Below are 57,671 nucleotides of genomic sequence, written 5' to 3' on the forward strand. Positions count from 1 at the left end.
TGGTTCTGGCCTGTCTTGCGGCCATCTTTTATTTTTCCGCGCAGCCTTTCTCCGCGCAGGACTTGCGGGCGGAAATCGGCCGGCACGGCAGGATTGTGCAAAAGGTGCGGGATCTGCCGCCGGTGAGCTTTTCTTACGGCGGGGAAATTGTGGACAACCGCCTGAATCCTGAAGATTTTATCCAGTTCTGGCTGCGCAAGGGGGCGCACTTTGTTGTGTACGGGCTGCTCGGGCTGGCTATTGACGGGGCTCTTGCGGCAGCCGGCTTGAAGGGATGCCGGCGTTGGATTGCTGCGGGGTTGTTTGTGTTTCTGGTCGCGGTTTTGGATGAACAGAACCAGATGAGCGTTCCGGGGCGCACCGGCAGGCCGCTGGACGTGCTGGTGGACCTGGCTGGGTTTTTTATCTTCACCCTGTTTACGAAGCCATATACCAACGGATAGATCTGAGGTACCACCTGCTCCCCTACGACAGGCAGCAGACGGGCGAACATATACCCTTGAATACGCGGGGGAAACACGAGAAATATTCACCGATATGGCTGTAAACGAGATCTACAAATATCGGTATGAGTTTCTATTTTGAGGATTAAGTCAAGCTAAACCACTGTGGTCATAAAAACACTTAGATGAAAAGGAAATATACACTTTGAATACATTCTGCTATAATAATTGTTAAGCTAGCGTTTTTATAACGACTATTCTGGCATGATAAATTGTAAATCGTGTTTTGGAGCGGGGGTGTGTTTTGATGATTGACCGTATTTTAATAGACCCGGCTATTTGTCATGGTCAGGCCTGTGTCAAAGGTACCCGTATCCCCGTACATCAGATTATTAAGATGATGGCCAATGGGGATACCATTGAAGAACTATTAGGTGAATATCCGTCACTTGAAAGAGAAGATATTCTTGCTTGTCTTTATTACGCTGCCTTGCTTGCCGAAGAAAGCTTTACACCCATTGAGGCTATGAACAGAATATGAATATTTATGTGGATGAAAATATTCCCTTAGTGACTGTTCAATCTTTACGAAGGATGGGACATAACGTTTTTGATAACCGGGGAACCTCAAAAGAAGGCATGTCTGATGAGAAACTGTGGAGAATCGTCCAGCGTCGAAAGTGTTTATTTATCACCACAGACAGAGGATTTGCAAGTTACAGGTATGAACATCATTACGGTATTTTAATAGTGTGTCTTCGACAGCCTAACAAGCAAAAAATCCATGAGCGCGTGATGATATCTATTAATCAATTTATGGTCGATGAGTGGCCGGGGCAATTGGTTGTGATGAGGGATAATGTAAAAAGCGTGTGGTCAGGAGAGCGGTAACATATTGACATTTTTCGTTAAGATTTGTTAATATGAATTCAAGAGAAAGTGTCCAGCCCGTCATTAACGAACGGGCGTTATTGCTTTATTAGCCCGTGTTTTTATTTTCACAAGATTTTTGAGGAGTATTGTTAATGCAGAAAATATTAGTCGGAATTGTCATGGGCAGTGACTCCGACCTGCCTGTTATGAAGGATGCCGCCGCTGTCCTGGACGAACTGGGCGTCGCCAGTGAGGTGGTGATAGCTTCCGCCCACCGGGTGCCGGACAAAACGGCTGATTACGCCCGGACGGCCGCGGAGCGGGGGCTGGCGGTGATTATCGCCGGCGCGGGCGGGGCCGCTCACCTGCCGGGTGTCATGGCCGCGCACACCCCTTTGCCGGTGATTGGGGTGCCGGTTAAATCCGGCGCGTTGAACGGGGTTGACGCTCTTTACGCTATCGTCCAGATGCCCTCCGGGGTGCCGGTGGCGACTGTGGGCATCAACGGCGCGAAAAACGCCGGGATCCTGGCGGCGCAGATTATTGGCGCCGCCAATCCTGAAGTTCGCCGGCGCGTGGTTGCTTTCAAAGAAAAACTTGCCCGCCAGGTTAAGGAGAAAGACGCGCTTTTAGCGGAACTGGGAGTAGAGGGATATCTTAATAAGTTAGGGTAGGATATTAATCAGGTATTCAGAATTCAGGAGTCAGAATTCAGAATATTTCAAGGCGATAAAACGTTCTTTTATTCTGACTACTAGCTCCTAACAATTATAAGTACTATTTAGGCATTCAGAATTCAGGATCGAGTTCTTTTATTCTGACTACTGACTCCTGACTACTGACTCCTAATCCATTGGAGGCGTTAAGAATGATTGAACGTTACACGCTGCCGGAGATGGCGCGGATCTGGTCGGAAGAAAACAAGTTCCGCAAGTGGCTCGACGTGGAGATATATGCTTGCGAGGCTATGGCTGAACTGGGGCAGGTCCCCGCGGAAGCGCTGGCGGAAATCAAGGAAAAGGCTGACTTCAACGTGCGACGCATCGCGGAGATTGAAGCGGTGGTCGACCACGATGTGATAGCTTTTACCACTAATGTGGGCGAATATGTCGGCGAGGCTTCCAAGTACATCCACCTGGGGCTGACTTCCTCGGACGTGCTGGATACGTCCATGGCCGTTTTAATGAAAGAGGCCGGCCTGCATATCGTGGGCAGGCTGAAGCAACTGCGGGAGGCGCTGCTGGAAAAGGCCAGGGAGCACCGGAACACGATCATGATCGGGCGCACGCACGGCATCCATGCCGAGCCGATTACCTTCGGCCTGAAGATGCTGCTCTGGGTGGCCGAGACTGACCGCAACATCCAGCGGATGGAGCGGGCGGTGGAAACTATCAGCGTGGGCAAGATCTCCGGCGCGGTCGGGACGTACGCCAACATCAGCCCGCGGGTGGAGGCGCATGTCTGCGCCCGGCTGGGCCTGCGGCCGGCCATGGTGTCCACCCAGGTGCTGCAGCGGGACCGCCACGCGGAGTACCTGACCACCATCGCGGTGATCGGCAGCTCCCTGGACAAGTTCGCCACCGAACTGCGCAGTCTCCAGCGCACCGACATCCTGGAAGTGGAGGAGTTTTTCAAAAAGGGCCAAAAGGGCTCCTCGGCCATGCCGCACAAGCGCAACCCGATCACCGGGGAGCGCATCTCCGGGCTGGCCCGCCTCCTGCGCGGCAACGCGCTGGTGGCCATGGAAAACGTGCCGCTCTGGAACGAGCGGGATATCTCCCACTCTTCGGTGGAGCGGGTGATCATCCCCGACAGCACCATCACGCTGGACTACATGCTGGTGAAACTCACCGGCATCATCACCAATCTGCTGGTCTACCCGGAAAACATGCTGCGCAATGTCGAGCGCACGCACGGGCTGATTTTTTCCCAGCGTGTGCTGCTGGCCCTGGTGGAGGAAAAGGGCCTCAGCCGGGAGCGCGCCTACGAGCTGGTGCAGCGCAACGCCATGCAGTCCTGGCGCACCGGGGCGAGTTTCCGGGATTTGCTGCTGAAAGACGGCGAGGTAACCGCCCTGCTCAGTGAGAAGGAAATAGACGAACTGTTTGATTATAACTACCACTTGAAGCATGTGGATGATGTTTATCAACGGTTTGGTTTGTGAGAATAAAAATTGGGGTGAATGGTTCCGATGAGTGAAAAGACAGTGATTGATTTATCCAGACTGCGCAAGCCGGACTACAACGGTTCAGTGCAGGAGCTGTATTTTTTAGAAGAGCATCCTGAGTGGATGGTTTGCAAAACCATGCCGGGCGGGTCGGTATTTGATGTCGGAACTATTTTTTCCATTCCGAACAGCGACATCTGCCGGACGGCGTTAAGGCACAAAATATATTCCCTGCTGGAAACGCCTGAGGAATGGGAAAATATATATGGTCACATCTGCCGGAAGTACGCGCGGGACAAGGAATTCTTGGCATTTTTAAGTGAAGGCCCGCTGGAGGATTTCCGGCTGAGGGGGGCGGACACTCACCACCTGGGCATGATTGACCGGGATACCGGTGAAGTGTACAGGAAATCGTTTCCCCCGCATCCGAGCCAGTATGTTTTAGTCAAAAAGTATAAAATTATCAAGCCGTCCCGCGTTTCCTACAATGACAATCATTTGTGGGACTACAGCGAGTACTACGGCGCGGATAAATTTGTCGTCCCTCTGGAAAACATTGTGCGTATCGGGTTGACCTCGGGTTCTTCCATTTATAGAAATTACCTGAACATGAATGACGCGGAAAGAAAAAATTATCTTAAAGAGCTTGGACTGCGGGAGGAGCTGGTTCCCTGGACGCTATTCGCCAAACCGGTGGTGGATTTCACCACCAAGTATGAGCCTGAGGATAGGAGTCTGAAATTGCAGGAAGCCCTGCATGTCAGCGGGAGCAGTGGAAAAAAGCTGTTAGATATAATTAAAATGTGTATTTTGGGAGCGATTCTGGTTTCGGAATTCTTTAGGAAAATCGGCTTGTTTTTATGGGACCTGAAGTGGGAAATCGCCAGGGACGGAGATAAGCTGGTTTTTGTCGACACCATTGACACCGACTCGATCAGGGTGACCACCAAAGCGAATTATAATAATAAAGATTACTTTGTCAACTTCAATAAACAGTCGATGAGGGATTATTATAAAATCATGCATTCCCAGTGGTTCGAGGCTACGAAGTCGGCGAAAGCGGCGGCGCTGAAGTCCGGCAAGTCTTTCCTCGAGCATTTGCGGGCCGGGCAGGCGGAAGGCTATTATCCGGGTACGCCGCAAGTCGACCGGAGATTTATCGATATTCAGGAAGATAAATTTAATACTTTGATCGCGTATATTTATGGACAGGCTACCTTGGACAGCACTATTGAAAAATATAATGAAATCGGTCTGAAAGAAATCGGCTACTATGACGCGAACGGTGTTTTGGAAGAGTATGACAAGCTGAACGGAATGGGAGAAGAGACAGTAGTCAGGAGTCAGTAGTCAGTAGTCAGGAGTAAAGAATAGGGAGAAAGAAGCAAGGAGTCAGGAGATAGAGAAACAGGAGTCAGAATTCAGGAGATAAAATTCAGGGGACAGTAGAAAGGAAAAAGAGGTCGGAAGCCAGGAGTTGGAATGAGTGAATGTGTTTAGCATCTTTTAATATTCTGAATACTGACTCCTGACTCCTGAGTACTTGAATAATTAATTTTAATGACTGTGGGGAGTGGAGAGGAAAATGGTGGAGGGATACATGAACGGCCCGGGTGAAGCCCCGGAAGGGGATAAACCCAGGGAGGAGTGCGGCATCTTCGGTATCTACGGCCCTGGTCTTGACGTGGCCAGGCTCACTTACTACGGCCTGTACGCCCTGCAGCACCGGGGGCAGGAAAGCGCCGGCATTGCCGTGGCCGACGGAAGGAAGATTTATCTTCAAAAAGACATGGGTCTGGTTTCCGAGGTGTTCAACCATGAAAAACTGAACGGTTTCCATGGACATTTGGCCATTGGCCATGTGCGTTATTCCACGACCGGCACCAACAACCCGCTTAACGCCCAGCCGTTTGTCTATCATTCCTCGAGAGGCATGCTCGGGCTGGCCCACAACGGCAACCTGACCAATACTGCCGAACTCCGTTCCCTGTTGTATTCCGCCGGGTCGGTATTTCAATCCACCACCGACAGCGAAATTATTGTCAGCCTTATAGCCAAGTACAGCCAGGACAGCCTTGTTGACGCCATTAGAAAGAGTATGGCCGACATTAAGGGCGCGTATTCTTTGTTGATCCTTACCGGGAAAAAACTGATTGGAGTCCGCGATCCGCACGGCATCCGGCCCTTGTGCCTGGGCCGGCGCGGCAACGCGTATATTCTGGCGTCCGAGTCCTGTGCCCTGGACACTGTCGGGGCGGAGCTGATCCGGGACGTGAAGCCCGGTGAAATCATTGTCATTGATGAGAACGGCTTGACTAGCCACATGATTTTTCAAAACGGCAGAAGGGCGCACTGTATTTTTGAATACATCTATTTTGCCCGGGCCGACAGCTGCATGGACGGCTTTAACATCAACAAGGTGCGCCGGGAAATGGGACGCCAGCTTGCCAGGGAGTACCCGGTCGAGGCCGACATGGTGATTCCCGTACCCGATTCAGGTATTGCCGCCGCCAGGGGTTTCGCAGCCGAATCGGGTATTCCTTTTGAAGAAGGCCTGATGAAAAACCGGTACATCGGGCGCACCTTCATTCAGCCCAGCCAGAGCATCCGGGACCTGGGGGTGAGGCTCAAGCTGAATCCCATCCGGGACGTGCTGGACGGCAAGCGGGTGGTCATGGTGGACGATTCAATCGTCCGGGGCACTACCAGCGGCAAAATTGTCAACATGCTGCGGGAGTGCGGCGTGAAAGGAGTCCACTTCTGCATCAGTTCCCCGCCGGTGATTAGACCTTGTTTTTACGGTATTGACATCTCGAGAGAGGATGAATTGATTGCCTGCCGGAAACCCCTGCGAGGGATCAGGGAGTTTATCGGCGCGGACGGTCTTCATTATCTGAGCTTGGAAGGACTGCTGAATGTTTTCGGGGAGGAAAGGGATAATTTTTGCACCGGCTGTTTCAGCGGCAATTACCCTGTGGAAATCCCGAAGGCTTGCGAGCAGGACAAGTTTATCCTTGAGTGAACCATCAATCATCTCAATAAATTTCTGGACTTAAATTAGGGGGTTTTTTAATGGCTGAGCAGAAGACAGGCCTGACCTACGCGGACGCGGGGGTGGATATCAAAGCTGGCGACGAGGCGGTGCGCCTGATGCGCGGCGCCGTGCGAAGCACTTTCCGGCCGGAGGTGCTGGCGGACATCGGCAGCTTCGGCGGCCTGTTTGCCTTGAATACCGCCAAGTACCGCGAGCCGGTGCTTGTCTCCGGGACGGACGGAGTCGGCACGAAGCTCAGGGTGGCCATGCTGACCGGCCGGCACAATACCATCGGCGTCGACGCGGTGGCCATGTGTGTAAACGACATTTTGGCCCAGGGCGCCGAGCCGCTTTTCTTTCTGGACTACCTGGCTGTCGGCCGGCTGGTGCCGGAGAAGGTGGCGGATATCGTGGCCGGGGTGGCGGAGGGCTGTCGCCAGGCCGGCTGCTCCCTGATTGGCGGCGAGACGGCGGAAATGCCCGGTTTTTACGGCCCGGAAGAATATGACGTAGCGGGGTTCGCGGTAGGCGTGGTTGAACGCGGCAAGATTATTGACGGCCGCGGCATCGTTCCCGGCGACAAACTAATCGGCATCCCTTCGTCGGGTCTGCACAGCAACGGGTACTCGCTGGCGCGGAAAGTGCTGCTCGACATTGCCGGTTACGGCGCGGATACCCGGCTGGAATCGCTGGGCCGCACTGTCGGTGAAGAAATGCTGGAGCCCACCAGGATTTATGTGCGCGCGGTATTGCCATTGCTGGAACGTTTCGGGATCAAGGGGCTGGCGCATATCACCGGGGGCGGGCTTACTGAGAATACCCCCCGGATTTTGCCGGACGGCACGGCGGTGCGGATTAGGATGGGTACTTGGCCGGTGCCTCCGGTGTTTGAGCTGATTGAGACAACTGGCAGGGTGGAGCAGGCTGAAATGCTGCGCACCTTCAATATGGGCATCGGTATGGTGGCTGTAGTTTCCGAAGGAGATGCCGGTGCAGTGATGGACGACCTGGCGGCCCGGGGCGAGCAAAGTTATTTGATTGGCGAAGTAGTAGAGGGGCAAGGGGTTAGGTATATTGGGTAGGAGTCAGTAGTCAGTAGTCAGGAGTCAGAAGGTAGGGAACAGAAGATAGAAGACAGGAGTCAGGGGCTGGAATGAGAGAAGCGGCGAAAACATTTGAAGACTTACTGGTGTGGCAAAAGGCGCATTTGTTCGTGCTTGCGGTTTTATTCTGACTCCTGACTTCTGACTCCTGACTCCTGAAGAAAGGGGTGCGAGATTTGGGCAAGTTGCGCCTGGGTGTGCTGGCCTCCGGGCGGGGGTCCAATCTTCAGGCTATCATGGATGCTGCCGCCGCCGGTAAAATAGGCGCGGAGGTGGCGGTCGTAATAAGTGATCACAGCGACGCATACGCTCTGGAGCGGGCGCGGCAACGCGGCATTCCGGCCGAGTTCGTCAATCCGAAAAGTTTCGGCTCAAAGGAAAAGTACGAAGAAGTAATCGTTGAACTACTGAAGCGGCACGGGGTAGAATTGGTATGTCTGGCCGGCTACATGCTGGTGGTCGGCGCTGTCATGCTGAACGCTTTTCCGGATAAAATCCTGAACATTCATCCGGCTTTGTTGCCTGCTTTCCAGGGATTGCACGGGCAGGAACAAGCATGGCGGTACGGGGTGAAATTCAGCGGCTGCACTGTTCATTTTGTAGACGAGGGGGTCGATACCGGCCCGATTATCATTCAGGCGGTTGTGCCGGTGCTGGATGACGACACGGCTGACACGCTGGCCGCCCGCATCCTTGAGCAGGAACATTTAATATACCCGGAGGCTATTAAACGGTTTGCCGAAGGCCGGCTGAAGATTGTGGGCAGAAAAGTATTTACAAAGAAATTAAGTAGTACTTAGGAGTCAGTAGTCAGAATAAAAAACATTCTTTTGTCTTAAAAATATTCTGAATTCTGACTCCTGAATTCTGAGTACCTAAATTAATTAATCACAGGAGGAGCTAATATGCCTGTTAAACGAGCATTGGTTAGCGTTTCAAATAAAGCCGGAGTGGTTGAGTTCGCCCGGGGGCTGGCCGGCCTGGGGATAGAAATCGTGTCGACCGGGGGCACGTTGAAAACACTCCGGGAGGCGGGCGTCCCGGTTACATATATTTCAGATGTTACTGGTTTTCCGGAAATTTTAGACGGGCGGGTGAAGACACTGCACCCTAACGTGCATGGCGGCATCCTGGCCTTGCGTAACGAGGATCACCTCGGCCAGCTGAAAAAGCACGATATTACACCAATCGATCTGGTGGCGGTGAATCTTTACCCTTTCCGCGAAACTGTCGCCAAGCCCGGTGTAACCCTGGAAGAAGCGATTGAAAACATAGATATCGGCGGTCCGACCATGGTCCGCTCGGCGGCTAAAAACTACCAACATGTGCTGATCGTGGTCAACCCGGAACGTTATGATGAAGTCCTCGGCGCCTTGCGCCAGGGCGAGCCGGACGCCGGGTTGAGAATGGCTCTGGCCCTGGAGGCGTTTTCCCACACGGCTGCCTATGACGCCGCTATTACCGCCTACCTGGAAGGGCTGAGGGCAAAGGAGTGAAATGATATGAAAGTGCTGGTAGTCGGCGGCGGCGGGCGCGAGCACGCCCTGGTCTGGAAGCTCAGCCAAAGCCCCCGCGTCGCGGAAATATACTGTGCTCCGGGCAATGCCGGCATTGCCCGCCTGGCCGCTTGCGTGAATATTAGCGCCGAGGATATTCCATCCCTGCTGGCTTTCGCCCGGGAAAAGGCCGTCGACCTGACTCTGGTAGGCCCTGAGGCGCCCCTGACCGCCGGGATCGTGGACGAGTTCCAGAATGCCGGCTTGAAAGTATTCGGACCGTCCCAGGCCGCGGCGGAAATTGAGGGAAGCAAGGTTTTCGCCAAGGACATTATGGCAAAATACAACATACCGACCGCCCGCTACGCTGTTTTTACCGACCCCGCTGAAGCCTCCGCTTATATCCAAAAAACCGGTGTGCCGTGCGTGCTCAAAGCGGACGGGCTGGCTGCCGGCAAGGGTGTTATTATCGCGAATGACATGCAAACGGCTTTAGCCGCGGTGCGCTCAATCATGGTGGAACGGGATTTCGGAGAGGCGGGCGCGCGGCTGGTGGTGGAAGAGTGCCTGACCGGCGAGGAGGTCAGCATTCTTGCTTTTACGGACGGCGACACGGTTGTTCCGATGGTATCGTCGCAGGATCACAAGCGGGCCTTTGACAATGACGAAGGGCCGAACACCGGCGGCATGGGAGCCTACGCCCCGGCGCCGGTCTATACGCCGGAAGTGGCCCGGCGGGCCATGGAAGAGATTCTTGTTCCGATGATCCGCGCTCTTAAAGCTGAGGGACGGACCTACCGGGGGGTTATCTACGCCGGATTGATGGTTAGCGGCGGGGAGCCGAAAGTGCTTGAATTCAACGTCCGCTTCGGCGACCCGGAGGCGCAGCCGGTGCTTAGCCTGCTGGAAACCGACCTGGTGGAGATCATGGAAGCCGTGCTGGAAAACCGCCTGGATCAGATCGAGATCAAGTGGAAACCCCAGGCCTCAATCTGCGTGGTGCTGGCCTCGGGCGGCTATCCCGGTTCCTACGGAAAAGGGAACGTTATTCACGGTTTGGATGAAGTCCCCGGTGACATTATGGTGTTTCACGCCGGGACGGCGGAAAAAGACGGGAAAATCGTCACCTCCGGGGGCAGGGTGCTGGGCGTGACCGCCACAGGTCCGGATATTCCCGCGGCGATAAACAAAGCTTATGAGGCCGTGGGGAAGATCTGGTTTGACGGAATCCACTACAGGCGTGACATAGGGCGAAAAGCGCTGGACCGGGTACGGTGAGTTGTAAAAACTTACAGCAGATATAAATTATACAAGGGCCAACTTTTTAATAAAGTGGGCCCTTGCCCGTAGCTATTTTATATACTTTTTTACAGCATCCCAAAAGTTTTCTCTAGTTCCTGCCATTATAACTACTAGGACTTCACCCTTCCCGTTTTCCGCAAGATAGTATGCAAGTTCGTAATTTACTCCGTTGTGAAAAATATCATAGCCCCAGATACCAGCTAAATCTCCGGATTTTCTGTCTCCAACATAAGGATCCAGCCGAATCTTTATTATTGCATCACGATACTTTCTTTTTAAATATTTGTCCTTAAGTTTCTTAAGGTATCTTTCAGCCGGATTCAAGAATACAATTGGAAGCATACTAGTCCTCCAAGTCAGCGAAGATCTCTTTCATTTTTACATCCCCAGAACCTTTAAGATTGTTAGCTGCGGATTGCGCTTCTTCTATCATTTTCTCAATGGCAGGTCTTACTTGTGTACGAATTATTTTAAATTGTTCAAGCAGTTGAGGTCCTTCGTAGCCTTTGTTAATAAGTTCCTCTAAAATTTCCTCAGCAAATTCTGTTTCTCTACGAACTGGACGAATGATGATTGCTGAATTAGTCATGATGCATTCAACTTCTTCGCGAATATTAAGCTTTTCAAAAAATTTTTGTGGTATAGTAATCTGTCTTTTTTTAGAAACACTAATTCTTTTAATTTCCATAGGAGCATACCCCGTATATAAAGCGTCTACTGACATATTATATGATCTCCTCTCAGCAAATATACTTTGTATCCTTGTTTCTTGGTTTCCTTGTTAATAGTATATCATGGATACGATAAAATCGCATGTCAAATTTGCAATCCTCTTTGGTAATCGGGTAGAATCGGAGTAATAGCAAAAACATTTTGTGGATTTGCCACGGAGTGAGTTATAATTTATTGGAATCATACGATGGGAGATAAGCGATGACCAAGTACTATCAACCTCAGACATATCAAATAATCACTTTCGGCTGTCAGATGAATGAGTACGACTCGGAGGTGCTGGCAGGTGTGCTGGACGGCATGGGTTTCACCCAGGCAAACGGGGTTGACTGCGCCGACATCGTGCTTTTAAATACTTGCTGTGTCCGTGAAACCGCCGAAAATAAAGTTTTTTCGTTGCTGGGTCGCCTGCGGCGCCTGAAAAAAGAAAAGCCCGGCATGATTATCGGCGTGAGCGGCTGCATGTCCCAGCAGGAAGGCATGGCTGCGAGAATCAGGCAGGGGTTTCCGCATGTCGACCTGATTCTTGGAACGGGCGGCGCCTGCCAACTCCCGGATCTGATCGGGAGGGTGATTGAGCGCAGGAGCCCTGTTCTGGCAGTCCGGCCAGGCATTGACGGAATTGTGGAAAACCTCCCGGTGAGAAGAAAAGAAGGCATTCGCGCCTGGGTCGCGATAATGTACGGGTGTAATAATTTTTGCACGTATTGTATCGTTCCTTATGTTCGTGGGAGGGAGCGAAGCCGCCGTCCGGGGGATATACTGGAAGAAATTGATAGACTGGGGCGGGAAGGTTTCAAAGAAGTGGTTTTACTCGGTCAGAATGTTAATTCCTACGGCAAAGACCTGGATGATACCATAGACTTTGCCGGTTTGCTGAAAAAATTAGATAAATATGAAGGGAATAACGGCGTTAGCCGGATACGTTATATGACCTCCCACCCCCGCGACTTTTCCGACCGGTTGATTGAGACAATTGTCGCTTCGGATAAGGTGTGCGAGCATTTTCACCTGCCGGTGCAAGCGGGAAGCAACCGCGTATTGAAAAAGATGAACCGGGGTTATAGCCGGGAACATTACCTGGAGCTTGTGGGAAAAATAAAGTCGAGTATACCTACTGCCTCAATAACCACCGATATCATGGTCGGGTTCCCAGGAGAAGATGAAAAAGATTTCGAGGATACTCTTGACTTAGCGCGGCAGGCCAGATTTGACAGCGCGTATACTTTTATCTACAACACCCGGCCGGGGACACCGGCGGCATCCCTGGAGGGGCAGGTGCCGGAAGAGGTTAAAAAGGCGCGCATCCAGGAGTTGATCAAACTGCAAAACAAGATCAGCCTGGAAAGAAACCGGGAAGAAGAGGGGCGGGAACAGGAAGTGCTGGTTGAGGGAGAAAGCAAAACCAGGCCGGGCATGCTGGCCGGGAAGAACAGGGGCAATAAAACGGTCATTTTCCCGGGTGGCAAGGAACTCATCGGTCGCACCGTCCGGGTGTTAATTACCGAGTCGCATCTAGCCCACCTGGCCGGCCGGCAATTACCTCATTAGACATACACTGCCTTAAAATCAGGAGGTTCATGTCATGGAAATGTCTGTTCCGGTAATCGGCTTGGCCGGCTACTCCGGCTCCGGCAAGACAACCTTGCTGGAAAAGCTGATTGCTGAATTGAAACGTCGCGGCTACCGGGTAGGAGTCATTAAACACACACATCACCCGGTGGAATTTGATCAACCGGGAAAGGATACCTGGCGGCACTCCCGGGCGGGCGCGGACGTGGTAGCCCTGGCCGCGCCGGGCGGTATGTCACTGGTTAGAAAATTTGAGGGTGAAGCCGGGCCGGAAACAATAATTGCCATGATCGGCGGGGTAGATGTGATCATAATCGAGGGGTACAAGAATGGCAAATGGCCCAAGATAGCAGTTATTCGGCAGGGAGTGGACGAGCGGCCGGCAATCTCCGCGGAGGAATTTATCGCCGTGGTAAGCGACGTGCCCCAAAATGCCGGAGTCCCGTATTTTGGATTAAATGACGTGGTGGGAATAGCTGATTTGATTGAACGGGATTTTTTGAAGAATTCAAGTCAGGTCTGAGACGATCGGATAAAGTTATTCGTAATGAGTATGTTTGTTAGTATTAATGTGGAGATGGAGATGTTGTAAATCTTAATGTTATAATTAATGGTATAGGTAGAATAAAATGGTGGTGTCTTATATGCTAGACGTAAAAACAATATCTGTCCTGCAAAAAATATTAAATAAATATCCGGATGTTATAGCTGTCTATTTGTTCGGTTCTTATATTGAGAGAAGAGAACAAGCCCGGGATGTTGATTTGGCAATTCTATTAGCTCATTCAAAAATTAGTCAGGTTAATTTGTATCTTGAACTATACCCTCGTCTGGCAGAGGTATTTGCTCCGCTGGACGTGGATCTGTTATTTTTAAATTCCGCTTCCCTGCCCTTACGTTTTGAAGTTATATCCACCGGTAGGGTTATTTACTGCATAAACGACGATCTGCGCACCGACTTCGAATATATCGTTTCTGGAGAGTATATGGACTTCAAATACCACTTGGAAGCCGCCCGCCGGGAGTTGTTCGAGAGTATAAAAGAAGGTGCGTTTCTTGTTTAATCAGTCAATAATAACCGAAAGGTTGGCAATTATCAGTAAGGCTGTGAAAAGGTTAAAATTGCTTGCTCAGATGCCGCCGGAGCAATTCAAACAGAATGAGGATGCCGTGGATATTGCTGAAAACAGGTTGCGCCGGGCACTGGAAGCTTTATTTGATTTAGGCCGGCATCTAGTGGTGAAATCGGGTGCCGGTATGCCATCCGACTACCGTTCGGTAATTGATATAATGAAAGAAGAACATATCTTGCCGGAAGAATTTGCCCGGCAAATTTCAGGTATGGCTGGTTACCGGAATCGCTTGATTCATGATTATAATAAAGTAACGCCGGACGAATTGCATCAAATATTGCGAGAGCGTCTGGTTGATCTTACTTTGTTCTGTAAATATGTTGTCGATTATTTGCCTGACACAAACAAACCGAAGCGATAACAGTGGTGTTCCACCCGGAGTCATTGATTAATTTAAAAAAAAGAGTATGCCGGCATGTATATGTTATAATTAACGGCGGGGGGGGATTACGGTGAGTTTTACGCCGATGATCAAGCAATATCTTGAGATCAAGGAACAATACCCCGATGCTGTTCTTTTTTTTCGTCTGGGTGATTTTTATGAGATGTTTTTTGAGGATGCGCACCTTGCTTCACGCGAGTTGGAGATAACCCTGACCGGCCGGGACGGGGGCGCCGGCGAGCGCGTTCCCATGTGTGGCGTGCCGTATCATGCCGCGGAAGGTTATATCGCCAGGCTGATCGATAAAGGACACCGGGTGGCCGTCTGCGAGCAGGTTGAAGACCCGTCTGCCGCCAAGGGCATCGTGCGGCGGGAGGTCATCCGGGTGATTACGCCCGGCACGGTTATGGAGAGCCAACTCCTGGAGGATAAAAATAATAACTACCTGGTTAGCGTGGCTCCGGTGCCGGAAGGGTTCGGCCTCGCTGTTGCGGACATTACCACGGGCACTTTTATGATTACTTCATTTTCCGGCGTAAAGGCCCGGCTGGCGTTAACCGAAGAACTCGCCCGGCTCAGGCCGGCGGAAGTGATTATCCCCCGCTCCTCAAAAGATTTTTTTACGGAAGACATGCGTTTGATCGGTATGCCTGTAGTGAGCGGCTTCCGGGAAGACGCCTTTTCCCCGGAGCAGGCCGGACAAGCGCTGGAAACGCAATTTGGCCCGTCTTTTCGCGATGAATGCCGGCCATCCGACCTGGATTATCTGGCGCCGGCGGCCGGCGCCCTGCTGATTTACTTGAGAGAAACGCAAAAAAGGGAACTATCCCACCTGAACAAATTCCAATTTTACCAGCCGGGCCGGTTCATGGTTCTGGACGCGGCCACCAGGCGCAATCTGGAGCTGACCAGGGCAATTGCGGACGGGGCCCGGCGAAACACCCTGCTGCACGTTCTGGACCATACTGTCACCGCCATGGGCGGCCGGTTGATAAAAAACTGGATCGAGCGGCCTCTTTTGGACCGGGATGAAATAGAGGCGCGGCTGGAGGCCGTCGCGGAACTGGCCGGAGAAGTTTTTCTGCGCCATGACTTGCGGGAGGGATTAAAAAATATTTACGACCTGGAAAGACTGTCCGCCCGGATATCATTCGGCACGGCGAACGCCAGGGATCTGGTGGCCTTGAAAAAATCACTGGCGCAACTGCCGGAGATAAAGTCCCTGTTGGAACAGGCGGATGCTTCGCTGCTGCGGGCAACCGGGGGCGCCGTCGACTTGCTGGACGACGTCAGGGAGCTTCTGGAATCGGCTATCGAAGACGACCCGCCACTGTCGCTGCGGGACGGCGGGCTTATCAAAACCGGCTTTGACCCGGAGGTGGACCGGCTGCGTTTTGCCGGCCGGGACGGCAAGTTGATGATGGCCGGTTTGGAAGAGCGGGAGCGGGCGCGCACCGGCATAAAGTCGCTGAAAGTAGGATATAACAGGGTATTCGGCTATTACCTCGAGGTCACCAAATCAAACCTGCCGCTGGTTCCGGATGATTACCAGCGCAAGCAGACGCTGGCCAACGCCGAAAGGTTCATCACCCCGGAATTGAAAGAATACGAAGATATGATCCTGGGCGCCGAGGAGCGGCTGGTGCATCTGGAATACCATCTTTTCAACGAGATACGGGAAAAAATATCCGGCATGAGCGGCCGCGTCCAGACTACCGCCGGGGCGGTCGCCCGGGCTGACGCCCTGCTGTCGCTGGGTGAGGCCGCGGTCAGGGGAAACTATACCCGGCCGGTGCTCAACAGTGAGGGTAAAATTACGATCAGGGACGGGCGTCATCCCGTACTGGAGAACATTCTGGGTCCCGGCCAGTTTGTCCCGAACGACACTGTAATGGACAACCATGACAGCCGCCTGTATCTCATTACCGGCCCGAACATGGCCGGGAAAAGCACTTATATGCGTCAGGTGGCCTTAATTGTATTGATGGCCCAGATGGGCAGTTTTGTCCCGGCTTCATTTGCCGGAACTTGCCTGGTTGACCGGATTTTTACCAGGGTGGGGGCCGCGGACGACCTTTCCGGCGGGCAGAGCACTTTTATGGTGGAAATGAACGAGTGCCGCGCCATTGTGACGAGCGCGACAGACAGAAGCCTGATCATAATGGACGAGGTGGGGCGCGGCACCAGCACTTACGACGGCATCAGCATCGCCCGGGCGCTGGTCGAATTTATTCACCGGCGGGTGGGGGCGAAAACTTTGTTTTCAACGCACTACCACGAGCTTACCGATCTTGATAATTTGCCGGGCGTTGTCAATTATAACGTGGCTGTGGATGAAAGAGGGGAAGATGTCGTTTTCTTGCGCAAGGTCGTGCCGGGAAAAGCCGACCGCAGTTACGGGATTCACGTGGCCAGGCTGGCCGGTTTGCCCGGTGAGATTATCCGCCGCGCGGCTGAAATACTGGCAGGTTTGGAGTCGGTAAAAGAGTCGGCCCGGCAGGTGGCTGCCGCCGTGGAGCCCGCGGAAAGTGTTGTGCCGGCGGAACATCCTGTTATACAGGAATTGCGGAGTCTGGACGCATTGCGGATGACCCCGCTTGAAGCCATTAATAAACTTTATCAATTGCAGAGCATCCTTAAATCAGGAGTCAGTAGTCAGGAGTCAGTAGTCAGGAGTCAGGAGTCAGAATCAGGAATCAGAATCAAGGATTCAGGAATCAGGAACAGGAGTAAAAATGAGAGAATGGTTTATCCGGAATAACTAAAGCTTGCAAGGAGGGAGAATGATGTTTGTTGGTGTTGATGTGGGGGGAACTTATACCGACGCGGTGCTCCTTGATCGTGAAGCTGTTCGCGCCACCGCCAAAATACCGACCAGAGCGGATTTGCTAGAGTCCATCCTGGAAGCGCTAGATATTGTGCTGAAAGATGTGGACAACAAGGACCTGAAAAGAATTGTCATCAGCACGACAGTAATCACTAACCTCATCGCCGGGCGCAAGTATGACAAAGTTGCCCTGTTATTAATCCCCGGTCCTGGCATGAGCCGCAAGTATTATGATTTTAAGACAAAGACAATCATCCTGTCCGGCGCAATTGATTACCGCGGCCGGGAAATCGTGCCTTTGAACGAAAAGGAAATTGTGGCGGCGCTGGCGGAACTGGCCGCGGAGGGCTATAAAAAGGTGGGTGTGGTCGGAAAATTTTCACCCCGGAACAGTTCCCACGAGAAGCGGGTGGCGGCGATTATACAAGAAAAACATCCGGACTGGCAGGTGGAAATGGGATTCCACGCCGGCCCCCAGCTAAACTTCCCCAGGCGCGTGGTAACAACTTACCTGACCTGCGCCACCAGGGAGCCGTACCGTAATTTCGCCAACTCGGTTCGCCAGGCGCTGGAAAAGAGGCAGATAACCGCCGAGGTGTTTATATTGAAAGCGGACGGCGGGACGATGCCGCTGGATAAGTCCGTGGAACAGCCGGTGGAAACCATCTTTTCGGGGCCTGCGGCAAGCACCCTGGGAGTGCAGGCGCTGACTCCCCCGGATCAAACTGAAGTGGTCGTCGATATCGGCGGCACCACTACGGATATCGCTTTAATTTTGAACGGACAGCCGTTGCTGTCGGCGAAAGGCGCCCGGGTAAACGAACAACTGACCCAGGTGCATACTCTCGCCGTTAAATCGGTGCCGGTCGGCGGTGACAGTCTGCTGGAGTTGGCCGGTGACAAGATTGTTTTTCGCCCGGAAAGACTTGGGCCGGCTTACTGTATGGACGGGCCGGCGCCGACTCCGACCGACGCTCTCAGGGTGCTAGGTCTGACCACGCTGGGTGATCAGACCAAGGCTGAGGAGGCCATGGGGAAGCTTGGAGCGGCTCTTGGCATGTCCGCCACCGAGACTGCCGGGCAGGTGGTCAATATTATTGTGGACAGCATTACGGCGGAAGTGGAAAAAATGTTCCTGGAATGGGAGCGGGAGCCTGCTTACCGTATTTGGGAACTGCTGCAAAAAAGAAAGGTTCGCCCTTCTGTTGTGGTCGGCGTGGGCGGCGGAGCGGACGGTTTAATTCCCCAAATCGCCGCCAAACTGGGATGCGATCCGGTCATACCCCCTTACGCCCCGGTCGCGAACGCCGTGGGGGCGGCGGTGGCCAAGCCCACCCTGCAGGTGAGTCTGCGCGCCGACACCGAGCAAGGGTATTATCATATCAGGGAAGAAGGTTATCAGGGGAAGATCGACAGGCGGTCATTTAACGAGCAAAAGGCGCTGGGGCTGGCCAGGGAAAAACTGCTCGAAAAAGCCGCCGGTTACGGCCTGGCAGTAACGCCGGACGAGATCGAAGTAACTTACCAGGAAGTGTTTAATATGGTCAGAGGTTGGGATACCTCCGGCCGTTTGTACGATTTTACTGTCCAGACTCCCAGGGGTATAACCTGCCGGATTGAGAAAGGGGGTAAATGAGTATGTCTAATGCCAGTGAGAAACCAACCGGTTTAATCTTTTTCCCGGCTTTTGACTGGGCTATTTCTCCCACTCACCCGGAAAGGGAGGAACGCCTGCTTTACACCCGCGACCAAATTTTTGAAGAAGGGATTATGGACCTCCCGCAGGTATCGGAATATGCTCCCGTCCTGGCGACGACTCACGATATTGCCATGACGCATTTCTGTGTGCCGCGCGTGGAGGACCAGACCACCGAGGCGCACCTAATCGCGGCCGGCGCGGCCATATTGCTGGCTGACGAGATTGTGTCCGGTCAGATTAAAAACGGCTTTGCCCTGGTCAGGCCGCCCGGCCACCACTCCATGCGGGTGGTGCACGGCAACCGCGGTTTTTGCAACATCAACAATGAAGCGATTATGATAAATTATCTGCGGCGCCGCAAGGGGATTAAGCGTGTGGCTATTGTCGACACCGATGTCCACCATGGCGACGGCACCCAGGACATCTTCTGGCACGATCCGGACGTCCTGTTTATCTCCTTCCACCAGGACGGGCGCACCCTTTATCCGGGCACGGGGTTTACCGACGAACTGGGCGGCCCCAGAGCCTATGCCCGCACCATCAATATCCCGCTGCCGCCCGGAACGACGGACGAAAGCCTGTTGTATGTCGTCGACAATCTGATCCTGCCGGTTCTCAACGACTTTAAGCCGGATTTCATTGTAAACTCAGCCGGCCAGGACAACCATTACACCGACCCGCTCGGCAGCATGCGCATCACCGCTCAGGGATACGCCAGGCTGACCGAGAAACTGCGGCCGGACCTGGCCGTGCTGGAAGGCGGCTATGCTATTGAAACTGCCCTGCCCTACGTGAATATGGGAATCATTCTGGCGCTGGCGGGGCTTGACTACTCCGCCGTGCTTGAGCCCGACTACCAGAGATTTAAGGAAAGCTCTGATTTGACCGGAGAAGTCCGGCGAATAGTTGAAAAGCTGTTGCAGCGCTGGGCAAAGAGAGACCAGGTGTCAATAAGTCAGAGTGATATTTCCGGCAATTATTTTCAGCATATGAAAAGAATATATTACGACACTGACAATATTCAGGAAAACCAGCTCGAAAAACTAAGGCTTTGCGACAACTGCCCCGGCTATCTGTCAATAGAAACTAAAGCGACCCACGGCTATGGGCATACCGGAGGAAAGGCCCTGTGTCTGTCGGTTCCCATTGACGCATGTCCTTCGTGCCGGACCGAGGCCGCGGATTTATATGAAAAGGCAAAAAAAGCAAGGCAATACCCGTACGTATATTTGCAAGACAAGTCAGCCGATGTCTTCCTGGGTTACAATACCGCCAAAGGCGAAGAGTGGCGTTCGGAAGGATAATAATAGGTTTGTATTGTGGAAAGGCAAGTGGGAGTGATTCTTGCTTGCCTTATTTATCATCTCACTTCAATAAATTAGTTAACTTAATAAGTGTTTTTGAAATTTAGTTGGATAAATTCAGATGCCTTAAGTATTTTTATACCCATATATTCACGCAAATTCAAAAGATGCTTATCACCAGAAATAATATAGCTGGACTCTCCCGCAACAGCACATTCAATAATCTTGTTATCGTCCGGGTCGGCTGAAATTACCTCAAAATTTTGCGAAGGTCTAATCAAAACCATATTGGGTAGCAGTTTAGCGATAAAACCATCAATTTCTTTGTCCGTAAAGCCAAACTTGGGGTATTTAACAACCCTATAAAATTCACTTAAAATTTGTGCCGAAAGGCAAAGCTCAAGTTCAGAATCCAAAACCATTTCAATAATAGCCGCTTCCGTACCGTTCCATCCCAGCGCGGAAACGAGAACATTCGTATCAACGGTAATTCTCATTTCTTGCTTTCTCCCTGAGCACTCCGAGCCCATTTAATGGCTGCTTCGATATCATCGGGAGTTATCCCTTCCCTCTGAAATCTTTCCCTGATAGGTTTTGCAAAATCTTCAAAATCATTCGGTGGCAGCACTTTCTTTATTTCCACGCGGGGGCCTTTTTTTTCGAAAAGGATGTAATCACCTTCCTTAACGTTTAGCACTTTTCTCAATTCGATGGGGACAGTAACCTGTCCCTTCGTGGTTATTCTGGCAATGAAAAATTCATCCATATTGACACGTCCTCAGTAATAATTTCTTACTTTATTATTTTATCAGCGTTATTACTAACAATCAATCTTCCTTTCCAGGGTTTTTCTTTTGAATCGCTTCAGCTCGTGTTATAATGACAGCAGGTTCATAAAACTGCCTGTTTTTGCTATGTTTTTAGAGTTGGCGGGGTGCGGTATTGGCAGCCATAATTATCCTGGATGAATTTACAGCCGGCCAGATTGCTGCCGGTGAAGTGGTTGAAAGGCCGGTTTCGGCAGTAAAAGAGCTGGTGGAAAACGCCCTGGACGCGGGCGCCTCCAGGATTACCATAGACCTGGCGGAGGGCGGCCTGGGCAGAATCACTGTTTCCGACAACGGCTGCGGAATGACGGCGGAAGACGTTCAGCTGGCTTTCCTGCGTCATGCCACCAGCAAGATCAAAAGCGCTGCTGACTTGCGCCGGGTGAACACGCTTGGTTTCCGGGGGGAGGCGCTGCCCAGCATAGCTGCGGTAGCCAAGGTGGCCATGACTACCCGCGTACCCGGCTCAATAACAGGGACGCGCGCTGAATTGCAGGCAGGTTCACTTGCCGCTGTAAGTCCGGCCGGGTGTGCGCCGGGTACTACTGTTGAAGTAAATGATTTGTTTTATAACACGCCGGCCAGACGCAAAACGATGAAAAACCCTTCCGCTGAAGGCGCGTTGTGTGGGGAACTGGTGTCGAAAATGGCTCTGGCCAGGCCTGGTGTCCGTTTCGAATTGTTGACCCATGGCAAGCGTGTTTTTTATACACCAGGCACCGGCAGACTGATTGATGCTGTGACAGCTGTTTATGGCCCGGGGCAAGGCAAGGAAATGATTGCGGTGAGTGCCGCGGATGGGGAGCTTAGCCTTGACGCTTATGCCGGAAAGCCTTCACTGAGCCGTAGTAACCGCAGCCACCTGACTATCATTGTCAACGGCCGTTATGTGCGCTGTCCGGCTGTTGTCACGGCAATTGAAGATGCTTACCGTGGCTTGCTGCCTCAAGGGCGCAGGCCTGTAGCTGTTTTATCTTTAACCGTGGCGCCGGAGCAGTTGGATGTCAATGTGCACCCGGCAAAGCTGGAAGTGCGCCTGCTGGAAGAAAAAAGAGTCGCCTCCATGGTTGCCGGCGCGCTCAGGAATGTGTTGCGCGGGGATCCGGTTATACCTGCCGCGATTGCTGAACGAGGTAACCGGTATCATTATAAGGAACCGGGCAAAAGTATTTTCATGCAGGTTCCGGCGATATTTTCACCGGAGCCGGAGCAAGATCAATCAGCCGTCAATCCGGAACCGGTTGATACAGTTGCGACCGGAAGTCCGGTTGCAAGCATTTTGCCTGATAAAACCGTTATTCCAGCGGAAAGATATAAGTTTCTCGAAGATACTGTTGAAGATAAAAAATTTCCCATTCTTCACCCGCTTGCCCAGTTGCTTCCGACGTATATTCTGGCAGGGGGAGAAGATGGTCTTTATATCATTGACCAGCATGCCGCCCATGAGAGGGTTCTATATGAGGAATGCCTGGCCGGTCAGGGCAATTATCCCAGTCAATGTCTTCTTGTCCCGGAAACGCTGGAGCTTGAACACAGCGAGGCTTCGATCGTCATCGATCTGCTGCCCCGGTTTGCCGAAACGGGTTTTGTAATTGAACATTTCGGCGGCGACACGTTCTTGCTCAGGGGAGCGCCGTCCTATTTGCCGGCAGGCCGGGAGAAAGAGCTATTCCTGGACATGGTTGATTTCTTCAATGGAAAAGGTTCTGTTCCTGACCAGGCTGATTTTTTTAAACGGCTTGCTTCCTCGATTGCTTGCAAGGGAGCGATCAAAGCCGGGGAAAAAATGCCGTTTGGCGCAATGGAAGCGTTGCTGAAAAGGTTGGCCCGCGCGGAAAATCCATTTACCTGTCCCCACGGCAGGCCTACTATTATTCACCTCTCCAACCGTGATCTGGAAACACGCTTTAAGAGGTAGTATAATGAAATCACTCGGATTTGCTGTCACGACGTCTCATAGAGTGAAACCGGTTTTGGTGGAATACGCCAAACAGATAGCCGGGGAACTGGAAACCCGTTATGTGGAAAGGAACGACCGGTCGATAGAGGCTTTGTCAGCGGAGCTCGGTGTGGAAGGGATGGTGGTTGTTAAATCGAAGAAAGTATCATTTGTGTCCCGCGCAGGGGAATTTTTTTTCCACCCGGGTATCGCCGGGCCGCGTATAAACGAACTAAAAAATGGGAAAACTGACCAGATGATTGACGCCATGTCCATCAAGCCGGGTAACAGTGTTTTGGATTGTACATTGGGTCTGGGGACAGACGCCATTGTAGCGAGCTATACTGTCGGCAATAGCGGCCGGGTTGTCGGGTTGGAGAATTCACCGGTCATAGCTTATCTTGTTAAATCCGGTCTTGCATCTTACCCGGTAGCTGACGGGGACACTTTCACCGCCATGCGAAGAGTGGAGGTTGTTCAGGCGGATCACCGTGATTACCTGCGGACGCTGCCGGCAGGCAGTTTCGACGTTATATATTTCGACCCTATGTTCCGCCTGCCCGGACGGCGGTCACCGGCCATAAACAACTTACGCGCCCTGGCTGATCCCGAACCGCTTGACCGGGAAACAATCAACCTCGCCGTAAAAATAGCGAACAAACGGGTGGTGGTCAAAGAAAGGCGGGGCAGCGCGGAATTCGGGCGCTTGGGTTTTGAAAAAATACAGGGGGGGAGGTATGCCCCAGTAGTATACGGGGTAATAAACTGTCAGGGTCTATAATATGTGTGAGAATAAAAATTATCTGCCGCCCCTGTTGGTCATTGCCGGGCCGACGGCGACCGGAAAGAGCGAAGTGGCGGTACATGTGGCCGGGGCAATCGGCGGAGAAATTGTTTCAGCGGACTCAATGCTGGTTTACCGGCAGATGGATATCGGTACCGCGAAACCAACGAAAGAAGTAATGCGCGGTGTACCACATCACCTGATTAATATCGTAGATCCCGATCAGGATTATAGTGTGGCGATATATCAAGAACGAGCCAGGGAGGTAATTGCGGATATCCAGGCCAGGGGCAGGTTACCTGTTCTCACCGGCGGCACCGGGCTTTATATCAGATCTGTCATCGATCATTACGACTTTACCGGAGCATGCCGCGATGAATCATTGCGGGCAAAGCTGTTAAGCGAAGCCCAAAACAATGGTTGCGAATCGCTTCACCTTCGCCTGGCCGAAGTCGACAGGCAATCCGCGGCTAAACTGCATCCCAGGGATGTGAGGCGGGTAATCCGCGCGTTGGAAGTATATTATCTCACAGGAAAGCCCCTTTCCAGCTACTGGAAAATGGAAAAATGTGCTGAGCCGTTATATAATTTAGTTTTTATTGGTTTAACAATGGCCAGGGGGGAACTTTACCGGCGGATTGAGCAAAGAGTGGAAGCAATGATTGGAGCGGGACTGGTGGATGAAGTGCGCGGACTTCTTAACGCGGGATACAGCCCCGGGCTTACTTCAATGCAGGGATTAGGATATAAAGAGATAGTTGCTCATCTGGCAGGGGAATTGTCTTTACCGGAAGCTGTTGAATTGTTGAAAAGGAATACCAGGCGTTTCGCCAAAAGACAACTGACCTGGTTCCGCCGCGACGGGCGGATCAAGTGGCTGGCAGTGGATCCTCCCATGGGACTGCAGTCGGCTGTTCAAGAAATTATCAGAAATATTGAAGGAGTATTTTAAGATTTATAGAAATAGAAACATATAAGAAAAATATTCCAACGGAGGGATCTCCTATGACTAAACCACAAATTAACCTACAAGACGCTTTTTTAAACCAATGTAGGAAGGAGAATATCCCCGTTACCATTTTCCTCGTCAATGGTTTTCAGCTGAAAGGCATGGTAAGGGGCTTTGATAACTTTACAGTAATCCTGGAAAGTGACGGAAAACAGAAAATGGTTTATAAACACGCCATCTCTACGGTTGAACCCCTTAAACCTGTAAATACCACTTTTACAGATACAAAGAGCGCTTATTAAAATCACGTTGGGTAAACAAAACGGCTCCTCTTAAGAGGGGCCTGTTTTTTTGGTCGTAATAGTCCGGTTCGGGCGTATAATGTTAATGATAAAGCCCGAGAGGTGGCTGAATTACGGTGAAGGTAAAAAAATGGGACATCCGGGAGCTTGGAGGGGGCATGGGTAACGGCAGCCGGAACAGGAAAAAAAACGTCCTGAGTCTGCAGGCTGCCGTCAAGGCCGCACATACCGGAGAGGAACAGTGTCTTCAACAGAACGCCGGCGATATTATGCGGGAACTGTATAATCTGGTTGGTCTGCATGAAGTGAAAAAATTAATAGAAGAAATTTACGCGTTTGTGGAGATCCAGAGGCGGAGACAGAAAGAAAAGCTGGCTGCCGAGCCGCTTGTGTTGCACATGATTTTCAAGGGCAACCCCGGCACCGGCAAAACTACTGTGGCCAGGATACTGGGCAAGCTGTTCAGAGAGGTTGGCGTGTTGCCGAAAGGTCATCTTGTTGAAGTCGAAAGGGCTGATCTGGTAGGTGAGTTCATTGGTCATACCGCTCAGAAAACGAGAGAGCAGATCAAAAAGGCGCTGGGAGGCATCTTGTTTGTTGACGAGGCATACGCGTTGGCCAGGGGCGGGGAAAAGGACTTCGGCAAAGAGGCCATAGATACCATGGTTAAGAGCATGGAGGACTACCGTGACAGCCTGATTCTTATCCTGGCGGGCTATCACGATGAAATGGACTGGTTTGTGGAAACTAACCCCGGTTTGCGTTCGCGCTTTCCTATTAATATATCTTTTCCCGACTACAGCAACAGGGAACTGCTCGCCATCGCCGATTTGATGCTGCAGCGAAGGCAGTATGTTCTGTCCAGCGGCGCCAGGGATGAGTTGCGTTTTTTTATTGAAAAGGAGCATAAGCTGCACGAGCACAGCGGCAACGCCCGCATGGTAAGAAACCTTGTCGAAAAGGCGATCCGCCGCCAGGCCGTTCGCCTGATGAAAAAAAACTGCGAATTGAGCCGCGTGGATTTGATGTCGATTGTCAGAGAGGACCTGGGAGGGAGTTAAAATGGCTTATTACAACCAAGATCTAGTAAGTTTGTCTGCCGAGGTGGATAACGAAGTTCAACCGGTTTACCGCTTGATTGAAGACATGGCCTTGAAAAACCATGCCAAGGTGCTGGAGTCATTCCGGCGGGTGAGAGTCAGCGAATTTCATTTGAAAGGATCAACCGGCTACGGCTATGGGGATCAGGGGAGGGCCGCGCTTGAAGAAGTTTACGCGGCCGTTTTCCGGGCGGAGGCGGCATTGGTCAGGAGCCAGTTTGTTTCAGGCACTCATGCTATTGCCGCGTGTCTTTACGGCGTTTTGCGGCCGGGAGATGAACTTCTTGCAGTGCAGGGCGAACCGTATGACACACTTGGTGAAATGATCGGCGTCAGGGGCGAGTCAAACGGTTCGTTGCGGGAGTTTGGAGTGATCTATAAACAGGTTGACCCGTCGCCGGGCGGCGGGATAGATTACCCGGCAGTCGAAGAGGCGTTGGGAGACAAGACAAAAATGGTTATGCTCCAGCGTTCCAGAGGCTACCACTGGGGACCTTCTTTGGGAATCAATGAAATGAAAAAGTTAATTAGTTTCATCAAGCAGAAAAAACCGGACGTGGTCGTTTTTGTCGACAACTGCTATGGTGAATTTGTTGAAAATGAAGAACCGGTGGAAGCAGGCGCCGATCTGGCGGCCGGATCGTTGATTAAAAATCCCGGAGGTGGTGTTGCACCTACCGGAGGGTATATAGTGGGAAGGAAAAAGTATGTTGATGCGGCTGCCAACCGTTGGAGCGCTCCGGGCATCGGAGCGGAAGTCGGGCCTTCTCAGGACTGCCAGCGCTTGCTTTTTCAGGGTTTGTTTCTTGCGCCGCATATTGTCGCGGAAGCGCTTAAGGGCATGGTATTTGCCGCAAGATTTTTTGAAAAACTGGGATTCGCGGTCATGCCGGAATACCACGAGGAGCGCAATGATATTGTACAGGCTATCGGCCTTGGAGCGCCGGAGCGGATGGTGGCTTTTTGCCGGGGTCTCCAGGGGGCTTCTCCGGTAGATTCCCATGTCCGTCCGGAACCGAACGCAATGCCTGGTTACGGGGACCCGGTGATTATGGCCGCGGGAACATTTATCCAGGGCGCTTCGCTGGAATTGAGCGCGGATGGCCCGATCCGCCCGCCTTATGCTGTTTACCTACAGGGAGGGCTTTCCAAAGAATACGTCAAATTGGCCGTGCTTAGCGCCGCCAGGGAAGTGCTGAAGTTGGGTTGAGGTCTGCCAGATATAAATTTAAGGAAATTTTTATTTTAGAATTTTAAGAAAGTTTAAATAATAAGAAGGTTTTTTTTAATTACTAGCGAAACTTTATAAGGAAAAGAGCATTATTTTCGTTTACGTTGTCAATTGGCGGTGGTGTATTGGTGAATTTTAAGCAATTGGAGTCATTTTTGTGGGTGGCCGAACTGCAGAGCTTCACTAAAGCGGCCCGCCAGCTGTATATGAGTCAGCCGGCTGTCAGCTTTCAGATCAAAGCGCTTGAAGAGGACCTTGAGGTAATGCTGTTCAAGCGCGGTGACAAGAAGATGGTTTTAACAGACGCGGGGCAACTTTTGTACCGGGAAGCGAAGCAAATGTTCCGGCATTACCAAAAGATCAAGGCTGGATTGGACGATTTGAAAGGGCTGAAAACCGGGCACCTGATTGTAGGCGCCGGTACCATACCGGGAGAATACTTGCTGCCGCTGCTTATTGGGGAGTTTAAAAAAAAGTACCCCGGCATTCAAATTACTCTCAAAGTATCGGGAAGCGGGCAGGTTGAACGTTGGGTCCGGGAGCGGGAAATAGATCTCGGCATTACCGGCGCGCTGATGGAAGGTCAAGAAATTGAATGCAGCCCATGGTTGCAGGACGAGCTATTGTTAATTGTCCCTCCGTTACACCCGTGGGTTAACTCCGGTACTGTAAAAGTTTCAGATTTGAAGAGCGAAACGATGATTTTCCGTGAACAAGGGTCGGGAACCCGCCGGACTATTGAACAAAAGCTGGCTGAGCAAGGTATAACCGTGGATCAGATACCCCAGGGGATTGAATTGGGCAGCTCAAGGGCCGTAATAACGGCAGTCGAAGCCGGTCTGGGAGTGAGTATCGTATCAAAGTACGCTGTCAGGGAATCGCTGGAACTGGAGCGGGTGAGGGAAGTTCATATAGATGACTTTGACTTGAGCCGTACTCTCTATCAAGTCCGTCACAGCCAAAGCATGGCCGGGTTCGCTATTGACGCTTTTACCGATTTTATAAATAATGATGAGGTTTATAAGGTTTTTGACTTTAAAAAAACACCGTAACTGTCACGGTGTTTTTTACCGATTTTTATTCCTTGTATTATTCCTTGTATATCAATGTATTTTTCGCAGCAAACCTGCGACTTTACCGAGTACTTGAACATTTCTCGCATATATGGGTTCGAGCAATCTGTTTTCAGGCTGGAGTCTGATCCGGTCATCCTCTTTAAAAAAACGTTTAACAGTCGCTTCTTCTTCCAATAGGGCGACAACTATTTCACCGTTGTCGGCAACATGTTGCTGTCTTACTATAACCATGTCTCCATCCAGGATACCTGCTTCGACCATGCTGTCACCTTTTACCGTGAGCATAAAAAATTCGCCGGTTCCAGTAAAAAAGGAGGGGAGCGGAAAGGTGTCTTCCCTGTTCTCTGTGGCCAGCAGCGGCACACCGGCGGCCACCCGTCCCAGCAGAGGGACGCTGATTAATTCTATGTTGTTTTCTTTGCTGTCACTTAGCACTTCCATCGCCCTTGGTTTGGTCGCGTCACGCCTGAGGTAACCTTTTCCTTCCAATCTCTTTAAGTAACCGTGTACTGTAGAGCTTGAGCTTAAACCTACGGCCTGTCCAATCTCCCTGACCGAGGGCGGGTATCCTTTCTCCCGGATATTTTTTTTAATGACGGCCAGGACAAGTTCTTCTTTTGAGGTGAGTTGATCACTCATTTTTTCACCAGCCTTTAATATAATGCTAGTAATATTATACCATAAATAATGAAAATAAAAAACATAAGTTCGGTACTGGTTTGGTTGAAACTGTTGGAATTTATTTGAATCAACACGCGGTATTTTTTTTGAGGGTTTCAGGTGACGTGTACCTTGCGCGTTCTCTGAAACCCTTTCTATTTTTGATTTGTAAACATTTTTGCCCTGTGATAAAATCTTAACGATTAATAGTCATGCAGGTGCAATTTTGTTTTAGAGGGAAAAATATACTCTGCTCTGGGAGGTTTTAATATCAAAATTATTCATGCTGCTGAAATAGTTGAGGCGGTTGCCGGGCTGTGCCAGGAAGCCAATTTTAACCTGGGGCATGATATGCTGGAAGGACTGCAAAGAGCTTACGAACAGGAAGTCTCTATTAATGGAAAAGAGATTATAAAACAATTGCTTGCAAATGCTGAAATTGCCCGCGAAGAGAAAATTCCGATATGTCAGGATACGGGTTTTACAGTTGTTTTTGTTGAGTTGGGTCAGGATGTGCGCGTTGTGGGTGGTGATTTTTACGGCGCGATCAATGAAGGTGTGCGAAAAGGGTATACTGAAGGCTATTTAAGGAAATCTATTGTAAGCCATCCGCTGGAGCGCGAGAATACTGGCGACAACACACCGGCTGTGATTCATACCAAGATTGTTCCCGGTGAAAACATTCGGTTGATTGTCGCTCCAAAAGGCGGAGGAAGTGAAAATATGAGCGCTGTTAAAATGTTGAAACCGTCTGAAGGAGTACAAGGCTTAAAAAAGTTTGTTGTAGAGGTGGTTAAGGCCGCCGGTCCAAATCCCTGTCCGCCGGTGGTTGTTGGCGTGGGCGCCGGCGGCACCTTTGAAAAGGCCGCCCAATTGTCAAAAGAGGCGTTGTTGAGAGATTTAGGGAAAGAAAGTCAATATCCGGATATCGCGAAATTAGAAAAAGAGTTATTGGATGAAATTAATCGCCTCGGTATAGGGCCGCAAGGATTAGGCGGAAGAATAACCGCCCTGGCAGTCCATATCGAGATTTACCCCACCCATATCGCCAGCCTGCCGGTGGCTGTGAATATTAACTGCCATGCGGCGCGGCACAAGGAAGCGGTATTGTAAAAATATCAGTAGTCAGTAGTCAGTAGTCAGGAACCAGGGACCAGGAACCAGGAACCAGGAACAGAATAAAGGAATAGTTTATCGTCTCAGGAAATTCTGAATTCTCCCCAAAAATAAAACTAACCATTTTCACCCATCTAATGATGAAGCGAAGCTTCATGGGTGTCTGACCACTGAATTCTGAATGCCTGGAATATCTTTACAGGAGCCAAAAGTTGGGAGTTAGAATAAGAGAATGGTTTATTATTTAGAGATTTTGAATACTGACTACTGACTACTGACTACTTGAGTTATGCGACAGGTGGTGATCTAAATGGACCGGATCAGCCTCACTACTCCGTTATCCGGTGAGGTGGTGGAAAATCTCCGGAGCGGCCAGCGAGTTTCGTTGAGTGGAACTATTTATACAGGCCGTGACGCAGCGCATAAAAGGTTGATTGAATGTATCGATCGTGGAGAAGAGTTGCCCTTTGATCTGAAAGGGCAGGTTATCTATTATGTGGGACCGTCACCGGCCAGGCCGGGCATGGTTATTGGGTCGGCCGGGCCGACCACGAGCGGGCGAATGGATTTATACGCTCCTAAATTATACGCGTTGGGTCTTAAAGCAACGATAGGCAAAGGCCGCAGATCGCCTGAGGTGATAACTGCGATGCGGCAGTACAAAGGCGTCTACCTGGCGGCGGTGGGAGGAGCAGCAGCGCTGATAGCCAAATCAATCAAAGAGGCCAGGGTGATCGCCTACCCTGAGCTTGGGCCTGAAGCTGTGTACAAGTTGCTTGTAGAAGATTTCCCGGCGATTGTTGTAAATGATACAGTAGGTGGCGATCTGTACGATGAAAGTATCAAGCTTTATTCAGACTTTAAAGAGGATGACCACATTTAATCAATGATTAAACTGGAAAATAAATTAGTATTTTCATAATATTCAGTACGAAATAACTACACCATCTAACATATTATTTATACATATGTATACACGATTATTATAAAAGATAATACCATGATAGATAGTTGGTTCGGAAGTATACAGTATAATATCAAATCTTGAAGGAAATGAAACTTCCATTGAAGAACTGTACTTAATATGATACTTTATATAAAAGATTGCGGATGATTTTTTATAAAATTTATCGAGGTTTAATAATGTTTTCCGGTAAACGGATCAGATATCCTGAAGGTGTAAAAAGTAACAATTTTGGGTTAGACTATTTAGCGAATTGCTTGACATAGAATAAAAATATTGGTTTGGACAATGCGTATGCCTATGAAGTGGAGGTATTTTGTTATATGCATGATAAATTAGAGCATCTTAATAATCTTAGACGGTTGGTAGAAGCCGGGGGTGGCCGGAAACGTATTGATAAACAGCACGAAGCCGGAAAAAAGACGGCGCGGGAACGGATCGAGGCCTTGCTTGATCCTGGTAGCTTCAAGGAAGTTGACGTGTTCGCGGCATCTGACGATGATTTTACCAATATGGAGAACCCGGGGGAAGGTGTGGTAGCCGGTCACGGTATTATTGACGGCCGGAAAGTCTACGTCTATGCGCAGGATTTTACCGTCACCGGGGGATCGCTTGGGCGGGTGCACGCGGCTAAGATATGTAAGGTCCTTGATCTGGCCATGAAGGTCGGCGCCCCGGTGATTGGGCTGAACGACTCGGGTGGCGCCCGGATTCAGGAAGGTGTTGACGCCTTAAACGGTTACGGCGAGATTTTTTTTCGCAACACCATGGCGTCCGGTGTCATTCCTCAAATATCGGTAATACTTGGCCCCTGCGCCGGAGGCGCGGTTTATTCCCCCGCTTTAACTGATTTTATCTTCATGGTTTCCGGGGTCAGTCAGATGTTTATCACCGGCCCGCAGGTCATCAAGGCGGTGACCGGTGAAAAGGTAGATATGGAAACGCTGGGCGGCGCCGCAACACACAGTAAAGTCAGCGGTGTGGCGCATTTTATCAACAGCAGTGAAGATGATTGTATGCTGACCATCCGTGCGCTGTTAAGTTATCTACCATCCAATAATCTGGACGAAGCCCCAGTGTATGCTCCTGTGGAACCGGTAACGGATAAGGAGACAATGCTGGAAATAATTCCGGACGACCCGAATAAGAGCTACGACATTCGCGATATTATCTGCGGAGTAGTGGACAATAGCCAGTTCTTGGAGGTTCATCCGTATTTCGCGCAAAACGGCGTCGTCGGATTCGCCCGACTTGAAGGCCGTCCTGTAGGCGTGGTGGCCAACCAGCCCGCAGCGCTCGCCGGCAGCCTGGATATTAATGTATCGGATAAGATTGCCCGTTTTGTCCGTTTTTGTGACGCTTTTAACTTGCCGGTGGTTACCTTCATGGATGTGCCCGGGTTTTTACCGGGGGTCGATCAGGAGTACGGCGGGGTAATCCGGCACGGGGCGAAAATAATTTATGCGTATGCCGAGGCTACCGTGCCTAAAATTACCATTATTGTCCGGAAAGCTTATGGCGGCGCTTATATAGCCATGTGCTGCAGCGCTTTGCGCGCTGACGCGGTATACGCCTGGCCGAGCGCTGAAATAGCGGTTATGGGTCCTGAAGGCGCTGTTAACATAATTAATAATAAAGAAATAGCACAAGCGGAAAACCCGGTGGAAACGCGGCGGAAGCTGGTTGCCGATTACCGGACCCGGTTTGCCAACCCGTATATCGCCTGCGCCAGGGGCTATGTCACGGATGTCATCGACCCGCGTGACACACGTGCCACTATAATTGACGCATTGAATAACTTTTCCACCAAGCGGGAGTCAAGGCCGAGAAAGAAGCACGGTAATATACCTTGTTAGCATTGCGTGAAGGGAGGGGATGGCTGATGCCGGAGATGCGCGACGGCCGTATAAAACCGGAAGTGCTGGCGGCTATTACGGCGGCGCTTACAGTTTACGGTTATTCAGCGGATAAAGGTTACCGGATCGCCAACGTGCGAAAAATGAGCGATACCTGGAAAAAGACCGGGATTATTGAAAATATGTTGGTTCGGGAAATGAGTTTAACTTTAAATGGAACTGTTTTAGGAGGAAATCTGTGAAAAAATTTCGAGTTACAGTAAATGGTGAAGTCTATGAAGTAGAAATTGAAGAAGTCGGCGGGTCCGCCGACTCGCCCACTCAGCTTGGGGCTCCCGTGCCGCCGCGTACTCCGGAGGCGGCGCCGCTAGTCTCGGCGTCTGCGCCAATAATTGTACCGGGCGCCCGGAACGCATCATCCCTGTCGCTGGGTGACGCTGGTACCGTTACTTCTCCGATGCCCGGTATGATTAACGATGTTAAGGTGAAAACAGGTGACCAGGTTAAACCCGGTGATGTACTGATTGTCTTGGAAGCTATGAAAATGGAAAATTTAATCAAAGCCGACATTGCGGGCACCGTCAAGGAAGTAAGGGTTGTTAAAGGCCAGGCTGTTAATGGCGGAGACCCGCTGGCAGTAATTGCTTAAGGGCAAGGTGTTATTGATACGATAACCAGAGGAGGATAACAATGACAAAGATAAAGATTACCGACACAACGTTGCGAGACGGCCACCAGTCCCTGCTGGCCACCCGGATGAGAACAGAACACATGCTGCCCATTCTGGATAAACACGACGCTGTCGGCTTCCATTCCCTTGAGATGTGGGGCGGCGCTACTTTCGACACCTGCATGCGCTTTTGCGGCGACGACCCCTGGGAAAGACTCAAAGAAATCAGACAGCGGGTCAAAACCCCGCTGCAGATGCTCCTGAGAGGCCAGAACGTCGTAGGCTACCGCAATTACGCCGACGATGTGCTGACAGAATTCATCAAAAAAGCAGTATCAAATGGAATGGACATATTCCGTATCTTCGACGCTTTAAACGACACCAGGAACATGGAGAAAGCCATAGAAGTGGTCATCGACGAGGGCGCGCACGCCCAGGCCACCGTGGTTTACACCATCAGCCCGGTGCACAACACCGAATATTACGTAAAATTAGCTAAAACTCTCGAAAGCATGGGCGCCCACTCCATTTGCATCAAAGACATGGCCGGCATCCTCGCTCCTTATCCCGCGTACGAAATCATCAAAGCCATGAAAGACGCCGGGATTAAAATACCCATTCAGCTGCATTGCCACTACACCAGCGGCATGGGCGCGATGGCCTACTTAAAAGCCATAGAAGCCGGAGTGGATGTCATCGACTGCGCCATATCGACCATGGCGCTCCAGACATCCCAGCCCGCCATTGAAACAATGTGCGCTTCACTGGCGGGAACCGGACACGATCCCGGCTTTGACTTCAAGATACTGACCGAAATCGCCGAGTACTGGAAAAAAGTCCGCGAACAGTACGCCGAATTCGACGTGGCCTCGAAAAGCGTGGACACCAACGTAATGGTTTACCAGATACCCGGCGGCATGATGTCCAACTTCATCTCCCAGCTCAGCCAGCAGAACGCCCTGCACCGCCTGCCCGAGGTGCTGGAAGAACTGCCGCGCGCCCGTCAAGACTTCGGCTACCCGCCGCTGGTCACCCCGACCAGCCAGATTGTCGGCACGCAGGCGGTAATGAACGTGCTGCTAGGCCGCTACAAAGTGAACACAAGCGAAACGATTCAATACATGCGTGGATATTACGGCCGGTCCCCGGCGCCGGTCAACGAAGAAGTCCGCAAGAAAATTATCGGGGACGAACAGCCGATCACCTGCCGGCCGGCCGACATGCTGGAGCCTGAGCTCCCGGCGGCAAAGGAATTATGCGCGGCTTTCATGGAGAAGGAAGAGGATATCATATCCTGCGCGCTTTACCCGCAGGTTGCTCCTAAATTCCTTGAGGAGAGAATGGCCGGCAAGCTGAAAGTTGACTTTGAGCTTGCCAAAAAAGGTGAAGGCACCTATCCGGTGTAAGACACAGAAAAATATAAGTTTGGTTTGATGAAATACGGTAGCCAGGCTTAAAAAATTTACCGTCTTTGAAGCAAGGTAACACTATCCCTGTGACTGGAAGCATAAGTTTGCCGCAACGGCAAACTTATGCTTCCATTTCCACAGAACCCTGCGGGTGAAAACGTTCATGTACTTGATGAATAATTGCCTTTTGCTCAAATCTTCGACATGTGATAATATAATGTAGTGTGTGTGTGCATTGTTATGATGTTGATAAAAGCGCAAGGAGGTTGGTTCTTAGATGTCGGAAAAACCGATAAAAGGGGAGAGGAGAGTCTTTCTGACCGGCAATGAAGTTGTCGCTTGGGCCGCGGTTGCGGCTGAGGCCGACATCATGTTCGGGTATCCAATAACCCCGCAGAATGAAATCATGCACTACTGGACTCGAATGGCGCCAAAATTTAACAAGCGATTTCTCCAAACAGAGGACGAAATTTCCGCCGGTTTTACAACAAATGGCGGAGTGCTGGCAGGCCTTAAGGCATTTACGGCTACTGCCGGTCCCGGCAACACGTTAATGCAGGAGCCTATATCGATGGCCGAAATGATGCGCCTGCCGGTTGTTACCATTGTCCAGCAAAGGGGCGGCCCATCCTCGGCTACCGTTATTTACAGCCAGCAGGAGGTTACCCTGACCACTCATGGCGGCAACGGGGAAGGAATGCGGGTTGTTTATTCCACTGCCAGCCATCAGGAACTTTATGACTATACCATCAAGGCTTTCAACACAGCCTGGAAATACCGTTTCCCCACCTTTGTGCTTGGTGACGGCTATCAGGCAAAAATGCGCGAGCCGCTTACCATTTATAACCCGGAAGACCGTGGAATTGAGGTAGTGCCTTCCTGCAAGTTCGTCGGGGGAGCCGGCAGGCCGGGTGTTGACAGGCCGCCGGTACAGATGCGGAATATTTACAATATGGAAGAAGAACTTCTGGAAGTTCTTGAAGAACAGTTTGCCGAATATGAAAAAATAACCCCTGCTGTAGCCGAATGCGAATACTTCGGTTGCGAAGACGCTGAAATCGTGGTTACAGCTCACGGAGTGGTATCCCGGGCGGCCAAGAGCGCGGTTAAAGACCTCAGGGAGCGCGGACTGAAGATAGGTTATTTCCGCCCGATCACGCTGAGGCCGCTGGCAGTGAAAGAAATTCGGGATATCTTTAGCAATGCCAAGAAGGTGTTAGTTGCCGAATCAGCTAACGGACAGCTTGACCAGTTGTTGAAGTACGCGGCTTACGGCCTTACCACTGAAATGGTTTCGCTGTTCAAGCCGGGAGTGGGGATTAATTCCGAAGATATATACGAAAAAGTTAAGACGATGCTGGAGAATTAAGGGGAAGGCAAAGTACTAAAAACGTATAAGAACATAAGGGAGGAAAAGATTTTGATAAAACCTTCAATGCCGAAATCCTGGCGCGTTGATACGAAGCCGCATAAGTTTTGCCCTGGTTGCGGGCATGGTTTGGTATTAAAAGCCCTCGGACAGGCCATTGATGAGCTGGATATCCAGGACCGGGTGGTTTTTGGCTGTGATATCGGGTGTTCGCTGCTGGCCTGGGATTTCTTTAATGTTGACACTGTCCAGACTCACCACGGCCGGACTAACCCGGTAATGACCGGCATTAAGCGGGCTAACCCGGACCTTATCTGTATCGGCTACATGGGTGACGGCGGCGGTTACGCCATAGGCTCCCAGCACCTGGTAAACGCCGCTACCAGGAACGAAAAGATTACTGTGATTCTGGTAAATAACGCCCAATATGGTATGACCGGCGGCCAGATGGCCCCGACGACGCTGCCCGGCATGAAAACAGAGACCACCCCGTATGGCCGCGATGTGGATTTAACCGGCTACCCGTGCCAGGGTCCGGAAATGGTAGCGGCCATCACCAGGGAAGGCGCATATGTCGCCCGTGCAACCGTGGTTAAACCGGTCCCGTTAAAAAATTATATTAAAAAAGCCATTCAAAACCAGATAGACGGCAACGGTTTCTCCTTTGTGGAGTGTTTGTCCGCTTGTCCAACTAACTGGCGAACCAATAATGTTGAAACCATAAATTTTGTGGAAAATGAAATGACAAAGTATTATCATGTCGGTGAGATAAAAGTGCCGCCTCCCAAGGAACCGCTAAAAGTCAAAACATGGACCAAGATACCGGCAATGGAGGGACAAAAAAATGGCTAATGCTATAAAGATAGTCATGGCAGGCGAAGGTGGCCAGGGCGTGCAGTCGGTGGCTGAAATTATCGCGGAAGCCGCAAACGAAGAAGGTAAAGAGTGCCTTTATATTCCCAACTTTGGTGTTGAGCAGCGCGGCGGCGTGTCGGTGGCCTACGTGCAAATCAGTGACGAAGCCATCGGCGCTCCCAAGTTTAACACCGGCGATATTGTCGTCGCTTTAAGTGACCGGGCGCTGTACAGGACCAAACAGTATGTGGGGCCACAGACGATTTTCGTGTATGATACCAGTATCGATGTGCCAAAGGAAGATCTCCCCGCTAACGCGGCGAGAATTCTTGGCATACCGGCTGTGGAGATTTCCAAGAATGAACTGCACCCGCGGGTGTTTAACATTATTATTATGGGCGCCGTGGTTGGCGCGACGTCTGTTATCTCCAGAGAGGACGCCAAGCGGGCTATTGAACATAAACTAGGCGCGAAGTTTGAGAAGCAGCCGAAGCTCCGCGACCAGAACTTCAGTGCGATTGATCGCGGCATCGAGCTTGTAACTAAGGCAGGATAAGGAGGTTAATAATATGTCGGTGGAATTTGAAGGTATTACCCAGGAATATGAGAAAGGCAGCTTCACTCTCTTCCCCGGCCTTTGCAAGGGTTGCGGTCTCTGCATTGCCAAATGCCCGAGCGAAGCTTTATCCTGGTCCGATGTACTCGGGGTTTATGGCACGCCTGCTGTTGTAGCGAATGAGAAGTGCATTACTTGCGGCGTCTGTGAACTGGCATGTCCGGAGTGTGCGATAACAGTGGTCAGAAAAAGGAAGAGATAAAATAAGGAGTCAGGAGTCAGGAGTCAGGAGTCAGAATAAGAGAACTACGAAAACGTTTGAAGGCTAACTGATATGGCAGAAAGCGTACTTGTTGCGCCAATGGTTTATTGTCCATAGTTATTTTTGACTACTGACAACTGACTACTGAATTCTGAGTACCTGATTAAAGGTCTTTCTTAAAAAGGAAAGACCTTTATTATTTGTTCGGGATAGAAATTGATTAAAAGGATCATGTTATAAAATGTAACCAAATGAAAGGGGTTGCTTGGCATGGGTCCTCTTTCGTGGAACGCGGCCAAGATCGTCCTTGCCGCCGGGACACCTATTCAGCGTCTTGTTTCCGGCAAATGTGAGACCCACCTTTTATGTAACTATCAGGCTGTGCTCATCTTACAAAGAGACGGATATGAAGCGTATGCGCAGATTTTAAGCAATTACCTGGAATTGATCAATAGGGGGTCAATTTGGGCCGACAGAGGCTGGAAAAATTTTGCCCATTACCTTGATCCCGCGTTTGGCCCCTGGCCTGACGCGCGAACGGAATGCCGCGCATTTTTTGAGAAGGCTTTATGCCACTGGCAACGGAAGAATAAAAAGAAAGCGTTTTTTTTCCTGGGCGCGGCGGCACACCTCGTTCAAGATCTGTGTGTGCCGCATCATGCCAGGGGAATAGCATTTTGCGGCCACAAGGAATATGAGAAGTGGGTTAAAGAAAATCGCCTGGATTTTCTCGTTTACTCTGGGGGAACATACCATAACGCATCGAGTCCAGACGGCTGGGTTGAAGCAAACGCAATAATCGCCAGGTACTATTTCCCTTACGTCTCAAATATTAATTCCGAAACGTCTTACAAACTGGCGACAAGTGTACTTTTGCCGACGGCGCAGCGTTCGACGGCAGGTTTCTTTTCTTTCTTTTTAGAATATGCTAACAAATCATGTTAATTTAACATGAGGAGAAAGCTGATTTCTTATCTATCCAGCGTGATTCTGGCATCCAGCGCCACAACCCTGTCGGCGTATGCCAACAGAGGGTTGATATCCATCTCTGATATAGCCGGATTCGCCAGTACCAGCTGGGCAAATTTTGTCAGACAACCGGTTAAAACATCAAGGTTCACGGCGGTGGCGCCCCGGGCTCCGGCCAGTATTTTGCTGATTTTTGTCTCTTCGATCATTTCGGTGAGTTCTTCTTCGCTCAGAGGAGGTACTCTTAATGAAATGTCATCCATAACCTCGGTAAAGACGCCTCCGGCGCCGAAAGCGAGAACCGGGCCGAATTGCGGGTCCCTTTTGCATCCGAGGATTAGTTCGGTTCCTTTGTCCAGATGCTCTTGAATAATCACTCCGTCTAGTCGGGCTCCATTTTGCTTATTTTCTATTTCCCGGCGCATTTCCGTGAATGCCTCTTCAAGCTGCCGGGCGTTCCCGATATTCAGCCGCACCCCGCCGGCGTCCGATTTGTGAATGATATCCGGACTCAAAACCTTCATGGCAACCGGATAGCCGACCTTTTCCGCAAGCGAGACGGCTTCTTCAATATTCTCAGCCTTTCCCCAGCGGGCAACGGGGATGCCGTAGGATTCCAGGAGCCGGAAAACGTCGGTTTGAGACAAGTTGCCCGCGCTTTTGCCGGCGAGTATCTTCCCGGCTTGGGCTTGTCCGGGGTTGAGGGGCGTTGATACCGGACGATAATCTTTTTTCTTGATAATATGGTGGTAACGGTACAGGGCGGAGAGTGCCCTGGCAGCCCGGTCAATCGAGTAGAAATATAACACATTGTTTTCTTTTTCAAATTCCCTGGCATAATCCTGAAAACGCTGACCGTAAGTCCAGGCGACCACCGGTTTCTCCGGGTATTTACCGGCAATTTCCCTAATCAGTTCGGTAGTGTCCAGGAAGTCACCCTCTTTGTCCAGGAATGAACCGGTTATGCAAATCACTGCATCCATCTGCGGGTCTTCCATGAAAGCTTCCAGGATGCGGCGGTAGGAATTGTGGTAACCGTGGAACATGCCGGCCGGCCACATATCCACAGGGTTGTTGCAGTGCGCCCACGCGGGAAACAGTTCACTAAGCTGATCTTCTGTGCTGCCGCTCATCTTGGCTATCTCCAGGCCATACCGGGAGCATGCGTCGACAGCGATAATGGCGGCGCCGCCGGAAATGGAGACTACACCTACTCTGTTCCCTTTGATGCCGTTAAAAGTGGTGAAGACTTTGTTAAGGTCAATCATCTCCTCAACATCTTCAACGCGCAGGAGACCGCATTGTTTGAAGGCGGTGTCAAAGACCCTGTCTTCGCCGGCCAGGGCGCCGGTATGTGAACTGGCGGTTATGGCGCCGTCGGGGCTGGCCCCCGTTTTGTAAACGATGACCGGTTTCAGCGCCACGGCGTCTCTGGCCGCCCGCATGAACTGCGGCCCGTCCCGCAGGCTTTCCATATGCAGATTTATTACCTTGAGGCGGGGATCCCGGACTATGTGGCCCAATAACTCGGAGAATTCTATATCAGTAGTGTTGCCGGTATCAATCAACAGACCTATGCCGCTGAATATCTGCGGCGCCCCTACTACAGAAACCCCCGACTGGCAAAGGATTCCCGTTGCTGCGGTGGGATTCATGAACCGCATAAAGGACGTGCAGAAGCGGTTAAAGTTGTTTACGACACCCAGCGTGTTTGGTCCTAATATCCGTACCCCGTGTTTATCCGCGGCTTTGAGGATTTCTTTCTGCATTGACTTGCCCCGTTCGTCACCATCAAAAAATCCCTGGGCGACAATGATTACAAGCTTGACCTTTTTGGTGCAGCACTGGTCAAAAAGCTCCGGCACCGCGTCACGGGGGGCGCAAATTACCGCCACATCGGGTATCTCCGGTACGTCCAGCAGGGAGGTGTAAGCCTGGTGACCCAGAATCGTGCCTCCTTTAGGATTGACCGGATATATCTTTCCCCGGTAACCCCATTCAAGCATAACTTCCAACGGGTTGTTGCTTCCTTTGCCCGAACGGCTGGTCACGCCTACCAGCGCCACGGATTCCGGATCTGTTAATTTCTTATAATCATTTTCAGAAAGCATTAAAAGATGACCTCCGTGATTATTTTTGTGCATTTATAGAGAAACGGGAGAAATATGAAAAAGACTTTGAGCATTCTGTTAAATGTTGCCGCATTTAACAACTCAAGGCCATAATACAAAGCATCATGATCATATCATATTTAGGTTGAAACGTTAAGAACTATCACGAATATTTTTTGCGGTATCTGGAGGAACTGGAGTTAAACCGACATCCTGTTTAGTGTAAAGTAATATTTCACAGTGTTACGCCAGTAATGTTTTCCCTATTCTCACAAGCTTTTGTTATACACCATATTTTTAAAGCCATCTCTAAGTCGAATCTTTTGTTTGGTTCTTTCAGGGAAAAGCCACCTATTTCACATATCTTTCCAATACGGTACTTAAAACCACTTGGGGTTACGGCTGCAGCCCTGGCTGCATTTTGAACATTGCCGTCGCAACTAAAATAAAAATGAAGGGTTTCCACAAGTTGACTTTTGTGCCTCGCGTCGTATTTCAGCAACTCGCCGAGTTGTTCCTGCATAAAAACCAGAAGGTCTTGCTGATTGGCGGCGTTAAAAAGCAGGCCCAATATACCCAGACGGTCAAAAGAAATCACAACATTATTTTGGTTTAACCCTTTTATTACTTTTAATGCCCGCTGGGCTTCCTGGTATGACAGGTAAAAATCCCTGGGAGAATAACAAATCCGGCCAATGCCAATTGAAACGGTGACATGTGAGAACTGCCGGTTAATACGCATCTGGATGTTCTGTGCCAGATCAACGGTGCCAGAAGGTATTTCATTCTCTTCTAAAGCGGTGAGCACGATAAAATTATCGCTTTTGGCCGTGATCATGCCGCGCCGGCTATAGACATCGAGCGCTAAGCTAACTGCTTCGCAAAGCTGCTTCTTGAAATGGAGAAACTGCTTTTTGTCCTGCCCGTGCTGCTCAAACAAACGCATAAAGTTATCTATATTAATGACCATTACCTGATGAGGCTGGTTAAGATTATAGCCAATATAGCGTGCTCTTTCAATAATTGAAACTTCAGAATTAAAGTTGCCCGCGATTAATTCGTCGACAAAGTCACCTTTAAAACGGGTTTCCACTTCAGCCACTGCGCGGTCCTGCATCATCTTGAGGGCGAAAACCGTAACCATGCACTCCAGGGTCATCTGGTCAAGTTCAGTAAGCTCACATGAGGTTTTGAGAATAGTAACATAACCCAGGATTTCCTGGCTGACTGTGATCGGGTAAATAAGCCGGGAAAATGGTTTCTTTGCCGATTCTGCCGGAAGCAGTACAGATCTTTTTTCTTGTATTAACGTGGTGGCCAGGTGCCGGTGGCGCAAGTCACTGAAGATATCCCTGGCTGAAAATGATGCTTGAGCCGCCTGTTCTTTTTCCGTTGTCATTGTGGGTGAAAAATACGCGTACGGCCGGAAAAACTGGTCTTCCACAATTACTGTTCCGCCGATAATCTTACCTGCCGTGCAGGCGATTGTCGACATATCCTCACCGTTTAACACCATTCTGGTCAGTTGTTCGTGGATGGCTACCGATTGTTTTAATATCTCATTTTGCGCCTGGAGATTCACTTCCTCCTGATTCATGATCGCTTTCACCTCCACATATAGAAACTAGACAGTTCGGCTTGTAATCATTCCGTTATTAATATTTAAATTACAGTGACTTTCCAAAAGAGCAAAAGGGAAACATGCAGTCCTGGCAGCGGAGGCAAAGGCCACCGTACCCCATCCTTGTTATTTCCTTTCTGGCAACCCGCTCACCGGCTAGAATACGCGGGAGGATAAGGTCAAAAATAGTTGTTTTGAAGTACATGACACAAGCAGGCAAGCCCAAAACAGGTATATTGTCAAGGTAGGCCAGAAGAAACATCGCCCCGGGTAAAATGGGGGCGCCGTAGGTTACAATTTCCGCGCCGGAAGCCCGAACGCCACCGGGGGTAACATCATCGGGGTCAACGGACATCCCCCCGGTGATGATGATCATTTCAGCGCCATTTCCTATAAAATCTCTGATCCTTTCAGTTATTTGGCCGGTTTCGTCAGGTAAAACCGAGTGAAATAACACAGGACAGCCATAACGCGAAAGTTTTTCCTTTATCACCGGGCTGAATTTATCCTCAATCCGCCCATGAAAGACCTCGTTACCCGTGGTAATGAGCCCCACACGCAGTGACCGCATTTCCTTTACTTCCAGCAAAGGGCCATAATCTTTACATACTTGTTCCGCCAACTCAATTTTTTCCTTATTAATAACCAGCGGGATAACCCGCGTGCCCGCCAGTATATCTCCTTTATCCACAATGTGATTGGTATGGCGGGTTGACAGAACGACCTCTTCAATGTCGTTAATCAGGCATACGCCTTCCACGTTAATTTTGAGCAGTCCACGAAAAGCGGCGATTAAGTTTACCTTACCTTCGTTAGGCTCGGTAAAGCTGACACCTTGGCCACTGCCGGCCCGGGCTATCCTGAGGGCGGCAACATCCTCATGGAGGAAATCCTCACCGCATTCCCAGATAAAGATGTGTTCTTTTCCCAGTTTTAACAGTTCCGGAATGTCCTCCTCCGTGACGATATGACCCTTTTTGAAAGCAGGTCCTTTGAATTCACCCGGCGCGATCCTTGTGATATCATGGCACAGAACCATCCCCACAGCTTCTTCAACCTTCACTTTTAGCATTACTTTGCCTCCAGCTCCATTGAAATCATATAATTTTAAATCTTCTGTTAATTATCAAAGAAAAGAATGCTTTCACACGATGGAGCGACATATTTCGATATTATGTGTTTGCCTGGATAAATAATTGTTCACTATAGTAATTATGTGCTGGCTAACATTTTATGTCAAGATAAAAATTCGATCCTAGTTATTAATGAAAATGAACATTTACGTGGCTTTGCATGCGTTAAAGTTTGGGAACTGTTAAGCCGGACAGTTTATTGCTGAATATTCTGTCTTGTCTGACTGTAGAATCGATTCTGAATATATGGTAGTTTTATAAAGACTAAGCACATTAAGCAAGTTCTAAATAAATAGCTGCTTAATGTTATTCTGTCCAAAATATAGGGGGTGGAATTATTGTGGCGCAAAGCGTAGACACTTACTGGAATCCATTCTTGGAAACCATGCCGGCGGAAAAGCTGAGGGACCTGCAGCTGGTAAAGTTCAAAAGGATATTAAAGTGGTGTTATGACAAGTCCAAACTTTACCGGGGACTTTATGACACAGCCGGGTTAAAGCCCGAAGATATTAAAACATGGGATGATGTCAGGAAAGTACCGATGCTGGAAAAAGGACATTACCGCGAGGCCCAGTTTAAGGAGCCGTGGCCTTATGGTGATTCCCTGTGCGTACCTTTAGAAGATGTCACAATATACCACCAGACCAGCGGCACCACCGGACAGCCGGTATTCCAGCCGGATACCTGGCAGGACTGGGAGTGGTGGACAGAATCCTGGGCATACATCCTGTGGGCGCAAGGCTTCAGGAATACCGACAGGGTTTATGTCCCATTTGGTTATAATGTATTTGTTGCCTACTGGGCCGGCCATTATGCGGCTGAGAAGGTCGGTTGTGAAGTTGTCTCGGGTGCTTTGCTTAACACAGAAGAAAGAATAATGAAGATGAAGGACCTGAGGGCCACCGCTTTTATGGCCACGCCTACTTATGTTCTTGGTATGGCGGATTCCTGCCGGAAAAAACTAAACATGGATCCGAAGGAACTGGGTATCAGGAGAATCCTGTGCGCCGGCGAGCCGGGAGCAAGCGTTTCCACCACCAAGAAAAGGATGGAAGAAGCTTGGGGTTGTGACGTATTTGACCATGTCGGGGCGACCGAGATCGGCGGATGGGGATATGAATGTACGTATAAGCCGGGTGGTTTGCATGTTAACGAAGGATTTTTCCTGGTAGAACTCCTGGATCTGGAAACCGGGGAGCCTATCGAAGAACCTAATAAGCTTGGGAAAATCGTTATCACAGCTTTTGACCGGATGGCCCAGCCGTGCGTCCGCTTCGACAGTAAAGACGTGGCCATGTGGGGCGAAAAATGTGAGTGCGGCAGGACATATCGTGTATTAAAAGGCGGGATCCAGGGCCGTACAGACCATATCACAAAGGTTAAAGGCGTTCTGTTCAGTCCGGTTTCGGTGGAAGAAGTTGTGCGCAGCATGCCTCAACTGGGTAACGAGTTTGAATTAATTGTCTCAAAAGAAAAAGATATAGATAAGATCACCTTAAGATATGAATTGATTCCTGGCTGCGAGGGCCAAGAAAAAGAAGTTGAAGCTGAATTAGCCAGAGTGTTAAGGCTGAAGACCAACCTGAATTATGTTTATGAAAGTCGTCCTTATGAGTCCCTGCCCAGGTATCAAGTAAAAGCCCAGCGTTTTAAAGATCTCAGAAAAGATCATTAAAAGGTGGTGATATAATTTGGCAGAACAAGCCAACCTTCGCGAAATGGCCAATATAATTTTAAACATTAGACAAGAAGTAGATAAGTTAAAAACATTGGGTGGCGGCTATAAATGTGTTGAAATGAATATTGTTAGAATGTCTGCGATGATAAAAATGTTGGAACTTGACATTAATGATGCTGCCGATGTATTAGGCGCCTGATTTGCCGCTGCCGGTACTATCCTGATTAAATACAATTAAATATTATTTGACGGATCCTAGTGTTCAACCGATATGATCAAGGGAATGCTTTTAGCCGGTTATACCAGGGATCCGTCAAATAAATGCAGCCAAAGGGGTTAAACGGGCTCTACTTAAACAAATGATAAGAACTTCTTATTACCATAGAACTATCCTGAGTGGCATGGATGCCTAATTTATTCTTGACATTAAATGTTTGTCAATACATAATCATTATAGTGAACAGGCGTTTACTGTGGTGATTAATTGTTATATCGGTTCAGTTATTGCAAAACGATAAGAGGAGGCTGGATATGTACTTACCGGATTTTGAGTATTACGCACCCGCAAGCTTGCCGGAAGCATGCGGGCTTCTGGCACAATTCGGTCCCAGGGCAAAAGTGCTTGCGGGGGGCACTGACGTCTTACCCAAGATGAAACAAGAAATCTTGACCCCGGAGGTCCTGATATCACTTAAAAACCTCAGTCAGTTGACTGGTATTTATTACGAAAAGGGCAAAGGAGTAGTTATTGGGGCGAGGGCCACTCACAATGACCTGGTTGATTCACCTGTCCTGCAGGAAAAGTACCTTTCTATTTGTGAGGCCGCCCATCATATGGCTAACAATCAAATCAGAAACACCGGCACTATTGGGGGGAATATTGTAAATGCCGTTCCGTCAGCCGACCTGCCTCCCATCCTGATCGCTCTTGGCGCTGTAGTAAGGCTGGCAGGAACCGGGGGAGAAAGGACCCTTCCCCTGGAAGATTTCTTTAGCGGGCCGGGCAAGACTGTAATCAGCCAGGACGAGGTCCTAACCGAAATCATCATTCCCGACCAGCCTTTTACCGGCAGCACCTATATAAAATTCGGACTGCGCCGTTCCGGCGCCCTGGCAGTAGTCGGGGTGGCGGTCGCAGTGGTTATGGAAGGGGATATCTGTAATGAAGCCCGGATTGTCCTGGGCGCTGTTGCTCCCGTGCCCATGCGGGCTAATAAAGCGGAAGAATTGCTTAAAGGCAAATCAGTTACTGAAGATTTGCTGGAAAAGGTCGGCGTGTGCGCCGCCGGTGAAAGTAAGCCCATCTCCGATATCCGCGGCTCAGCCGAGTACCGGCAGGATATGGTGCGGGTCTTTACTAAGCGCGCCCTGCTTAAAGCCATAAAAGAAGGACATGTTTAAATAAGGGGGGAGCGATAAAAATGCAGTCGATCATGGATAAAAGCGGTGTAAAGCGTTATCTTATCACCCTGGATGTCAATGGGGACAGTTATACCAGAGTCGTCAAAGCCAATACTGTTTTGGCGAATGTCCTGCGTGATGAATTGGACCTGACCGGGACTAAAAAAGGTTGTGAACTCGGCGACTGCGGGTCATGCACCGTCCTGCTGGACGGTAAACCGGTGGACTCCTGCCTTATCCTGGCGGTGGAGGCGGATGGGCGCGATATTACCACGATTGAAGGACTGGCGCAACACGAAAAATTGGATAAGCTGCAGGAATCCTTTGTAGACAACGCCGCTGTACAGTGCGGCTACTGCACGCCCGGCATGATTATGTCCGCCAAGGCCCTCCTTACCCGCAATCCCCACCCCAGCGAGCAAGAAGTGCGTGAAGCAATTGCCGGCAATCTGTGCCGTTGCACCGGCTATGTCAATATCGTCAAGGCCGTGTTGGCTGCGGCCGATGAACAGTAAAGGAGGTGCGAGCAAATGGATGAAAAATATTCGGTTATTGGCAAAAGCGTACCCAAAATGGACGGGCGCGTGAAGGTTACCGGCCAGGCAAAATACACCGGAGACCTGAAATTTCCCAACATGTTGGTAGGGAAAATCCTCACCAGCCCGCACGCTCACGCCAGAATTTTAAGCATAGACACCTCGGAGGCAGAAAAACTCCCGGGGGTTAAGGCTGTCATAACCCATGAAGATGTACCAAGCCTGAAGTACGGGATCAGCCCGGCCCGGTGGGATGAAAATATTTTTTGCATTGACAAGGTCCGTTACGTGGGCGACAAGGTGGCAGCGGTGGCTGCCATCGACGAAGATACTGTTTATAAGGCCCTTAAGCTAATCAAGGTAGAGTATGAAGTTTTACCTGCCGTCTTTGACCCCATAGAAGCAATGAAAGAGGGCGCGCCGCAGGTTCACGACGAGTACCCGCGCAATCTAAACGCGGAAATTCACCAGAATTTCGGCGACGTGGAGAAAGCTTTTGAGGAAGCTTATTACGTACGCACCGACCGGTTTGTAGGGAACCGCACCTACCAGGCTCCGATTGAGCCCCACTCCGCCATATCGATCTGGGAAGGCGGCAAGTTGACCGTTTACACCAGTACACAGTCCCCGCACTACTTTCAATACTACATCGCCCGGGAGTTCGGCTTGAAAATGGGTGACGTGCGGGTTATCAAGACCTTTGTGGGCGGAGGATTCGGGGGTAAACTGGAGCCCACCGGGCTGGAGTTTGCCGGGGCTGTTTTATCCCGGATTACCGGCCGCCCCGTCAGGATGTTCTACGACCGCGCCGAAATGTTTGCCCATAACCGCGGCCGCCACCGCCAGTTCATGGAGATCACCACCGGCGTGGATAAAGACGGCAAGATCCTCGGCGTACACGCCAACTTCGTCCAGGACGGCGGGGCTTACACCAGCCTTGGCATTGCTACCGCTTACTATGCCGGGGCCATGCTTACTTTGACATATGATTTTAAAAACTATAAGTTTGACATGCACCGGGTTTATACCAACCTGCCGGCCTGCGGCGCTCAGCGGGGCCACGGCGCTCCGCAGCCGAGGTATGCGTTTGAATGCCACTTGGATCATGTTGCCCAGCACCTGGGGATTGACCCGCTGGAACTAAGGCTGCGCAACGCCCGCCAGCCAAATACAATTACCCCTAATGAATTTGGGGTGAATTCCTGCGAACTGACGGCCTGTATTGAAAAAGCCCGGGAAATTTCCGGTTGGAATGAAAAGAAAGGGAAGTTGCCCCGGGGAAGGGGTATCGGCATTGCTGTGGGCAGCTTTGTTACCGGCGCGGGGTATCCCATTTACCGGACCGACCTGCCCCATGCTTCGGCCATAATCAAGGTGCATGAGGACGGTACTGCTGCTACCCTGTACACCGGGGCTACCGATATCGGGCAGGGTTCCGACACAATCCTTTGCCAGATGGCCGCAGAGGCAATGGGCTTCACTTATGAAAATATGAAGATAGTGTCTGCCGACACTGAAACTACCCCCCACGATTTTGGAGCTTACGCCAGCCGCCAGACGCTCATGTCCGGCTCAGCCGTGAAACAGGCCGGTGAAGAGGTCAAGAAGCAGGTTTTAGAAATGGCTTCGGTCATGATGGAATTGGACGTTGATGACCTGGACTGCCGGGAAGCCGTAGTCTTTAGCAAGTCAAACCCCGAAATCACCAGGCCCTTCGGGGAAATAGCGAGAGAATTCTTTGTCAAAAAAGGCCCGCTGGTTGGACGCGGGGTCTATGCCCCGCCCAAGCTTGGCGGCAAGTTTAAAGGAGCGCCCGTGGGAACCTCACCGGCCTACAGCTTTGCGGCGCAAATCAGCGAGGTTGAGATTGACGAGGAGACCGGTGAAATTAACGTAAAGGAAGTTTGGGACGTCCATGACTGCGGTATGGTGATTAACCCGTCGCTGCTGCACGGCCAGGTCCACGGCGCTCTCTTTATGGGTATGGGCGAGTCTGTGTGGGAAGAGGTTGTATTTAATGATAAAGGAAAGATCCTCAACCCCAACCTCGCCGAGTACCGGATGCCGACAGCGCTGGATATGCCGAAAATAGTTTCGGAACTGGTGGAAAGTTTTGAGCCGGCAGGGCCCTGGGGCGTTAAGGAAGTAGGCGAAGGCGCCACTATTCCCACCATGGGCTGCTACTCAAACGCTATTTATGATGCCGCCGGGGTGCAGGTGAATACTCTGCCGCTGAGTTACGAAAAGGTTTGGCGTGCCTTAAAGGAAAAGAAGGAAAAGGAAGGTAAGATATAAATAGGGAATCCCTAATTCCAGGCGGCATATAAGGGCGGCTCGTCCATATTCATGATGAAATCTTGCCGGAGCCGGATATCGGCCTATTGGTCGTGCAGTTGGCGATTTGCCGAATGGCCATAAAAGGGTTTCACCTTAATATAACATATACAATTGAGGTGAAACCCCACTATATAAAACGGCAATTAATTTTCCCGGGAGGAATGAGCTTGCAAAATGAGCTTATCGTAATCAGAGGGGCAGGTGACTTGGCCAGCGGCGCCGCTTTCAGGCTCGCAAGAAGCGGTTTTCCGGTAGTCATGATCGAATTGCCCGAACCGCTGGTTATCAGACGCGCGGTTTCCTTTGCTGAAGCGGTATTCAGGGGTAAATTCACGGTGGAGGATATTACCGCAGAATTGGCCGTTTCAATTGGTGATATTAATAAATTGTTAAAAGCCGGGAAAATGCCTATCGTTGCTGATCCCGCTCAGTACCCTCTTAAAATACTTCAACCGGCAGCGGTTATTGACGCGACAATGGCCAAAAAAAATCTGGGTACAACCATTGACGACGCTCCAATAGTGATCGGCCTCGGTCCGGGTTTTAAAGCAGGAGTGGATGTGCATGCCGTTGTGGAAACCTGTAGAGGTCACGATCTGGGAAAGGTAATCTTAAAGGGCCAGGCTGAGCCCAATACCGGGGTGCCCGGCGAAATCGGGGGCTACCGGGCAGAACGGATACTTCGCTCTCCGGGTTGCGGTACTTTCCACGCAGTCAAGGAGATCGGGGATATTGTGGAAAAGGGGGAACTGGTGGCGACGATTGATGGCCTGCCGCTTTACGCGACGATCTCCGGGGTTCTTAGGGGAATGTTGCACAGCGGCCTTCAAGTAAATCCAGGTATGAAGGTTGGGGATATTGACCCACGTCATAGGCGGGAATATTGTTTTACAATTTCTGACAAAGCCCGGGCGATAGCCGGCGGGGTGTTGGAAGCATATTTATTCTTACGGAGGAGGAATTTGACGTGGAGTCAGAATTAATAAATAAGCTGCTGTCTCTTGGAGAAGCAGATGAAGATGCCGCTCTGGTAACAGTAAGCCAAACCATGGGCTCCACCCCGCGAAATCCCGGCGCCAAAATGCTTGTGCTCAAGGATGGTCAGGTTTACGGGACCATTGGCGGCGGGTGCGGGGAAGCCGAAGTTAAAAGAGAGGCTCTGGGCGCGCTGAATATTAAGGCTTCAAAGAAATACCATCTGGATATGGCAAACGATGTTGCCGCCGGGGAGGGTATGATTTGCGGGGGTAAAATGGAAGTATTTATCGACTTCCTTAGTTGCGGCGATAACGAATCCAGGCGGGTTTTATTGGCCTACTTTGCTTCTTTGCAAAGAAAAGAAAACCCCTTGCTGGTAACAATAACCAGTATTGATGAGGAAAAAAAGGAGCTCTTAGGCCGGAAAATGGTCTTTCTGCCAGCGAACAATGAGGCCGGTGACTTGGGGGCGGCGGAAATAACGGAACAAGCCCGCATTTTTGCCGGACAATTCCGGGCGGCAAGGGAACCTAAGCTTATAACTCTTTCTACTGCAACAATCCAAAAAAAAATTATAAAACTAGAGTTGTTATTTGAGCCGGGTATTCGGACACCGCAAATATTAATTTTGGGAGGGGGGCATATTGCCAGGCCGCTGGTAAAAATGGCCTCTATACTCGGTTATAACACTACTGTTGTTGATGACCGGCCTACTTTTGCCAACACGGCTCGTTTCCCGGAGGCAGGGCAGGTAATCTGCGATAGTTTCGGTAATTTCTTAAAAAGTCTGGAAACTGGCGATGAAACCTTTATTGTAATTATAACCAGAGGACACACGCATGACCTGGAGTGCCTCCGTGATGTTATCAACCAACCCGCGGCTTATATCGGAATGATCGGCAGTCGCAGGAAAGTAAGGGGAATTATAACGCAGCTAGAGGAAGAAGGTATTTCTAGTGAGCGCTTAAAGGAAGTTTATTCGCCAATTGGCTTGGATATAGGCGCGGAGACGCCGGAAGAGATCGCCTTAAGCATCCTGGCTGAGATCGTTAATGTATGGCGTGGAGGAAAGTTTTTTAAAGAACAAAGTATTGTTAAATAAAACTGAGTAACACCTCAAGCAAAGCAACATTTTAATTGATATAAGCGGATGCTGGGGGAAACATACATGAAAAAACCGGTATTATTTTTAGGGATTATATTAATTATTATGATGGTTGTTACCGGTTGCGGAAGTGGCAAAGAGCTTGAGAATAGAGCGGGAACAGTGAGTTTAACCATTTCCGCCGCAACAAGCCTGAAGGATGCTGCCGAAGAGTTAAAGACCATTTATGTCAAGCAGCGTCCCGGTATAGCCATCATTTATAATTTCGCAGCCTCAGGAACTTTGCAAAAGCAAATTGAAGAGGGCGCCCCGGTAGACATCTTCATTTCAGCCGGTAAATCCCAAATGGATGCCCTGGCTGAAAAGTGCCTTATAGTGGACAACTCCCGTAGAGACTTATTGGGGAACGAGTTGGTGCTAATAGCCAGGAAAGACAGTAATTTAACCGGATTTGAAAGCTTGATAGGTAAGAGTGTGGCTAAAATCAGTATCGGCACACCGGAAACGGTACCGGCCGGTAAGTATGCCAAGGAGGCTTTGACCACCCTCAAGCTTTGGGATGAGATTGAGACCAAACTGGTGCTGGCTAAAGATGCACGCCAGGTGTTGACATATATTGAAAGCGGTAACGTAGATGCGGGAATCGTTTATCGTTCTGATGTCCTGGCCGGCAGGGATATTAAAATAGTAGCTGCTGTTCCAGAGGGTACCCATGAGCCAATTATCTATCCCATGGCTGTTATTAAAACTGCCAAATACCAGAAAGAAGCTGAAGAATTAGCCGCTTTCCTCTTGAGCGACGAAGTTGCCCGGGTCTTTGAAAAATATAATTTTAAATCTATAAAGAATTAATGTGATGTAGTTATGTTTATCCAACTAACTGACTGGCGCCCGGTTCTTCTTTCGCTCAGGGTGGCTTTAATTGCAGTGTTTACCGTCACCTGCCTGGGATTGCCGTTGGCCCGCTTATTGGCCCGCCGGGAGTTTTTCGGTAAAGATATGCTGGAAGCGGCCATCACTTTGCCGCTGGTATTACCGCCATCGGTCATAGGCTATGGCTTATTGATACTTATTGGTAAAAACGGCCTGTTGGGCCAATTCCTTACTAGTATGGGCATATCGCTAGTATTTACCTGGTGGGCGGCAGTCCTGGCGTCCACCGTGGTGGCCTTCCCGCTGATGTATCAGAGCGCTAAGGCGGCAATTAAAAGCGTGGACGTCAATTATGAGAAGGCGGCCAGGACTCTGGGAGCCGGTGAGTTGAGAATATTTTTTACCATTACCCTCCCTCTGGCCTGGCCCGGCATTATAGCCGGCCTGGTACTGTCCTTTGCCCGGGCGCTTGGTGAGTTTGGAGCCACCCTGATGGTTGCAGGCAATATCCCCGGGCAGACTCAGACCATTCCACTGGCAATATACTTTGCAGTGGATGCAGGGGATAACATCACGGCAAGAGCACTGGTGGCAATAATTACTGTATTCAGTTTTATAGTTATCTTTTGGGTCAATCGCTGGGCGAAACGGCAAAATTATTAACTGTATGGTGGTAAAATGTTGGAAGTCTGCTTTAGTAAAAAGCTGTGGCATTACACCCTCGATCTGCAATTCAAAGTTAACAATGAAATCCTGGTGCTGTGGGGTCCTTCCGGAGCGGGCAAGACCACTGTTTTGCACTGCTTAGCCGGCCTGACGAGGCCAACCTATGGTTTTATTAAATTTAACAATCAGGTTTTCTTCTCTTCAGAGGAAAAGATCAACATGCCAACGCGGTTTAGAAATACGGGCTACCTGTTTCAGGACTACGCCCTTTTCCCCCATATGACTGTAAGAAATAATGTTTTATATGGACTCAAAGATAGAAAAAGTGATCAGATGAATTCTCCCGTGGACCCTGTAGAATTGTTAAATGCCTTTTGCGTGGGACATCTTGTTGAGCGCTATTCCGGACAGCTTTCCGGCGGTGAGAAGCAGCGGGTGGCATTGGCAAGGGCGCTGGCTGTACAGCCACAACTGCTTTTGCTGGACGAACCTTTCAGTGCTTTGGATAGAAATACCAGGGTCAAGCTAAGGCGAGAATTGAAAAATTTGCATCAAAAATGGCGGATACCTTTTGTGGTGGTTACCCATGACGAGGAGGATGCCAGGTATTTAGGAGATACAATTCTTTTTCTTAAGAGGGGCAGGTCCATGGAAGTTGCCCTACAAAACATCTCAGGCAGACGCTTAGGAGCTGAACTGCAACCCCTGCCATATTGATTATGTTGGACACTTCATCTATCAAACCAATTTTTTCTTGACATGAAGTGTTAACTGGTGCATTATTGCTATTATTAGCAGATACTTGTATGGCTGTTGTAAAAGCTAGTTATGTACACACTTTGTATTCTTTAATATTTGACAGAAAATTTAGTTACTATTAAAATTTTAGTAAGTATATGTCATTAAAGAAATTAAAAATATGTATAACAGTGATTGGGATGAAAAACATGACAGGGGAAAATAACGGTTACAATGCTCCACTTGTATATAAAGTTTTTTCTATTTTGGACGAAGTCGCCAATGCCCCGTCGCTATTGGGTATCAGCGACCTTTCCCGCAAACTGAATATTTCGAAAAGCACTGTTTACGGTATTACCAGGGCGCTAACCGAATTGGACGTACTCTGCCAGGAACAGGAAACGAAAAGGTTCAGGCTGGGTTCCAAGCTGTTTCATTTAGGCAACCAGGCGCTGGGAGGAATGGATTTAAGGGCGGTTGCCAGGCCGCTAATGGAAGACCTCAGCAAGAGATTCAGAGAAACTGTTTTTCTGGGTACTTTTGACGGAGAAAGAATAACTATTATTGAAAAAGCCGACAGCCCCGCAGAACTAAAAATATCTGCGCCAATAGGGACGAGGATTCCTATATATGCCGGAGCGGCGGGCAAAGTCTTCCTGGCAGGACTGAGTGAACATGAAGTGAAAAAGCTATTAGAAGAAAAGCCGATTCGCCAGTTCACCGAGAACTCTATCACAGATCCGGGGAAATACCTGGATGAATTGCAGAACGTACGCCAGTTGGGCTTTGCGACTGATTTTGAGGAGTACATCCGGGGAGTTAACGCTATTTGCATACCGCTCCCCAATTCCGGGAGATGGCCTGACACGGCGTTGTGGATGGTGGGATTCAGCAATTCTTTTACCAGGGAGAAGGTCAGTGTGGCAATTACGGCGGCGCTGCAGACTACTAATCAGATCGGCAAGATACTAGTGGGTTAGCATTTTGGACCGGTCTTAATAGATTTTATTTTCGAAGGCAACGTTATGGAATTAATTGACGCTTTTCCATTGAGAAAAGGTGATATTATAGCCCTTGTGGGAGCGGGCGGGAAGACCACAACGATGTTTGCCATCGGGGTAGAAGCTAAAAAACGGGGATGGAAGGTTATTCTCACTACTACGACACGGATTTTTTGCCCACGGGAAGAAGAAGGACAGGAACTCGTTATTGAAGCCAACCCTGAGCGGCTCCTTACTAAAGTAAAAGAAAAACTAGCGTTATTCCCTCTTCTGGTGGTTGGAACCGGGCTAAATCATGAAAACAAACTGTTGGGAATCGGCCGGGAGCTTGTTGCCGCGCTCCCCCGATCTGGTGCTGATTTAATCGTTGTGGAGGCCGACGGGGCGGCGCATAAGCCTTTTAAGGCTCCCCGGGAAGGGGAACCGGTTATTCCGGATTCAGCGACTTTAGTGGTGCCGATAGTAGGGATCGACTGTCTAGGTAAGCCCCTGGATATGGAACATACCCACCGCCCCGAGAAAATTGCCGGCCTTACCGGTATGAATATCGATATGCTGGTGACCGGTCAGGTAGTTGCAAGGGTGCTTCTCCACAGTCATGGGTATCGCAAAGATATTCCTCCCAGGAGCCGCTGGGTTCCTTATATTAATAAGGTTGAATCGACTGCCGATTTAAGTAATGCCCGTGAGATTGCCGGTCTGCTTGGCGAGGGCGGGGCAAAACGGGTTGCTATCGGGGCGGCGCGGGCTGCTGAACCGGTTAAGGAGGTTTTGACATTTTGATATCGGGTGTAGTGCTGGCTGCCGGTGTATCGTCCCGATTGGGTGTGCCAAAACAACTACTCGCCTACCGTGGGAGATCGCTGATCGTTCATGTGGTAGAAAACCTGCTGATGTCGCAGGTGGATGAGGTTGTTGTTGTTCTAGGCAATCGGGCTGAGCAAGTGATGGAGGTGCTGGCTGGATATTCAATTAGGACAATAATCAACCGTGAATTTACCGCCGGCCAGAGCACCTCGCTGAAGGCCGGCCTAACGGCGCTAAGTAGCGCCACGCGGGCCGCGCTATTTGTGCTGGGAGACCAACCGCTGGTGAATGCGCAAACAATTAATTTACTTATAGACCATTATTGGCTTGCCGGGGGGATTGTAGCTCCATATTTCAATGGTAAAAGGGGGAACCCGGTTTTATTTGACAGGGATTTTTTTAAGGAAATATCCTTCCTGTCAGGTGATGTTGGCGCCCGGGAAATTATCCGCAAGCATCCGGAAAGTCTTGTAAAAGTGAATGTTACGGACAGTGGAGTTGTTTTTGACGTGGATACATGGGGAGATTATCATGCTTTGATTTCAGATGTTAATGATTGAAGGGGGCTGTGAAATTATCCGTGCCTGTTATTGATTTTCATATCCACCCGGCTTATTACGAGAAATACTGTCCGTCCGCGGAGGAATTTATTAAAAAAAATCAACATGTCGAGGACTGGACTAATTTTACAAAAAAATATAAAGACCCGGCCGACTTCCTCCGGTATCTGGATGACAACGTGGTGGATTATGCGGTTATTCTGGCGGAGTTAAGTCCGATTACGACCGGGATTTGCACAAATGAGTACGTGCATGAATTTTGTCTGGGACAGGACCGCCTGATTCCGTTTGCCTGTGTTAATCCTTACCTGATAAACGATCCCGGCAGGGAAGTGGAGAGGCTGGTAAAAGAAATGGGTTTCCGGGGTTTAAAACTCTATCCGACCTATAATTATTTTTACCCCAATGAACCGCTGGTTTACCCAATCTACGCCAAGGCCGAGGAACTTGGCATTCCGGTGATGCTTCACACGGGTTCTTCAGTTTTTAAAGGAGCCAGGATAAAATATGGCGATCCGCTGTTTTTTGATGATGTGGCGATTGATTTTCCCGACCTTAACCTGCTGATGACCCATTGTGGGCGGGGTCTATGGTATAATACGGCCTACTTCCTTTCCCGCCTGCATAAGAACCTTTATATGGAAGTGACAGGGTTGCCTCCTCAGAAACTTCTGGATTATTTTCCCGAATTAGAACGTAATGCTGACAAGGTGATATTTGGATCAGACTGGCCTGCCGTGGCCAGCATCAAGTCCAACATCGACGCTGTCAGGGCGCTCCCGTTAAAAGAAGAGACCAAGGAAAAAATCCTGGGCGGGAACGCCGCCCGGCTGCTTAAGATGACATGAGCCGCATTGTATGCCCAAAGGTCACCGCAGGCAGATTTATTCCATAATCGATGACCAGAAAGTATGTTGTGGCCCGCTTCCGGATAGAGGCGGGTTACTATTTGGTTTACAATAAATATCAGTGATGGTATATTGATTAATGTTGATTGAATATAGTTAATTGGGGAACCGGGAGGTTGAGGATGACAATAAACGCTAAACCGATGTCGGCGTTAAAAGAGGAAGCGCTGCAGCTGCACAGGAAAAACCGGGGTAAAATATCTGTGAAAAGCAAGGTGCCTGTCAACAACGAGTATGATCTTTCCCTTGCTTATACG

At 50.1% G+C, this 57,671-nt stretch carries 58 protein-coding genes and 1 pseudogene (2 of these 59 cut by a window edge); 51 read left to right on the plus strand and 8 right to left on the minus strand.

The annotated features are described in order from the left end of the window. The 11 genes and pseudogenes from L7E55_RS00225 to purD all read left to right on the plus strand — a co-directional run. Positions 1–443, plus strand: the 3' portion of a protein-coding gene (locus L7E55_RS00225) for a VanZ family protein (RefSeq protein WP_277441943.1). The gene continues 16 nt to the left of window position 1, outside the view; 443 of the gene's 459 nt are visible here — the last part of the coding sequence; its start codon lies beyond the left edge, outside the window; it ends in the stop codon at positions 441–443. Positions 444–750: 307 nt separating this feature from the next. Continuing rightward, complete coding sequence (locus L7E55_RS00230) at positions 751–984, plus strand: DUF433 domain-containing protein (protein WP_277441944.1); 234 nt, start codon at positions 751–753, stop codon at positions 982–984. Further along, positions 981–1,334: a DUF5615 family PIN-like protein gene (locus tag L7E55_RS00235; RefSeq protein ID WP_277441945.1), complete on the plus strand. Its 354-nt coding sequence runs from the start codon at positions 981–983 to the stop codon at positions 1,332–1,334. The genes L7E55_RS00230 and L7E55_RS00235 overlap by 4 nt, the downstream gene beginning before the upstream one ends. 134 nt (positions 1,335–1,468) lie before the next feature. Next, positions 1,469–1,990, plus strand: a complete 522-nt coding sequence (gene purE / locus L7E55_RS00240; RefSeq protein WP_277441946.1) for a 5-(carboxyamino)imidazole ribonucleotide mutase — start codon at positions 1,469–1,471, stop codon at positions 1,988–1,990. A 194-nt stretch (positions 1,991–2,184) separates the two neighbouring features. Beyond that, a complete protein-coding gene (purB, locus tag L7E55_RS00245; protein ID WP_277441947.1) occupies positions 2,185–3,480 on the plus strand; it encodes an adenylosuccinate lyase in 1,296 nt (431 codons plus the stop codon). Positions 3,481–3,507: 27 nt separating this feature from the next. Then, entirely contained in the window at positions 3,508–4,833 is a 1,326-nt protein-coding gene (locus tag L7E55_RS00250) for a phosphoribosylaminoimidazolesuccinocarboxamide synthase (RefSeq protein WP_277441948.1), read from the plus strand. 250 nt (positions 4,834–5,083) lie between these two features. Continuing rightward, a complete protein-coding gene (gene purF / locus L7E55_RS00255; RefSeq protein WP_277441949.1) occupies positions 5,084–6,505 on the plus strand; it encodes an amidophosphoribosyltransferase in 1,422 nt (473 codons plus the stop codon). Between the two features lie 50 nt (positions 6,506–6,555). Next, positions 6,556–7,599, plus strand: coding sequence for a phosphoribosylformylglycinamidine cyclo-ligase (purM, locus tag L7E55_RS00260; RefSeq protein WP_277441950.1), 1,044 nt, complete (start codon positions 6,556–6,558; stop codon positions 7,597–7,599). Between the two features lie 197 nt (positions 7,600–7,796). Next, positions 7,797–8,420: a phosphoribosylglycinamide formyltransferase gene (gene purN / locus L7E55_RS00265; RefSeq protein WP_277441951.1), complete on the plus strand. Its 624-nt coding sequence runs from the start codon at positions 7,797–7,799 to the stop codon at positions 8,418–8,420. 105 nt (positions 8,421–8,525) lie between these two features. After that, positions 8,526–9,101, plus strand: a pseudogene (gene purH / locus L7E55_RS00270) (bifunctional phosphoribosylaminoimidazolecarboxamide formyltransferase/IMP cyclohydrolase); the annotation flags it as partial. A 21-nt stretch (positions 9,102–9,122) separates the two neighbouring features. Continuing rightward, complete coding sequence (gene purD / locus L7E55_RS00275) at positions 9,123–10,394, plus strand: phosphoribosylamine--glycine ligase (RefSeq protein WP_277441952.1); 1,272 nt, start codon at positions 9,123–9,125, stop codon at positions 10,392–10,394. Positions 10,395–10,466: 72 nt separating this feature from the next. Here the strand turns inward: purD and L7E55_RS00280 are convergent, their stop codons facing one another. Together L7E55_RS00280 and L7E55_RS00285 are read right to left on the minus strand one after the other, a co-directional pair. After that, positions 10,467–10,760: a type II toxin-antitoxin system RelE/ParE family toxin gene (locus L7E55_RS00280; RefSeq protein WP_277441953.1), complete on the minus strand. Its 294-nt coding sequence runs from the start codon at positions 10,758–10,760 to the stop codon at positions 10,467–10,469. 1 nt (position 10,761) lies between these two features. Continuing rightward, positions 10,762–11,142: an AbrB/MazE/SpoVT family DNA-binding domain-containing protein gene (locus tag L7E55_RS00285; protein WP_277441954.1), complete on the minus strand. Its 381-nt coding sequence runs from the start codon at positions 11,140–11,142 to the stop codon at positions 10,762–10,764. Between the two features lie 209 nt (positions 11,143–11,351). Between L7E55_RS00285 and miaB the strand changes: the two genes are divergently transcribed. The 7 genes from miaB to L7E55_RS00320 all read left to right on the plus strand — a co-directional run bounded on the left by miaB (position 11,352) and on the right by L7E55_RS00320 (position 20,067). Continuing rightward, the gene (gene miaB, locus L7E55_RS00290) at positions 11,352–12,701 is read left to right on the plus strand and encodes a tRNA (N6-isopentenyl adenosine(37)-C2)-methylthiotransferase MiaB (protein ID WP_277441955.1); all 1,350 of its coding nucleotides are present in this window, start codon (positions 11,352–11,354) and stop codon (positions 12,699–12,701) included. A 34-nt stretch (positions 12,702–12,735) separates the two neighbouring features. Beyond that, positions 12,736–13,245, plus strand: a complete 510-nt coding sequence (mobB, locus tag L7E55_RS00295) for a molybdopterin-guanine dinucleotide biosynthesis protein B (protein ID WP_277441956.1) — start codon at positions 12,736–12,738, stop codon at positions 13,243–13,245. 121 nt (positions 13,246–13,366) lie between these two features. After that, positions 13,367–13,786, plus strand: coding sequence for a type VII toxin-antitoxin system MntA family adenylyltransferase antitoxin (gene mntA / locus L7E55_RS00300; protein WP_277441957.1), 420 nt, complete (start codon positions 13,367–13,369; stop codon positions 13,784–13,786). After that, positions 13,779–14,216: a type VII toxin-antitoxin system HepT family RNase toxin gene (gene hepT / locus L7E55_RS00305; RefSeq protein ID WP_277441958.1), complete on the plus strand. Its 438-nt coding sequence runs from the start codon at positions 13,779–13,781 to the stop codon at positions 14,214–14,216. The genes mntA and hepT overlap by 8 nt, the downstream gene beginning before the upstream one ends. A gap of 106 nt (positions 14,217–14,322) precedes the next feature. Then, positions 14,323–16,998, plus strand: a complete 2,676-nt coding sequence (gene mutS / locus L7E55_RS00310) for a DNA mismatch repair protein MutS (RefSeq protein ID WP_277442149.1) — start codon at positions 14,323–14,325, stop codon at positions 16,996–16,998. Positions 16,999–17,023: 25 nt separating this feature from the next. Next, positions 17,024–18,700, plus strand: a complete 1,677-nt coding sequence (locus L7E55_RS00315) for a hydantoinase/oxoprolinase family protein (protein ID WP_277442150.1) — start codon at positions 17,024–17,026, stop codon at positions 18,698–18,700. Positions 18,701–18,702: 2 nt separating this feature from the next. Further along, complete coding sequence (locus L7E55_RS00320; RefSeq protein WP_277441959.1) at positions 18,703–20,067, plus strand: histone deacetylase family protein; 1,365 nt, start codon at positions 18,703–18,705, stop codon at positions 20,065–20,067. A gap of 83 nt (positions 20,068–20,150) precedes the next feature. Here the strand turns inward: L7E55_RS00320 and L7E55_RS00325 are convergent, their stop codons facing one another. Then, positions 20,151–20,564: a putative toxin-antitoxin system toxin component, PIN family gene (locus L7E55_RS00325; RefSeq protein ID WP_277441960.1), complete on the minus strand. Its 414-nt coding sequence runs from the start codon at positions 20,562–20,564 to the stop codon at positions 20,151–20,153. After that, a complete protein-coding gene (locus tag L7E55_RS00330; protein WP_277441961.1) occupies positions 20,561–20,833 on the minus strand; it encodes an AbrB/MazE/SpoVT family DNA-binding domain-containing protein in 273 nt (90 codons plus the stop codon). Before L7E55_RS00330 ends, L7E55_RS00325 begins: the two co-directional genes overlap by 4 nt. A gap of 176 nt (positions 20,834–21,009) precedes the next feature. On the opposite strand from L7E55_RS00330, the gene mutL reads away from it, so the two are divergent. From mutL to L7E55_RS00365, 7 genes are all read left to right on the plus strand, one after another. Continuing rightward, positions 21,010–22,812 (plus strand): DNA mismatch repair endonuclease MutL, encoded by a 1,803-nt coding sequence (mutL, locus tag L7E55_RS00335; RefSeq protein WP_277441962.1) that lies wholly within the window; start codon positions 21,010–21,012, stop codon positions 22,810–22,812. Between the two features lie 4 nt (positions 22,813–22,816). After that, positions 22,817–23,614: a class I SAM-dependent methyltransferase gene (locus tag L7E55_RS00340; RefSeq protein WP_277441963.1), complete on the plus strand. Its 798-nt coding sequence runs from the start codon at positions 22,817–22,819 to the stop codon at positions 23,612–23,614. Position 23,615: 1 nt separating this feature from the next. Continuing rightward, a complete protein-coding gene (gene miaA, locus L7E55_RS00345; RefSeq protein ID WP_277441964.1) occupies positions 23,616–24,569 on the plus strand; it encodes a tRNA (adenosine(37)-N6)-dimethylallyltransferase MiaA in 954 nt (317 codons plus the stop codon). A 53-nt stretch (positions 24,570–24,622) separates the two neighbouring features. Then, complete coding sequence (hfq, locus tag L7E55_RS00350) at positions 24,623–24,868, plus strand: RNA chaperone Hfq (protein ID WP_277441965.1); 246 nt, start codon at positions 24,623–24,625, stop codon at positions 24,866–24,868. 158 nt (positions 24,869–25,026) lie between these two features. Continuing rightward, positions 25,027–25,929: an AAA family ATPase gene (locus L7E55_RS00355; RefSeq protein WP_420851983.1), complete on the plus strand. Its 903-nt coding sequence runs from the start codon at positions 25,027–25,029 to the stop codon at positions 25,927–25,929. Between the two features lies 1 nt (position 25,930). Then, positions 25,931–27,178: a methionine gamma-lyase family protein gene (locus L7E55_RS00360; RefSeq protein WP_277441967.1), complete on the plus strand. Its 1,248-nt coding sequence runs from the start codon at positions 25,931–25,933 to the stop codon at positions 27,176–27,178. A 149-nt stretch (positions 27,179–27,327) separates the two neighbouring features. Beyond that, positions 27,328–28,251: a selenium metabolism-associated LysR family transcriptional regulator gene (locus L7E55_RS00365; protein WP_277441968.1), complete on the plus strand. Its 924-nt coding sequence runs from the start codon at positions 27,328–27,330 to the stop codon at positions 28,249–28,251. Positions 28,252–28,302: 51 nt separating this feature from the next. Here the strand turns inward: L7E55_RS00365 and lexA are convergent, their stop codons facing one another. After that, the gene (gene lexA / locus L7E55_RS00370) at positions 28,303–28,914 is read right to left on the minus strand and encodes a transcriptional repressor LexA (RefSeq protein ID WP_277441969.1); all 612 of its coding nucleotides are present in this window, start codon (positions 28,912–28,914) and stop codon (positions 28,303–28,305) included. Between the two features lie 291 nt (positions 28,915–29,205). Between lexA and L7E55_RS00375 the strand changes: the two genes are divergently transcribed. The 11 genes from L7E55_RS00375 to L7E55_RS00425 all read left to right on the plus strand — a co-directional run bounded on the left by L7E55_RS00375 (position 29,206) and on the right by L7E55_RS00425 (position 38,937). Next, complete coding sequence (locus L7E55_RS00375) at positions 29,206–30,048, plus strand: fumarate hydratase (protein WP_277442151.1); 843 nt, start codon at positions 29,206–29,208, stop codon at positions 30,046–30,048. A 313-nt stretch (positions 30,049–30,361) separates the two neighbouring features. Further along, positions 30,362–30,934 carry a Fe-S-containing hydro-lyase gene (locus L7E55_RS00380; RefSeq protein WP_277441970.1) on the plus strand — a complete coding sequence of 191 codons (573 nt, stop codon included), beginning with the start codon at positions 30,362–30,364 and terminating at the stop codon, positions 30,932–30,934. A gap of 404 nt (positions 30,935–31,338) precedes the next feature. Next, positions 31,339–32,871 carry an acyl-CoA carboxylase subunit beta gene (locus L7E55_RS00385; RefSeq protein ID WP_277441971.1) on the plus strand — a complete coding sequence of 511 codons (1,533 nt, stop codon included), beginning with the start codon at positions 31,339–31,341 and terminating at the stop codon, positions 32,869–32,871. Positions 32,872–32,897: 26 nt separating this feature from the next. Then, on the plus strand, positions 32,898–33,113 hold the full coding sequence (locus tag L7E55_RS00390) for a hypothetical protein (protein ID WP_277441972.1): 216 nt from the start codon (positions 32,898–32,900) through the stop codon (positions 33,111–33,113). After that, the gene (locus tag L7E55_RS00395; protein WP_277441973.1) at positions 33,110–33,520 is read left to right on the plus strand and encodes a biotin/lipoyl-containing protein; all 411 of its coding nucleotides are present in this window, start codon (positions 33,110–33,112) and stop codon (positions 33,518–33,520) included. Before L7E55_RS00390 ends, L7E55_RS00395 begins: the two co-directional genes overlap by 4 nt. A gap of 41 nt (positions 33,521–33,561) precedes the next feature. Next, a complete protein-coding gene (locus L7E55_RS00400; RefSeq protein ID WP_277441974.1) occupies positions 33,562–34,947 on the plus strand; it encodes a pyruvate carboxylase subunit B in 1,386 nt (461 codons plus the stop codon). Between the two features lie 280 nt (positions 34,948–35,227). Beyond that, complete coding sequence (locus L7E55_RS00405) at positions 35,228–36,319, plus strand: ferredoxin oxidoreductase (protein WP_277441975.1); 1,092 nt, start codon at positions 35,228–35,230, stop codon at positions 36,317–36,319. 66 nt (positions 36,320–36,385) lie between these two features. Then, positions 36,386–37,171, plus strand: a complete 786-nt coding sequence (locus tag L7E55_RS00410; RefSeq protein WP_420851984.1) for a thiamine pyrophosphate-dependent enzyme — start codon at positions 36,386–36,388, stop codon at positions 37,169–37,171. Beyond that, complete coding sequence (locus tag L7E55_RS00415) at positions 37,164–37,730, plus strand: 2-oxoacid:acceptor oxidoreductase family protein (protein ID WP_277441976.1); 567 nt, start codon at positions 37,164–37,166, stop codon at positions 37,728–37,730. The genes L7E55_RS00410 and L7E55_RS00415 overlap by 8 nt, the downstream gene beginning before the upstream one ends. A 13-nt stretch (positions 37,731–37,743) precedes the next feature. After that, positions 37,744–37,992: a 4Fe-4S binding protein gene (locus L7E55_RS00420; protein ID WP_277441977.1), complete on the plus strand. Its 249-nt coding sequence runs from the start codon at positions 37,744–37,746 to the stop codon at positions 37,990–37,992. A gap of 270 nt (positions 37,993–38,262) precedes the next feature. Further along, the gene (locus tag L7E55_RS00425) at positions 38,263–38,937 is read left to right on the plus strand and encodes a zinc dependent phospholipase C family protein (protein ID WP_277441978.1); all 675 of its coding nucleotides are present in this window, start codon (positions 38,263–38,265) and stop codon (positions 38,935–38,937) included. A 26-nt stretch (positions 38,938–38,963) separates the two neighbouring features. On the opposite strand, the gene L7E55_RS00430 is transcribed toward L7E55_RS00425, so the two are convergent. The 3 genes from L7E55_RS00430 to L7E55_RS00440 all read right to left on the minus strand — a co-directional run bounded on the left by L7E55_RS00430 (position 38,964) and on the right by L7E55_RS00440 (position 43,765). Then, on the minus strand, positions 38,964–41,072 hold the full coding sequence (locus L7E55_RS00430) for an acetate--CoA ligase family protein (protein ID WP_277441979.1): 2,109 nt from the start codon (positions 41,070–41,072) through the stop codon (positions 38,964–38,966). 235 nt (positions 41,073–41,307) lie between these two features. Beyond that, positions 41,308–42,669 (minus strand): PucR family transcriptional regulator, encoded by a 1,362-nt coding sequence (locus L7E55_RS00435; RefSeq protein ID WP_277441984.1) that lies wholly within the window; start codon positions 42,667–42,669, stop codon positions 41,308–41,310. A 70-nt stretch (positions 42,670–42,739) separates the two neighbouring features. Beyond that, positions 42,740–43,765 carry a molybdopterin-binding protein gene (locus L7E55_RS00440; RefSeq protein ID WP_277441985.1) on the minus strand — a complete coding sequence of 342 codons (1,026 nt, stop codon included), beginning with the start codon at positions 43,763–43,765 and terminating at the stop codon, positions 42,740–42,742. A 401-nt stretch (positions 43,766–44,166) separates the two neighbouring features. On the opposite strand from L7E55_RS00440, the gene L7E55_RS00445 reads away from it, so the two are divergent. The 15 genes from L7E55_RS00445 to L7E55_RS00515 all read left to right on the plus strand — a co-directional run. Continuing rightward, the gene (locus L7E55_RS00445; protein ID WP_277441986.1) at positions 44,167–45,501 is read left to right on the plus strand and encodes a phenylacetate--CoA ligase family protein; all 1,335 of its coding nucleotides are present in this window, start codon (positions 44,167–44,169) and stop codon (positions 45,499–45,501) included. Positions 45,502–45,517: 16 nt separating this feature from the next. Continuing rightward, complete coding sequence (locus L7E55_RS00450; RefSeq protein WP_277441987.1) at positions 45,518–45,703, plus strand: hypothetical protein; 186 nt, start codon at positions 45,518–45,520, stop codon at positions 45,701–45,703. 332 nt (positions 45,704–46,035) lie between these two features. Next, positions 46,036–46,905, plus strand: coding sequence for an FAD binding domain-containing protein (locus L7E55_RS00455; RefSeq protein ID WP_277441988.1), 870 nt, complete (start codon positions 46,036–46,038; stop codon positions 46,903–46,905). Between the two features lie 20 nt (positions 46,906–46,925). Further along, on the plus strand, positions 46,926–47,420 hold the full coding sequence (locus L7E55_RS00460) for a (2Fe-2S)-binding protein (protein WP_277441989.1): 495 nt from the start codon (positions 46,926–46,928) through the stop codon (positions 47,418–47,420). Positions 47,421–47,435: 15 nt separating this feature from the next. Continuing rightward, a complete protein-coding gene (gene hcrA / locus L7E55_RS00465) occupies positions 47,436–49,736 on the plus strand; it encodes a 4-hydroxybenzoyl-CoA reductase subunit alpha (protein WP_277441990.1) in 2,301 nt (766 codons plus the stop codon). A 203-nt stretch (positions 49,737–49,939) separates the two neighbouring features. Further along, a complete protein-coding gene (gene yqeB, locus L7E55_RS00470) occupies positions 49,940–50,761 on the plus strand; it encodes a selenium-dependent molybdenum cofactor biosynthesis protein YqeB (RefSeq protein ID WP_277441991.1) in 822 nt (273 codons plus the stop codon). After that, positions 50,746–51,858: an XdhC family protein gene (locus L7E55_RS00475; RefSeq protein ID WP_277441992.1), complete on the plus strand. Its 1,113-nt coding sequence runs from the start codon at positions 50,746–50,748 to the stop codon at positions 51,856–51,858. Before yqeB ends, L7E55_RS00475 begins: the two co-directional genes overlap by 16 nt. Before the next feature lie 66 nt (positions 51,859–51,924). Then, positions 51,925–52,713, plus strand: a complete 789-nt coding sequence (modA, locus tag L7E55_RS00480; RefSeq protein WP_277441993.1) for a molybdate ABC transporter substrate-binding protein — start codon at positions 51,925–51,927, stop codon at positions 52,711–52,713. Positions 52,714–52,725: 12 nt separating this feature from the next. Then, positions 52,726–53,397, plus strand: coding sequence for a molybdate ABC transporter permease subunit (gene modB / locus L7E55_RS00485; RefSeq protein ID WP_277441994.1), 672 nt, complete (start codon positions 52,726–52,728; stop codon positions 53,395–53,397). 15 nt (positions 53,398–53,412) lie between these two features. Beyond that, positions 53,413–54,117, plus strand: coding sequence for an ATP-binding cassette domain-containing protein (locus tag L7E55_RS00490; protein ID WP_277441995.1), 705 nt, complete (start codon positions 53,413–53,415; stop codon positions 54,115–54,117). A 230-nt stretch (positions 54,118–54,347) separates the two neighbouring features. Further along, a complete protein-coding gene (locus L7E55_RS00495; protein WP_277441996.1) occupies positions 54,348–55,118 on the plus strand; it encodes an IclR family transcriptional regulator in 771 nt (256 codons plus the stop codon). A 45-nt stretch (positions 55,119–55,163) separates the two neighbouring features. Beyond that, positions 55,164–55,922 (plus strand): selenium cofactor biosynthesis protein YqeC, encoded by a 759-nt coding sequence (gene yqeC, locus L7E55_RS00500; RefSeq protein ID WP_277441997.1) that lies wholly within the window; start codon positions 55,164–55,166, stop codon positions 55,920–55,922. Beyond that, a complete protein-coding gene (mocA, locus tag L7E55_RS00505) occupies positions 55,919–56,506 on the plus strand; it encodes a molybdenum cofactor cytidylyltransferase (protein WP_277441998.1) in 588 nt (195 codons plus the stop codon). Before yqeC ends, mocA begins: the two co-directional genes overlap by 4 nt. An 8-nt stretch (positions 56,507–56,514) precedes the next feature. Beyond that, positions 56,515–57,354 carry an amidohydrolase family protein gene (locus L7E55_RS00510; protein WP_277441999.1) on the plus strand — a complete coding sequence of 280 codons (840 nt, stop codon included), beginning with the start codon at positions 56,515–56,517 and terminating at the stop codon, positions 57,352–57,354. Positions 57,355–57,536: 182 nt separating this feature from the next. Next, on the plus strand, positions 57,537–57,671 hold the start of the coding sequence (locus L7E55_RS00515; RefSeq protein WP_476747823.1) for an NAD(P)-dependent malic enzyme. It continues 1,134 nt past the right edge of the window; the window shows 135 of its 1,269 coding nt (coding positions 1–135); it begins with the start codon at positions 57,537–57,539; the stop codon falls past the right edge of the window.

The organism is Pelotomaculum isophthalicicum JI (assembly GCF_029478095.1).
GTDB lineage: Bacteria > Bacillota > Desulfotomaculia > Desulfotomaculales > Pelotomaculaceae > Pelotomaculum_D > Pelotomaculum_D isophthalicicum.

Bases quoted from the DNA above. Each gene is read 5' to 3' on its own strand.
- L7E55_RS00230 (WP_277441944.1), top strand. From the start codon at position 751: ATGATTGACCGTATTTTAATAGACCCGGCTATTTGTCATGGTCAGGCC.
- L7E55_RS00235 (WP_277441945.1), top strand. From the start codon at position 981: ATGAATATTTATGTGGATGAAAATATTCCCTTAGTGACTGTTCAATCT.
- purE (WP_277441946.1), top strand. From the start codon at position 1,469: ATGCAGAAAATATTAGTCGGAATTGTCATGGGCAGTGACTCCGACCTG.
- purB (WP_277441947.1), top strand. From the start codon at position 2,185: ATGATTGAACGTTACACGCTGCCGGAGATGGCGCGGATCTGGTCGGAA.
- L7E55_RS00250 (WP_277441948.1), top strand. From the start codon at position 3,508: ATGAGTGAAAAGACAGTGATTGATTTATCCAGACTGCGCAAGCCGGAC.
- purF (WP_277441949.1), top strand. From the start codon at position 5,084: ATGAACGGCCCGGGTGAAGCCCCGGAAGGGGATAAACCCAGGGAGGAG.
- purM (WP_277441950.1), top strand. From the start codon at position 6,556: ATGGCTGAGCAGAAGACAGGCCTGACCTACGCGGACGCGGGGGTGGAT.
- purD (WP_277441952.1), top strand. From the start codon at position 9,123: ATGAAAGTGCTGGTAGTCGGCGGCGGCGGGCGCGAGCACGCCCTGGTC.
- L7E55_RS00280 (WP_277441953.1), bottom strand. From the start codon at position 10,760: ATGCTTCCAATTGTATTCTTGAATCCGGCTGAAAGATACCTTAAGAAA.
- L7E55_RS00285 (WP_277441954.1), bottom strand. From the start codon at position 11,142: ATGTCAGTAGACGCTTTATATACGGGGTATGCTCCTATGGAAATTAAA.
- miaB (WP_277441955.1), top strand. From the start codon at position 11,352: ATGACCAAGTACTATCAACCTCAGACATATCAAATAATCACTTTCGGC.
- mobB (WP_277441956.1), top strand. From the start codon at position 12,736: ATGGAAATGTCTGTTCCGGTAATCGGCTTGGCCGGCTACTCCGGCTCC.
- mntA (WP_277441957.1), top strand. From the start codon at position 13,367: ATGCTAGACGTAAAAACAATATCTGTCCTGCAAAAAATATTAAATAAA.
- mutS (WP_277442149.1), top strand. From the start codon at position 14,323: ATGATCAAGCAATATCTTGAGATCAAGGAACAATACCCCGATGCTGTT.
- L7E55_RS00315 (WP_277442150.1), top strand. From the start codon at position 17,024: ATGTTTGTTGGTGTTGATGTGGGGGGAACTTATACCGACGCGGTGCTC.
- L7E55_RS00320 (WP_277441959.1), top strand. From the start codon at position 18,703: ATGTCTAATGCCAGTGAGAAACCAACCGGTTTAATCTTTTTCCCGGCT.
- L7E55_RS00325 (WP_277441960.1), bottom strand. From the start codon at position 20,564: ATGAGAATTACCGTTGATACGAATGTTCTCGTTTCCGCGCTGGGATGG.
- L7E55_RS00330 (WP_277441961.1), bottom strand. From the start codon at position 20,833: ATGGATGAATTTTTCATTGCCAGAATAACCACGAAGGGACAGGTTACT.
- L7E55_RS00340 (WP_277441963.1), top strand. From the start codon at position 22,817: ATGAAATCACTCGGATTTGCTGTCACGACGTCTCATAGAGTGAAACCG.
- miaA (WP_277441964.1), top strand. From the start codon at position 23,616: ATGTGTGAGAATAAAAATTATCTGCCGCCCCTGTTGGTCATTGCCGGG.
- hfq (WP_277441965.1), top strand. From the start codon at position 24,623: ATGACTAAACCACAAATTAACCTACAAGACGCTTTTTTAAACCAATGT.
- L7E55_RS00355 (WP_420851983.1), top strand. From the start codon at position 25,027: ATGGGTAACGGCAGCCGGAACAGGAAAAAAAACGTCCTGAGTCTGCAG.
- L7E55_RS00360 (WP_277441967.1), top strand. From the start codon at position 25,931: ATGGCTTATTACAACCAAGATCTAGTAAGTTTGTCTGCCGAGGTGGAT.
- lexA (WP_277441969.1), bottom strand. From the start codon at position 28,914: ATGAGTGATCAACTCACCTCAAAAGAAGAACTTGTCCTGGCCGTCATT.
- L7E55_RS00380 (WP_277441970.1), top strand. From the start codon at position 30,362: ATGGACCGGATCAGCCTCACTACTCCGTTATCCGGTGAGGTGGTGGAA.
- L7E55_RS00385 (WP_277441971.1), top strand. From the start codon at position 31,339: ATGCATGATAAATTAGAGCATCTTAATAATCTTAGACGGTTGGTAGAA.
- L7E55_RS00390 (WP_277441972.1), top strand. From the start codon at position 32,898: ATGCCGGAGATGCGCGACGGCCGTATAAAACCGGAAGTGCTGGCGGCT.
- L7E55_RS00400 (WP_277441974.1), top strand. From the start codon at position 33,562: ATGACAAAGATAAAGATTACCGACACAACGTTGCGAGACGGCCACCAG.
- L7E55_RS00405 (WP_277441975.1), top strand. From the start codon at position 35,228: ATGTCGGAAAAACCGATAAAAGGGGAGAGGAGAGTCTTTCTGACCGGC.
- L7E55_RS00410 (WP_420851984.1), top strand. From the start codon at position 36,386: ATGCCGAAATCCTGGCGCGTTGATACGAAGCCGCATAAGTTTTGCCCT.
- L7E55_RS00415 (WP_277441976.1), top strand. From the start codon at position 37,164: ATGGCTAATGCTATAAAGATAGTCATGGCAGGCGAAGGTGGCCAGGGC.
- L7E55_RS00420 (WP_277441977.1), top strand. From the start codon at position 37,744: ATGTCGGTGGAATTTGAAGGTATTACCCAGGAATATGAGAAAGGCAGC.
- L7E55_RS00425 (WP_277441978.1), top strand. From the start codon at position 38,263: ATGGGTCCTCTTTCGTGGAACGCGGCCAAGATCGTCCTTGCCGCCGGG.
- L7E55_RS00430 (WP_277441979.1), bottom strand. From the start codon at position 41,072: ATGCTTTCTGAAAATGATTATAAGAAATTAACAGATCCGGAATCCGTG.
- L7E55_RS00435 (WP_277441984.1), bottom strand. From the start codon at position 42,669: ATGAATCAGGAGGAAGTGAATCTCCAGGCGCAAAATGAGATATTAAAA.
- L7E55_RS00440 (WP_277441985.1), bottom strand. From the start codon at position 43,765: ATGCTAAAAGTGAAGGTTGAAGAAGCTGTGGGGATGGTTCTGTGCCAT.
- L7E55_RS00455 (WP_277441988.1), top strand. From the start codon at position 46,036: ATGTACTTACCGGATTTTGAGTATTACGCACCCGCAAGCTTGCCGGAA.
- L7E55_RS00460 (WP_277441989.1), top strand. From the start codon at position 46,926: ATGCAGTCGATCATGGATAAAAGCGGTGTAAAGCGTTATCTTATCACC.
- hcrA (WP_277441990.1), top strand. From the start codon at position 47,436: ATGGATGAAAAATATTCGGTTATTGGCAAAAGCGTACCCAAAATGGAC.
- yqeB (WP_277441991.1), top strand. From the start codon at position 49,940: ATGAGCTTGCAAAATGAGCTTATCGTAATCAGAGGGGCAGGTGACTTG.
- modA (WP_277441993.1), top strand. From the start codon at position 51,925: ATGAAAAAACCGGTATTATTTTTAGGGATTATATTAATTATTATGATG.
- modB (WP_277441994.1), top strand. From the start codon at position 52,726: ATGTTTATCCAACTAACTGACTGGCGCCCGGTTCTTCTTTCGCTCAGG.
- L7E55_RS00490 (WP_277441995.1), top strand. From the start codon at position 53,413: ATGTTGGAAGTCTGCTTTAGTAAAAAGCTGTGGCATTACACCCTCGAT.
- L7E55_RS00495 (WP_277441996.1), top strand. From the start codon at position 54,348: ATGACAGGGGAAAATAACGGTTACAATGCTCCACTTGTATATAAAGTT.
- yqeC (WP_277441997.1), top strand. From the start codon at position 55,164: ATGGAATTAATTGACGCTTTTCCATTGAGAAAAGGTGATATTATAGCC.